The sequence below is a fragment of the Terrabacter sp. Soil811 genome (assembly GCF_001429655.1).
In the GTDB taxonomy this organism is placed as follows: Bacteria; Actinomycetota; Actinomycetes; order Actinomycetales; family Dermatophilaceae; genus Terrabacter.
In genome coordinates this window covers 518,144-575,602 of sequence record NZ_LMSX01000008.1, presented here as the reverse complement: position 1 = coordinate 575,602, position 57,459 = coordinate 518,144, and the positions used below count along the sequence as shown (strand labels likewise).

Below are 57,459 nucleotides of genomic sequence, written 5' to 3'. Positions count from 1 at the left end.
CACACCCTATATATTCAGGTGCGGGTGACTGGACTTGCCTCCAGCCGGGTTTCCCCATTCGGAAATCCTCGGATCACAGTCTGGTTATCGACTACCCGAGGCTTATCGCAGATTCCTACGTCCTTCTTCGGTTCCTGGTGCCAAGGCATCCACCGTGTGCCCTTAAAAACTTGACACTACAAAGATGCTCGCGTCCACTGTGAAGTTCTCAAAATACAACCGGCACCCCACACCCACCACAAGCACAGCTCGCGATCTCGRTGAGGCCCACAACCAGAAAAACCAGCCCACACACACCACCCGAGCCAACCAGACCCCCAAAAAGGGGCCAGGCCAGCTCGAGCCGGCACGTGTCGTCCGATCCTTCAGGACCCAACAACGTGTCAGACACCGCACCCGCCATCCCCCACGTTCCACTGCCGCACCCCCCGGAAGGGGACGCAACCCCCACGAGGGGAGCTGCCGGCTTGTACTTGTGAGAGACACCAGGACGGTGTCAAGTAATCGATGTTCCACCCTTGAGCACCCCCCACCGAGCATGCGTCGGTGGCGAGGCCACTGCRCCACAGACCATGACGGCCTGGGCGAGTTGCTCCTTAGAAAGGAGGTGATCCAGCCGCACCTTCCGGTACGGCTACCTTGTTACGACTTAGTCCCAATCGCCAGTCCCACCTTCGACGGCTCCCTCTGTRAACAGTTGGGCCACCGGCTTCGGGTGTTACCGACTTTCGTGACTTGACGGGCGGTGTGTACAAGGCCCGGGAACGTATTCACCGCAGCGTTGCTGATCTGCGATTACTAGCGACTCCGACTTCATGGGGTCGAGTTGCAGACCCCAATCCGAACTGAGACCGGTTTTTTGGGATTCGCTCCACCTCGCGGTTTCGCAGCCCTTTGTACCGGCCATTGTAGCATGCGTGAAGCCCAAGACATAAGGGGCATGATGATTTGACGTCATCCCCACCTTCCTCCGAGTTGACCCCGGCAGTCTCCTATGAGTCCCCACCATGACGTGCTGGCAACATAGAACGAGGGTTGCGCTCGTTGCGGGACTTAACCCAACATCTCACGACACGAGCTGACGACAACCATGCACCACCTGTACACCAGTCCGAAGACGCACCCATCTCTGAGTGATTCCGGTGTATGTCAAGCCTTGGTAAGGTTCTTCGCGTTGCATCGAATTAATCCGCATGCTCCGCCGCTTGTGCGGGCCCCCGTCAATTCCTTTGAGTTTTAGCCTTGCGGCCGTACTCCCCAGGCGGGGAACTTAATGCGTTAGCTGCGGCACGGATCTCGTGGAATGAGACCCACACCTAGTTCCCAACGTTTACGGCATGGACTACCAGGGTATCTAATCCTGTTCGCTCCCCATGCTTTCGCTTCTCAGTGTCAGTAATGGCCCAGAGACCTGCCTTCGCCATCGGTGTTCCTCCTGATATCTGCGCATTCCACCGCTACACCAGGAATTCCAGTCTCCCCTACCACACTCTAGTCTGCCCGTACCCACTGCAAGTCCGAGGTTGAGCCTCGGATTTTCACAGCAGACGCGACAAACCACCTACAAGCTCTTTACGCCCAATAATTCCGGACAACGCTCGCACCCTACGTATTACCGCGGCTGCTGGCACGTAGTTAGCCGGTGCTTCTTCTGCAGGTACCGTCACTTTCGCTTCTTCCCTGCTGAAAGAGGTTTACAACCCGAAGGCCGTCATCCCTCACGCGGCGTCGCTGCATCAGGCTTGCGCCCATTGTGCAATATTCCCCACTGCTGCCTCCCGTAGGAGTCTGGGCCGTGTCTCAGTCCCAGTGTGGCCGGTCGCCCTCTCAGGCCGGCTACCCGTCGTCGCCTTGGTGAGCCACTACCTCACCAACAAGCTGATAGGCCGCGAGTCCATCCCAGACCGAAAAACTTTCCACACCATACCCATGCAGGTTGGTGTCATATCCGGTATTAGCTCCGGTTTCCCGGGGTTATCCCAGAGTCTGGGGCAGGTTACTCACGTGTTACTCACCCGTTCGCCACTGATCAAACAAGAGCAAGCTCCCGTCATCACCGTTCGACTTGCATGTGTTAAGCACGCCGCCAGCGTTCGTCCTGAGCCAGGATCAAACTCTCCGTTGATGTTCAAACACCCACCCCCGAAAAGAGGACGAGCAAACTTTGAACCCATGAAGGGCTCGAAAACCTGACTGAAGTCGAACMACCAGCTCAAAAAGCTAGAAGTTCAATTCAACCAAAGGATAATTCGCCCAAAACCACGACCGTCACCACGCCACTAGAGGACGAAGATCAACCGGCCAGGCCTCGGGACGAGGTAATTGGCATCGATTTTTGACACGCTGTTGAGTTCTCAAGAATCGGACACACACCATCAACCACCTCAACGAGGAGRCCTCCGGGGCAACCCTTCAAACTTACCCGCCGGGGGCTTGGGAGTCAAACCCGCGAAGCGTCCTTCAGGACGACCGGATCCGACCCGCTTGGTGTCAGCGGTCCTGCTCCCCGAGGCTACCCGATCAGATCGAGCACCTCGGTCCTTCTGCCACCCCCGGGACCGGCCTGCTTCGCGTCGCGATCGCTCGCTCGGCGGTGGTGTCCGGTGCTCCCTGTCGGGCTGACGAAGAGAACATTAACCCGGCCCTCCGGAGAAACACAAATCCGCTCTCCTCGGACCGCCCGGTCGACACTGAAGGGGCGGACACCGTTGTCGCCCAACGGAATCCGCCCCCTCGAGCAGTCCCAGATGCGTGGGAGGTGCCGAGTTCGGGCACAGCTCGATCCTCACCCACGCGAGGTCTCAGGCGCGTCGCGCCGCCGCCAGGTTGCGTCGACCCCGCTTGATGACCGCCACGCTCCCGTGCAGGAAGTCGCCCTCCCCCAGCACCTGCTCCGGGTCGGTCACCTTGACGTTGTTGAGCGAGGCCCCGCCGTCACCGATCGCCCGCCTCGCCGCGTTGCGCGAGTCGACGAGCCCGACCGCCACGAGGGCGTCGACGACCGACGTCCCCACGGACACGGGAGCGCCGGGCAGCTCGGCCGTGGCGTCCGTCAGTGTCGACGCGTCCAGACCGGTCAGGTCGCCCTTGCCGAAGAGCGCCTCGGAGGCCGCCTGGACCGAGGCGGTGGCGTCGGCTCCGTGGACCAGAGTCGTGACGTCGGCGGCCAGCGCCTTCTGCGCCGCGCGGCGGAACGGCTCCTCCGCCACCTGCCGCTCGAGCTCGATGATCTCGTCGCGGGACCGGTCCGAGAGCGCCTTGAGCATGCTGATGACCGATGCATCCTCGACGTTGAGGAAGTACTGGTAGAAGACGTACGGGCTCGTCATGTCGGCGCTCAGCCACACCGCATTGCCCTCCGACTTGCCGAACTTGCGGCCCGTCGAGTCGACGAGCAACGGCGTCGCGAGCGCGTGCACCGACGTGCCCTCGACCCGGTGGACGAGGTCGACGCCGGCCGTGATGTTGCCCCACTGGTCGCTGCCACCGATCTGGAGGGTGCAGCCTCGGCTCCGGTGCAGCTCGAGGTAGTCGAGCGCCTGGAGCATCTGGTAGCTGAACTCCGTGTAGGAGATCCCCTGGTCGCTCTCGAGCCGCCGCGCCACGGCCTCCTTGCGGATCATCTGGTTGACGCGGAAGTGGCGGCCGACGTCGCGCAGGAAGTCGAGCGCGCTCATCGGCGCCGTCCAGTCCAGGTTGTTGACGAGCACGGCGGCGTTCTCGCCCTGGAAGTCGAGCAGCGGCCCGACGAGCTGCTGGATCCGGTTCACCGCGGACGCGATGGTGTCCTTGTCCTGCAGCACGCGCTCCGCGTCGGGCTTGGGGTCACCGATGAGTCCGGTGGACCCCCCGACGAGACAGATGACGTGGTGCCCGGCAGCCTGCATCCGTCGCATGACCGACAGCTGGACGAAGTTGCCGAAGTGCAACGACGGCGCGCTCGGGTCGAAGCCGCAATACAGCGTGAGGGGTCCCTCCGCGAGTGCTTCGCGCAGCGCCGCCTCGTCGGTGGTCTGTGCCACCAGGCCGCGCCACTGCAGCTCGTCGAAGATGTCCGTCACGGGTATCGGTGTCCTCTCGGTCGGGTGGGCTCCCTGCCCACCGGCACACAGCCTGCCGTATGCCGCCGCGCCCCGGCCACCGAGTACCGCGCGGTCCCGCATGGCGGGCGTCACGAGCGTCGTCGGGCGACCCCGGGACGGTGCGGCGAGACGGTCGGCTCCGCGTCGATCCAGAAGCGCCACGGGTAGGCCCCGCCGTCGCCCCCGGGGCCGCTCACGCCCACGCGTGGGCCGGCGCGCACGGCCTTCCCCTCCGCGGGGTCGCCGGCGCCGAGGGCGAGCGCGGATCCGACCGCGCACACGTCGACACCGGAGAGCGTCCCTGTGACCGCGAGCGCGTTGGTCAGCCGTCCCGGTCCCCGGCACCAGTCGCGCTCACGCACGCCCGGCCGGCGCCCCGCGGCGACGTCGTGACCCGCGACCACCTCACCGGCGCGCAGCAGGACCACGTCGGGGACGCCCTCGGCGCCCGTGACGACGCAGAGCATCCAGTGGTGGCCGTAGGTGAAGTAGACGAAGGCGTGCCCGGGCGGCCCGAAGACCGGGGCGTTGTGACGGGTCGGCCGACTGAGCACTCGTGACGCGGGGTCGACGAGACCGGCATACGCCTCCGTCTCGGTGACGCGCACCGTGACCCCGCCGTGCTGCACGTGTCGGCCGAGCAGGTCGGCGGCCACGTCGAGGACCGGCCTCGCGAAGAACGACCGCGGCAGACGCCTCACCCGCGTCGGCGCCGCACGACGCCGGGGCGGTAGGCCGAGACGTTCGGGTCACCGTCGACCCAGAAGCGCCACGGGAAGGCGGTGCCGTCACCACCCGGGCCGCTGACGCCGACCCGGGGGCCGACGCCGACGCGCTCGGGAGGGGTCCGCTCGCCCTCGGCCACGACAAGGTCGATCGGCTCCCCCACAAGAGGTCGGCAGAAGTCGAGCCCCGTGTGCTCCTTGGTCATCGCGAGCGCCTGGCCGACCCGCCCCGGTCCACGTGCCCAGTCGCGCTCGCGCACCGGCCCCCGCCGGGACCGGACGAGGTCATGGCCGGCGACCACCTCACCGGCCCGCACGAGCACGGCCGAGGCCGCTCCCTCCTCGCCGACGACGAGGTTGACGCACCAGTGGTGGCCGTAGGTGAAGTAGACGTAGGTGAACCCTGGCGGTCCGAACATGGGCTGCGTGCGCGGCGTCTCACCGCGATAGGCGTGTGACCCGGGGTCGAGCGTGCCGGCATACGCCTCGAGCTCGGTCAGGCGCAGCACGACGCCGCCGAACGCCAGGTGTCGCCCGAGCAGGTCGGGTGCGACCTCGACGGACGGCCTGGCGAAGAACGAGCGCGGCAGGCGGGTGTGGTCGGGGCTCACCGACGACACGCTAACGGCAGGGTCAGACGGTCGCCGAGGTCCACGTCCGGGCGTCGGCGAGACGCTCGCGCGCGAGCACCAGCTGCTCGGTGACCCGGACCGGTGCGGTGCCGCCCTGGGCGTCCCGCGAGGCCAGGGAACCCTCGACCGAGAGGACCGACCGCACGTCGGGCGTCAGGTGCTCGCTGATCCGGGCGAAGTCCTCGTCGGTGAGGTCCCACAGCTCGATGCCGCGCGGCTCGCACTCGCGGACGCACGCGCCGGCCACCTCGTGCGCGACGCGGAACGGGACGCCCTGGCGCACGAGCCACTCGGCGATGTCGGTGGCCAGGGCAAATCCCTGCGGCGCGAGGGACGCGAGGCGCTCGGTGTCGAAGACGAGGGTGTCGACCATGCCCGAGAAGGCCGGCAGCAGGACCTCCAGCGTGTCGACGGCGTCGAAGACCGGCTCCTTGTCCTCCTGGAGGTCACGGTTGTAGGCGAGCGGGAGCGCCTTGAGGGTCGTCAGCAGCCCGGCGAGGTCGCCCACGAGACGACCGGCCTTGCCGCGGGCCAGCTCGGCCACGTCGGGGTTCTTCTTCTGCGGCATGATGCTCGACCCCGTCGAGTACGAGTCGTGCAGCGTGACGAAGGAGAACTCCTTGGTCGCCCAGATGACGACCTCCTCGGCGATCCGGGAGATGTCGACCGCGGTCATCGCCGAGACGAACGAGAACTCGGCCACGAAGTCGCGCGACGCGGTGCCGTCGATGGAGTTCTCGACGGCGCGAGCGAAGCCGAGGTCGTGGGCCACGGCCTCGGGGTCGAGCCCGAGCGAGGAGCCGGCGAGGGCCCCGGACCCGTAGGGCGAGGCGTTCGCGCGGACGTCCCAGTCGCGCAGTCGGTCGACGTCGCGCAGCAGCGCCCATGCGTGGGCGAGCAGGTGGTGCGACAGGAGGACCGGCTGGGCGTGCTGCAGGTGCGTGCGGCCCGGCATGGCGACGCCGAGATGACGGTCGGCCTGCGACACGAGGGCGTCGACGACGTCGAGGACGAGGCCTCCGACGACGCGAGCGTGCTCGCGCAGGTACATCCGGAAGAGCGTCGCCACCTGGTCGTTGCGGGACCGGCCGGCGCGCAGCCGCCCGCCGACGTCGGGGCCGACGCGCTCGATGAGGCCGCGCTCGAGAGCGGTGTGGACGTCCTCGTCGTCCTCCGCGGGCGTGAAGGCGCCCGACACGACGTCGGCCTCGAGCCGGTCCAGACCGTCGAGCATCGCCTGGAGGTGCTCGTCGGAGAGCAGCCCGGCCGAGTGGAGCACACGGGCATGGGCGCGAGACCCGGCGATGTCGTGCGGCGCGAGGCGCCAGTCGAAGTGGGTGCTCTTGGACAGTGCGGCCAGTGCCTGGTCGGGACCGCCGGCGAAACGCCCGCCCCACAGGCTCACGCGCTCGGCCGGCGCGGCCGCGGCGCCCGGCGCACCCTCCGCCCCCTCAGGACCGTCGGAGGAGCTCGGGTGGGTGGGGTCGGTCATCGCGGGGTTCTCCTCGTGGGTGGGGGTGCGGCAGGCGCCGGCAGGGGCCGGCAGGTGCAGTTGGTCTCAGTCTCGCGTGCCTGCGAGGGACTGCAGCCGCTCGGCCACGGCGCTCGCCTGCTCGGCGCTGCCGGTCACGAGCAGGATCGTGTCGTCGCCGGCGATCGTGCCCACCACCTCGGGGTCGCGGGTCTGGTCGATGGCCGACGCGAGGTAGTTGGCCGCGCCCGGAGGGGTGCGCAGCACGACGAGGTTGACGGCGGCCGCGGCCGACACGAGCAGCTCCTCGCACGTGCGACGCAGACGGGCCGAGGCGGCGTCACCGATGGACCCCACGGCGGCCACCTCACCGCCCTCCCCCGGGACGGCATACGCCAGGGCGCGGCCGCGCCTGACCTTGACGGCGCCGAGCTCGACGAGGTCACGCGAGAGCGTCGCCTGGGTCACCTCGGTGCCCTCGGCGGCGAGGAGGTCGGACAGCTCGCCCTGGCTGTGCACCTCGTGGGCGCCGAGCAGCTCGACGATGCGGCGCTGGCGCTGGGTGCGGCTCACGACGTCGTCTCCCCCGCCGCGTGAGCGGCCTCGAGGATCGCCGGCAGGGCGTCGAGGAAGCCCAGGAGCTCGTCCGCCGAGATGACGAGCGGCGGCGCGAGGCGGAGCGCCGTCTGAGTCACCGCGTTGACGATGAAGCCCGCGTCGCGGGCGGCCGCCATGACGGCCGGAGCAGGTATGCCGTCCAGCTCGATCGCCCGCAGCAGGCCGCGTCCGCGCGTGCCGCTGACGCCCTCGATCTCGACGTCGTCGAGCAGCGCGGCGACGTCGCGGACGTGCTCGAGCAGGTGGTCGCGCTCGATGGTGTCGAGGACGGCGAGCCCGGCCGCGCACGCGAGCGGGTTGCCGCCGAAGGTCGTGCCGTGCTGGCCGGCGGCGAGCAGCGCGGTGGTGTCGGGACCGAACGTGACGAGCGCGCCGATCGGCACGCCACCACCGAGGCCCTTGGCCAGCGTCATGGCGTCCGGGACGATGCCCGACTGCTGGTGCGCGAACCAGTCGCCGGTGCGGCCGATGCCGGTCTGGATCTCGTCGACGACGAGGAGGACGCCGTGAGCCGAGGTCACCTCGCGAGCGAGGCGCAGGTAGTCGACCGACAGCTCGCGGACCCCTGCCTCGCCCTGGACCGGCTCGACGAACAGCGCTGCCGTCGTGTCGCCGACCGCCGCCCGCAGGGCGTCAGCGTCGTTCGGCGGGACGAAGACGACCTCGGGGATGAGCGGTTCGAACGGCTCGCGGTAGGCGGCCTTGTGGGTCAGGGCCAGGGCGCCCGTGGACCGGCCGTGGAAGGACCCTTCGAGCGCGACGATGCGGGTGCGACCCGTGCGCCGCGACAGCTTGATCGCGGCCTCGGTCGCCTCGGTGCCGGAGTTGGCGAAGAAGACGCCTGAACCCGCGGGCGCCGCCGCAACCGCGAGGATGCGCTCGGCGAGCGCGATGGCCGGCTCCGAGGTGAAGAAGTTGGACACGTGGATGGCCGACTCGGCCTGCTTCGTCACGGCCTGCACGAGGGCCGGGTGGCCGTGGCCGAGGGCGTTGACGGCGATGCCGGAGAGCAGGTCGAGGTAGCGCTTCCCGTCGACGTCGGTGACCCAGCAGCCATGGCCGGAGGCGAGGACGAGCTGGGGCGTGCCGAAGACCTGGACCATGGCTCCGGCGTAGCGGCCGAGCAGGTCGCTGCCGGCGGTCATGAGTCCTCCTCGGGCGTGGCGGGTGGTCCGGATGTGCGCGGTGGCGTCGGCTCGGAGCCGGTGATGTCGGGCAGGACCATGGTGCCGATCCCCTCGTCGGTGAAGATCTCGAGCAGGATCGAGTGCGGCTTGCGGCCGTCGACGACGTGGGTCTGCGGCACGCCGCCCTCGACGGCACGGATGCACGCCTCGAGCTTGGGCACCATCCCGTGGTCGACGCGCGAGAGCAGCTCCCGGGCTGCGCTGACGGTGATGGTCGAGAGCAGCGAGCCACGGTCGGGCCAGTCGGCGTAGATGCCCTCGACGTCGGTGAGGACGACGAGCTTCTCGGCACCGAGAGCGACGGCGATCGCCGCGGCGGCGGTGTCGGCGTTGACGTTGAGCACCTGCCCCTCGACGTCGAGGTCGGGTGCCACCGTGGAGACCACGGGGACCCGGCCGGCGTCGAGGATGTCGATGATCGCGGACGGGTTGACGCTCTCGACGTCCCCGACGAGGCCGAGGTCGACCTCCTCGCCGTCGACGACCGTGCCGCGGCGCCGCGCGCCGAGCAGGGCCGCGTCCTCACCGGACAGGCCCACCGCGATGGGACCGTGCTGGTTGAGCAGGCCGACGAGCTCGCGCCCGACCTGACCGGTCAGGACCATCCGCACGACGTCCATGACCTCGGGCGTCGTGACGCGCAGGCCGCCCTTGAACTCGCTCTCGAGCCCGACCCGCTCGAGCATCGCCTTGATCTGAGGCCCTCCACCGTGGACGACGACGGGGCGCAGCCCGGCGTACCGGAGGAACGCGATGTCCTCGGCGAAGGCGGCCTTGAGCTCGTCGTCGACCATGGCGTTGCCGCCGTACTTGACGACGACGAGCGCACCGCGGAACCGCTCGAGCCAGGGCAGCGCCTCGACGAGGGTGGCGGCCTTGCCCGCGGCGACGCGGATGGCCGCGGCGTCGATGAGGCCGCGGAGGTCGGCGGGCTGGTCGGAGCGGGTGCTCGTGGTGGTCATGTGCTGTAGGCCGAGTTCTCGTGGACGTAGTCGTGGGTCAGGTCGTTGGTCCAGATCGTCGCGGCCTCGGGGCCGGCGTGCAGGTCGACGAGGACGTGGACCTCGCGCGGGGCGAGGTCGACGAGGGTGCGGTCCTCCCCCACCCCACCGGCGCGGCACACCTGGACGCCGTTCATCGTCACGTCGAGCGTCGTCGGGTCGAAGGCGGCCTTCGTCGTGCCGACGGCCGCGAGCACGCGCCCCCAGTTGGGGTCGTTGCCGAAGATCGCGCACTTGAAGAGGTTGTTGCGGGCCACCGACCGCGCCACCTCGAGGGCGTCGTCGGTGCTCGCGGCGCCGACCACCTCGATGGCGACGTCGTGTGCGGCGCCCTCGGCGTCGGCGATGAGCTGGCGGGCGAGGTCGGAGCACACGGCGGTGAGGCTCTCGGTGAGCTCGTCCCGCTCGACGGAGACGCCCGAGGCCCCGGAGGCGAGGACGACGACGGTGTCGTTCGTCGACATGCATGCGTCGGAGTCGATGCGGTCGAAGGAGACGGATGTCGCGGCGCGGAGCGAGGCGTCGAGGTCTGCCTGGTCGACGACGGCGTCGGTCGTCACGACGACGAGCATCGTCGCCAGTGCCGGTGCGAGCATGCCGGCGCCCTTGGCCATGCCGGACACCGACCAGCCGGCGCCCCCGTACGTCGAGACCTTGTGCACCGTGTCGGTCGTCTTGATCGCGACGGCTGCCGCCTCGTGGCCCTCGGCGGACAGGGCGGTGGCAGCGGCATCGACACCGGTGAGGACCTTGTCCATGGGGAGCAGCTCGCCGATGAGGCCGGTCGAGCAGACGACGACGTCGCCCGCCGAGACACCGAGCACCTCCGCCACGTGCTCGGCGGTGCGGTGGGTGTCGAGGAAGCCCTGGGCGCCGGTGCAGGCGTTGGCGCCCCCGGAGTTGAGGACGACGGCGTCGACCCGGCCGTCGGCGACGACCTGGCGCGACCACGTGACCGGCGCGGCCTCGACGCGGTTGGTCGTGAAGACGGCCGCCGCGTGGCGGTCCGGACCGTCGTTGACGACGAGGGCGAGGTCGGGGGTGCCGCTCGCCTTGAGGCCCGCGGTGACGCCCGCCGCACGGAAGCCCGCGGGCAGCTGAACGGTCGGGTGGCCACTCACGGGGCGACTCCTGCGATGGGGAGGCCGAGGGTCTCCTCGAGACCCAGGGCGAGGTTGGCGCACTGCACGGCGGCGCCGGCAGTGCCCTTGGTGAGGTTGTCGATGGCCGACACCACGACGACCCGACCGAGCCGCTCGTCGACGGCCACCTGCAGCTGCACGTGGTTGCTGCCCACGACCGAGGCCGTGGCGGGCCAGGAGCCCTCGGGCAGGACGTGGACGAAGGGCTCGGCGGCGTATGCCGTCTCCCAGGCCGCGCGCACGGACGCCGGGTCGGTGCCCGGACGCAGGCGGGCCGTGCACGTCGCGAGGATGCCGCGCGGCATCGGCGCCAGCGTCGGTGTGAACGAGACCGTGACGGGCTCGCCCGCAGCGCGGGAGAGGTTCTGCTCGATCTCCGGGGTGTGCCGGTGGCCGCCTCCGACGCCGTAGGGCGACATGGAGCCCATCACCTCGCTGCCGAGCAGGTGCGGCTTGAGCGACTTGCCGGCACCCGACGTGCCGGAGGCGGCGACGACGACGACGTCCTGGGCCTCGAGCAGGCCGGCGGCGAACCCGGGGGCCAGCGCGAGCGAGATGCCGGTCGGGTAGCAGCCCGGCACAGCGATGCGGCGTGCGCCCGCGAGCCGTTCGCGCGCCACGGTGCCCGCCGGTCCGGGGAGCTCAGGGAGGCCGTAGGGCCACGAGCCGGCATACGCCGTGTCGTAGAAGGTCGTCCACGCGGACTCGGACTCGAGCCGGAAGTCGGCCCCGCAGTCGATGACGACGACCGAGTCGGGCAGCTGCGCGGCGAGCGCCCCCGAGTGGCCGTGCGGCAGGGCGAGGAAGACGACGTCATGGCCGGACAGCGTCTCGACGCTGGTCACCTCGAGCACACGGTCCGCAAGGGGGACCAGGTGCGGGTGGACGCCCCCGAGCCGTTCACCCGCACTGCTGGCCGCCGTGACGGCGCCGACCTCGAACTGCGGGTGGGCGAGCAGCAGCCGGAGGATCTCTCCTCCGGCGTAGCCGCTCGCCCCCGCCACTGCTGCCCTGATCACGATGCATGACTATACACGCTCATGCATATTCGTGCATTGGGGGTTCAGCGCTGGACGGCCCCCGTCGCAGACGCGGCCGCCGCGACCGCCGCGTCGCGGAAGTCGTTGACCTCGTCGGTCGTCAGCGTCCGGTCGGGCGCCCGGAACGTGAGGCGGTAGGCCAGCGACCGGTGTCCGGCCTCGATGCGCTCCCCCTCGTAGACGTCGAAGAGCACGACCGACTCGAGCGACTCGCCCGCGCCGGAGCGCAGCGCCGTCTCGACGTCGGCGGCGGCCACATCAGCGGCCACGAGCAGGGCGATGTCGGTCATCGCCGGCGGGAACGTCGAGAAGGGCCTGGCCTGGACGGGCTCGGCGCTGGCGGCGACGAGCACGTCGACGTCGAACTCGGCGGCCACCGTGCGCTCCGGCAGGTCGAGGGCCGCGACCACCTTGGGGTGCAGCTCCCCTGCATGGCCCACGAGCGTGCCGTCCACGAGCGTGATCCGGGCGCATCGGCCGGGGTGCCACGGGGCGTGACCGGGGTCGTTGGCGACGACCACCGGCACGGCGAGCGCGGCGGCGACCGTCTGCACGGCGGCGACCATGTCGCTCCAGTCGGCGGCGCGGCCGGGACCCCACCAGCCGGCCTGCTCCGCCTGTCCGGTCGCGAGGATGCCCGCGCGACGTGGCTGGGCGGGGACGGCGGCATACAGCTGCTCGAGCGTCTCGGCGTCGGGGCGCGCGGCGACTCCCGGGATCGGTGCGGTGCCGATGGCGCCGCCCGGGCGGAACACGAGGCCGAGCTCGTAGATCGCGACGTCCTTGCGCCCGCGAGCGACGTTGCGTCGCAGCGTGTCGACGAGGCTCGCGAGGACCGAGGTGCGCAGCAGCGGCCGCTCCTCCGACAGCGGGTTGGCCAGCCGGACGGCGTGACGACGGTCGTCGTCGGCCGGCAGCATCAGCTGGTCGGCGAGCTCCTCGGCGACGAAGGGATAGCTGAGGACCTCGGTGAGCCCTGCACCCGCGAGCGCGTCGGCGACGACCCGGCGCGCCTTCTGCGCGTGGGTCAGGCCGCGGCCGTCGCTCGGCGTCGGCGTGATCGACGGGATGTTGTTGTAGCCGTCGATCCGCGCGACCTCCTCCGCGTAGTCGGGCGCGTCGACGAGGTCGGGGCGCCACGACGGCGGGGTCACGAGGACGTGCGTGTCGTCGGTGCCCTCGCCGGACTCGTCGACGACGCAACCGAGGTCGCGCAGGATGCCGACGACCCGCTCGCGCGGGTAGTCGACGCCCACGATGCGCGCCGGCTCCGTGACGTCGAGGAGGTATGCCGTCCGCTCGCTCGTGCGGTCGACGTCGGTGACGGCGTCGTCGACGGTGCCGCCACCGTGCTCGACGAGCAGGTCGACGGCGAGCTGGGCGGCCGCCGCGGTCACCTTCGGATCGACGCCGCGCTCGAAGCGCTTGGACGCCTCGGTGATGAGGCGGTGCCGGCGCGACGAGCGCGCGACGGTCGTCGGGTCGAAGTGCGCCGCTTCGATGAGCACGTCGGTCGTCGTGTCGGAGACCTCGGAGGAGGCCCCACCCATGACGCCGGCGATGGCGAGCGGCTGCTCGCCACCGTCGGTGATGAGCAGGTCGTCGGTGTGCAGGGTGCGCTCGACGTCGTCGAGGGTCGTCAGCACCTCACCCGAACGGGCCCGGCGCACGACGACCGACCCGGAGAGCCGGTCGACGTCGAAGGCGTGGAGCGGCTGGCCGACGGCGAGCATGACGTAGTTGGTGACGTCGACGGCGAGCGAGATGGGACGCATGCCCATCTGCGTCAGGCGCTTGCTCATCCACGACGGCGACGGCCGGGTCGGGTCGATGCCGCGCACGATCCGCGCGACGTAGCGGTCGCACCCGTCGTTGCCGTCGATGGGTGAGTCGTCCTTGAGCTCCACCGGGTAGCCACCTGAGGTGGCGGCCGGCGTCGCGACCTCGGCCGGGTCGCGGTAGCCGCCCTCGGGGCTGCCCTGCGCGTGCCAGTACTCACGGGCGAGGCCACGCACCGAGAAGCAGTAGCCACGGTCTGGCGTCACGTTCGTCTCGACGGTCTCGTCGGCGAGCCCGAGGAGGGCGATCGCGTCGTCGCCGGGGCTCAGGGTCGCCGCGCGCTCCTCGCCCAGCAACCGGCTGAGCACGATGATGCCGTCGTGGTCGTGCCCCAGACCGATCTCGTCCTCGGCGCAGATCATCCCGTTGGAGACGTGGCCGTACGTCTTGCGCGCGGAGATCGCGAAGCCGCCGGGCAGCACGGCACCGGGCAGCACGCACACCACGAGGTCGCCGACCTCGAAGTTGTGGGCACCGCAGACGATCTCCTGGTGCTTGCCCTCGGTCAGCATCTGGCCGTTCTGGCCGACGTCGACGGTGCACCAGCGGATCGTCTTGCCGTTCTTCTGCGGCTCGAGCTCGAACGACAGGACCCGGCCGACGACGAGCGGACCGGTGATGTCGCCACCGTGGAGGTCCTCCTCCTCGAGACCCACGCGGACGAGGCTGGCGGCCACGTCGGCACCCCGGGCCCCGGGCGCGAGGTCGGTGTACTCCGCGAGCCAGCTCAGTGGCATACGCATGTCAGACCCCCATCCCGAACTGCTGCGAGAAGCGGACGTCGCCCTCGACGATCTCGTGCATCCCCTGGACCCCGTGGCGCAGCTGGAGCGCCCGCTCGATGCCGAGCCCGAAGGCGAAGCCGGAGTAGACGTCCGGGTCGATGCCGCAGGTGCGCAGCACCTTGCGGTTGACCATGCCGGAGCCGCCCAGCTCGATCCAGCCGGAGCCGCCGCAGGTGCGGCACGGCTCGGCACTGCCCCACGTCTCCTCGCCGTGGCAGGCGAAGCAGAGGAAGTCGGTCTCCATGCTCGGCTCGGTGAACGGGAAGTAGTTGGCGCGGACGCGGGTGCGCGTCTCCTCGCCGAACATGATGCGCACGAACGCGTCGAGGGCGCCGCGCAGGTGGGCCATCGTCAGGCCCTTGTCGATCGCGAGGCACTCGATCTGGTGGAAGACCGGCGTGTGCGTGGCGTCGAGGTCGTCGGTGCGGAAGACCTTGCCGGGAGCCACGACGTAGATCGGCGGCTCCTGCTCGAGCATGGTGCGGATCTGGACCGGTGACGTCTGCGTGCGCAGCACGAGGCCCGAGTCGACCGGATCGAGGAAGAAGGTGTCCTGCATCTGCCGGGCAGGGTGGTCGGGCCCGAGGTTGAGGGCGTCGAAGTTGAGCCACTCGCTCTCGAGCTCCGGCCCCTCGGCGACCTCCCAGCCCATGCCGACGAAGGCGTCGACGAGGCGCTGGGCGACGAGCTCGATCGGGTGCCGCGAGCCGGGCTCGCGACGCAGGGCCGGCACGGTGACGTCGACGCGCTCGTCGACGAGGATGCGCTCGTCGCGCTCGGCCTCGAGCTCGGCCTGCCGGACGGTCAGGGCCTGGCCGACGCGGCCGCGGGCCTGGCCGACGCGCTTGCCGGCCTCGGCCTTGGCGCTCGGCGGCAGGGCGCCGATCTCGCGGTTGGCGAGGGCCAGCGGGCTCTTCTCCCCCTGGTGCGCGATGCGCGCGGCCTTGAGGTCGTCGAGGGACGACGCCGCGGTGATCGCGGCGATGGCGTCCTGTACCGCTGCGTCGACGTTCGCCGGGTCGAGCGCGGAGACCTCGACCGGGTCGTAGTTCGTGTTGGGTCCGGACATCGGCGTGCGTTCGCTGCTCTCGCTCGGGTTCACGGGGGGCTGTCGTGCGGGTGCCCAGTCTAGGGGCGGCGTCGAACCGGTTCACGGGGCCATCCGCTCAGCGGCGGGTCAGCTGCCGACGACCTCGGGCAGGCCGGCCGGCAGCGTCACGACGAAGCGCGCGCCGCCGGCGTCGTTGTCGCTGACGAGCACCGAGCCGCCATGGGCCTCGACGAGACCCCGGACGACGTAGAGCCCGAGGCCCGTGCTCGCGTTGGAGGGACCGTGCCAGAAGCGACCGAAGATCTTCTCGCGGTCGGACGGGGGTATGCCGTCCCCCTCGTCGTCGACCTCGACGACCACCGACTCCGGCGCGTCACCGAGGGCCCCGCCGCGGTCCAGGGTCACCGTGACCTTGCCGGCGCCGTGCAGCAGGCCGTTCTCGATGAGGTTGAAGAAGATCTGCTCGAGACGGTCGGTGTCGGCCCACATCTCCGGCAGCCCGTCTGCGATGGCGGACTCCCCCAGCCCGAGCTGGACGACTCCGGACGACCGACCGAGCTCGTAGCGCACGACGTGGGTCGTGAGCAGCGCGTGGAGGTCGACGGGCCCCCGACGCAGGTTGAGGCTGTCGGAGTCGAGCCGCGAGATGTCGAGCAGCTCGGTGATGAGGCGGGTCAGGCGGGTGGCGTCGGCCTCGATCGTCTCGATCATGAGGCGCTTCTGCTCATCGGTGAACCGGTCCCACCGTCGCAGCAGGCTGCTCGTGAAGCCGGTCACCGACGTCAGCGGCGCCCGCAGCTCGTGCGCCACGGTCGACAGGACGGTCGCCTGGTCGCGCTCCGCCCGCTGGCGGGCCTCGGCGTCACGCAGACCGAGCATGACCCGCTCGACCGTGCCGCCCGGTCGGGACCGCACGTAGCGAGCGGTGACGAGGACGTCCTGGCCCCGGGGCGCGACGAGCAGCTTCTCGCGGTGGCCGGCGCGGCTGGCGAGGCCGTTCCACGGGTCGGTGTGGGCCCACCAGTTCCGGCCGTACTTGTCCGTGAAGGGCAGCCCCTCGTCGAGCGTGCGGCCGACGAGGTCGGCATGGTCGCAGTCGAGGATGCGCAGCGCCTCGGCGTTGGCGAACCGGATGCGCTGGTCGGCGCCGACGACGACGAGCCCGTCGGGGAGCAGCTCGCCCATCATCGCGACCGGAGCCATCTCGCCCGCCGACCCGGGCAGCCGAGCCGCGGTGCCGTCGACTGAGGTCATGGCCCGAGGATAGTCACGGGCACGCCCGGAGGGCCCGGTCAGCGGCTCGTGCGGCGTGCCTCGGCCGAGGCGTAGAGGCAGATCGTCGCGGCCATCGCGAGGTTGAGCGACTCCGCGTGGCCGTGGATGGGGACGCGGACGACGTCGTCGCAGGCGTCGCGCACGTCCTGCGGCAGGCCCCAGGCCTCGTTGCCCATGACCCAGGCGTGGGCACCGGAGAGGTCGGCGTCATGGAGGAGGGTCGTTCCCGCTCCGTCTGCGGCGAGCAGCCTGACCCCTCGCTCGCGCAGGGCCGCGAGGATGTCGGGGACGGACGCGCCGAGGCTGAGCGGCAGGTGCCACAGGGACCCGACGGTCGAGCGGACGACCTTGCTGTTGTAGACGTCGACGCTCGCGTCGCTGACGATGACGGCGTCGGCGCCGGCCGCGTCGGCGCCCCGGATGACGGTGCCGGCGTTGCCGGGGTCGCGGACGTTCGTCAGGACGCACACGAGCGCGTCGTTCGGCAGGTCCGCGAGGAGGGCGTCCAGCGGCACGTCGAGGACGTGGCACACCGCGGCGATCCCCTGCGGGGACTCCGTGTCACACATCGCGGCGAGCACCTCGGGACTCACCTCGTGCACCCAGAGCTCGGCGGAGCGCGCGGCCTCGACGATGGCGGGATGCCGGTCGGCCGCCTCGGGCGTCACGTAGACGTCCCGGACGAGCTCGGGACGGAAGGCGACCGCCTCGCGGACCGCCTGCGGTCCCTCGGCGAGGAACTCACCCGTGCGGGAACGCACCGAGCGCCGGGACAGCGCCCGTACCGCCTTGACCCGATCGGATCGGGGGTTGGTCAGCACGGGGGTGTCCCGGCGCTCGAGATGCTGGTGTGACGTCGGACGACGTCGCTCAGGCGGCGTCGCCGGCGACCTTCGCCTCGGCTGCGTTGACAGCGGCCGGGACGTTGGCGCGGGAGAGCTCCACGAGCGCGGCGAAGGCCGGGGCGTCGTTGACGGCGAGGTCCGCGAGGATCTTGCGGTCGACCTCGACACCGGCGGCCTTGAGGCCCTGCATGAACCGGTTGTACGTCATGCCGTTGGCGCGGGCCGCAGCGTTGATGCGCTGGATCCAGAGGCGACGGAAGTCACCCTTCTTCGCGCGACGGTCACGGTAGGCGTAACCCAGCGAGTGGGTGACCTGCTCCTTGGCCTTGCGGTAGAGGCGCGACCGCTGACCGCGGTAGCCGCTGGCGCGCTCGAGAACGACTCGACGCTTCTTCTGGGCGTTGACTGCCCGCTTCACGCGTGCCACGTGAATACTCCTTCTCTGCTTGACGCAGTGCTTGCTGCTGCTGGCTTACCGGAGACCCGGCTGCTCAGCGAATCGCTGATGGGTGGGGGTCCCGGCTCACTTGCCGAGGAGCTTCTTGGCCTTCTTGGCGTCCGGCTTGGCGAGCTCGACGTCGTTCGCGATGGAACGCATCTTCTTGCTCGACTTGTGCTCGAGCAGGTGGCGACCGCCGGCCTGCTCGCGCATGACCTTGCCGGTGCCGGTGAGGCGGAAACGCTTCTTCGCACCGCTGTGCGTCTTCATCTTCGGCATGGGGGCCGATCTCCTTCGTGTTGCGTGCGCCAGTGGGCGCACGTGGTGTGTCGTGCCGGGGGCTCTCGCCTCCGGCGGGTCACCGCCCGCCGATCACTCGGCGGCGGCGGTGGCCTCGTCGGTCTGCGGGGCCTGGGCCTCCGGCTGCTCACCGGACGTTGCCGGCTCGCCGGTGGAGCGCTGGTCGTGCTGCTCGCGGGAGCGACGCTGCTCGGCCTTGGCCTCCGCCTTCTTCTTGGTCGGGCCGATCACCATGATCATGTTTCGGCCGTCCTGCTTCGGGGCCGACTCGACGAAGCCGAGCTCGGCGATGTCCTCGGCGAGGCGCTCGAGCAGACGGCGACCGAGCTCGGGCCGCGACTGCTCGCGACCGCGGAACATGATCGTCACCTTGACCTTGTCGCCGGCCTTGAGGAACCGCTCGACGTGGCCCTTCTTCGTGCCGTAGTCGTGCGGGTCGATCTTCGGACGGAGCTTGATCTCCTTGATGACCGTGTTGACCTGGTTCTTGCGCGCTTCCCGTGCCTTCATGGCGGCTTCGTACTTGAACTTGCCGAAGTCCATGAGCTTGGCGACCGGCGGCTTGGCCATGGGGGCCACCTCGACGAGGTCGAGGTTCGCCTCCTCAGCCAGACGCAGCGCGTCCTCGACGCGGACGATGCCGACCTGCTCGCCGTTGGGGCCAACCAAGCGCACTTCCGGGACCCGGATGCGCTCGTTGATGCGAGGCTCGCTGATGTGGTGCTCCTAAGTTCGATGAATGGTGTGACCAGACGGGGGTGGTGCCAGTCCTGCTGCGACCACAACGAGAAAAGGGCTCCCCGTGTGTGCACGAGGAGCCCAAGGGTCGCGTATGCCGGACGGTCGCCGTCGCGTCACACGGCTCGACACCGGTGCCACGGAGGACACCTGGTCGAGCAGACCTTGACCCGGCGACTGTGAGGTCGGCGCGGGTGGAAGCGAGCTTCTCTTGCACGTCGTCACCCGCCTCCGCCGGAGCGGGAGCATGGGTGACGGCTGGTCAGTGCTCCATGCTAGCAGCCGAGACGCCGTGCTCCGAATCGACGACAGGGCCCCCGGCCGCGGGCCGGCCCTGCGCCCTCCGGCTGGCCCGGGACCCGAGGAGGCCGACGAGTGCGACGAGGACGCCCACGGCGGAGACGACGACGAACCCCCACTGCCAGCCGCCTCGGTCGATGGCGAAGCCGGCGAGCGGTGCACCGAAGGCCGAGCCCGCGGTCATGGCCGAGCCGTGCCACCCCATCATCTCGCCGCGGAACCGCTCCGGGACCTGACGGCTCAGCTGCTCGACGGTGGCGGTGATCGTGGGGGCGCACAGGAAGCCGGAGACGGTGATGAGGACGGCGAAGCTCGGCACGCCCGCGGCGAGGGCGACGGGGGCGGTCGTGGCCGCGAGGCCGCCGAGCAGCCAGAAGACGGAGAAGGAGCGGTGCCAGGCGCCGTAGAGGATGCCGCCGACGAGGGACCCGGCACCCCAGAGCGCGAGGACCCACCCGATCGAGCCGGTGGCCCCGAAGGACCGCAGCGCCGCGACGATGCCCACGTCGGTGCCGCTGAGGACGAGCGTCGAGCAGGCGGCGGCGAGGTAGACCGCGGCGACCGGCACGGTGATGAAGCCGCGGACGGCACGGCCCGGGGCGGTGTCGTCGGGCACGGACGGGGCGGCGATGGCGTCGGCCCGGGCGGCCTCGCCCTGCTCGTCGTGCGCCGACTCCCCCGCCGCGCCGCCGTCCGGGTGCCCGTCGCCGGAGTCGGAGGTGAGGCGGGGATTGACCACCCAGAGCACGAATCCCGCTGCGACGGATGCGAGCTCGCAGACGAGCAGGGCCCACGACGTGTCCCACGAGGTCGCGAGCCACACCCCGATGGCAGGGCCCGCCATGAACGACAGCTCGGTCGCCGACGAGTCGAGCGACAGGGCGGTGCGCCGCTGCTCGCTCGGCACCGAACGGATGATGACCTGGCGCAGGATCGAGAAGGTGGGCACGACGAAGAGCCCGGCGAGCGCCGCGAAGGCGATGAGCGGGGCGTAGCCCACCCACGGCGCGATCGACCAGCACACGACCTGCACGACGAGCGAGGGGCCGACGGTGCGCCGCAGGCCGATGCGGTCGAGCAGCCGGCCGCGCCAGGGCCCGGAGACGGCGACCGCGACGGTCGAGGCGGCCGTGACCAGGCCGGCAGCGCCGTAGCTGCGGCCGAGCGACGTCACGACGTGGAGGGTGAGGATCACCCCTCCCGCCCACATGGGGACGCGGATGAGGAAGCCGAGCAGCAGCGCGTTGCGGGTGTCTCGGTTGGCCAGCACCGGCCGGTAGGCCCCCAGATCCATGGCGTCAGCCTGTCACCTCGCACCGACGGTGCGCACCCGGGTTCCACGGAGGCGGCAGAGCGCGCGGGCGCGGCCCGGGGGGCGACCCGGGGATGAACCACCGAGGTGGCGGGCGGCATACGCGATGGGTCTTGTGACGGCTGGGCGACAGGAGTTGGGTGGGGGCATGGCTAAGACGCCCGGCAGATCAGATCTTCCTGCGGCCCCCAACCCCGCCTCGCCGCAGGACATCCGCAACGTCGTGCTGGTCGGACCCGGCGGGGCCGGCAAGACCGCACTCTTCGAGGCGCTCGTCTCGGCACGTGTCCCCGGTCAGCGGACCTCCCTGGGCGACCACGTCCGCACCACGACCCTCGTCGCCGCCTCGTTCGAGTCCGGCCCGGTCACCCTCAACCTCCTCGACACCCCCGGCTACCCCGACTTCGTCGGCGACCTCCGCGCGGGCCTCCGGGCCGCGGACGCCGCCGTCTTCGTCGTCTCCGGCGCCGACGACATCGACCGGCCCGTGTCGCTGCTGTGGCGCGAGTGCGCGGCCGTCGGGATGCCGCGAGCCGTCGTCGTGACCCACCTCGACCAGCCGCGCGCCGACTTCGCCACGACGGTCGAGATGTGTCGTCGCACCTTCGGCGACGCCCGAGCCACCCACTGGCCCGTCGTCGAGGACGGCTCGGTCACCGGGGTCATGGGACTGCTGACCGGCGAGACGTCCGCCGAGCACGAGGACGCGCGGTCGGCCCTCATCGAGTCCGTCATCGAGGAGTCCGAGGACGCGACGTTGCTCGACCGCTACCTCGAGGGCGAGACCATCGACACCGAGTCGCTGCTCGGCGACCTGCGTACGGCCATCGCCCAGGGCACCTTCTTCCCGATCGTCCCGGTCTCGCCCCTGACCGGCGCGGGCACCGAGGAGCTGCTCGGCATGATCGAGCGGGCCTTCCCCGACCCGACCGCGCACCCGCTGCCGGCCGTCACGTCACCGGTCGGTGGCCCCGTCAAGGGCGTGACGTGCGACCCGTCCCAGCCGCTCGTGGCCGAGGTCGTGCGCACGACGACCGACCCGTACGTCGGGCGCCTCTCGCTCGTGCGCGTCTTCTCCGGCACGCTCCGCGTCGACGAGACGGTCCACGTGTCGGGCCACCTCGGTGACTTCGTCGGGCACGAGGTCGCCGGCCACCCGGCCCACGACGACGACGAGCGCGTCGGCCCGCTCGCGTCGCCCTTCGTCGAGTCGCACCGCCCCCGCGGCACCGCCATCGCCGGCGACCTCGCACTCGTGACGAAGCTGACCCACGCCGAGACCTCCGACACCCTGTCCTCCGTCGACCGGCCCGCGGTCGTCGAGCCGTGGCTGCTCCCCGAGCCGCAGCTGCCCGTCGCGATCCGCGCGGCGACGAAGTCCGACGACGACAAGCTCGGCGGGGCCCTGCAACGCCTCGTGGCCGAGGACGTCACGATGCGCATGGAGCACTCGCACGAGACGGACCAGGTCGTGCTCTGGACGATGGGCCAGGCCCACGTCGACGACCTCATCGACCAGCTCTCCGAGCGCTACGGGGTGACGGTGACGGCCGAGCCCTACCGGACCGCGCTGCGCGAGACCTTCGTGCGCACGTGCTCGGTGCAGGGTCGCCACGTCAAGCAGTCGGGCGGTCACGGGCAGTACGCCGTGTGCTCGATCGTCATCGAGCCGCTGCCACGCGGATCGGGTTTCGAGTTCGTCGACAAGGTCGTCGGCGGGTCCGTGCCGCGCCAGTTCATCCCGTCGGTCGAGAAGGGGGCCCGCCTCCAGCTCGAGAAAGGCCTGCTCACCGGCCACCCGGTCGTCGACGTCCGCGTCACGCTCACCGACGGCAAGTCGCACTCCGTCGACTCGTCCGACGTCGCCTTCCAGACCGCCGCGGCGCTCGCTCTCAAGGAGGCGGCGAACGCCTCGACGATGGCGCTGCTCGAGCCGATCGACCGCGTCGACATCACCATCGCCGACGACTACCTCGGGGCGGTCATGTCGGACCTGCGCGGACGCCGCGGCCAGGTGCTCGGCACCGAGCCGGCCGACGGGATGGGCCCCGAGGGCGGCTGGACCGTCGTGCACGCCGAGGTGCCGTCGGCAGAGCTGTCGCGCTACCCAATCGACCTCCGGTCGGTGTCGCACGGCACCGGGTCGTTCGTGCGCGAGCCGCTGCGCCACGACCTGCTGCCGGCCGACAAGGCCAAGGACCTGCTCGGGGGCTGACGTCGCGCAGGAGCGCCGGGACGGCGAAGGGCGGGTGCCGAAGCACCCGCCCTCTCCCGTCCGTCGCGCGGCCGCCGTCAGAGGCGGACGACCATCTTGCCGACGTTCTCCCCGCGCAGGACGCCGAGGAAGGCGTCGACCGCGTGGTCGATCCCGTCGCCGAACGTCTCGCGCGAGGTCAGCGTGCCGTCCGCGATCCAGCCGGCCGCGCGCTGGGCGTACTCGCCCGCGAGGTCCCAGTGGTCGCCGACGAGGAAGCCCGTGATGGTGCCGCGGGTCTGGATGAGGCGCGCGAGGTTGCGCGGGCCCGGGGCCGCCTCGGTGTTGTTGTAGACCGAGATCGCGCCGCAGATCGCGATGCGGCCGCCGAGCCGCAGCGAACCGATGGCGGCCTCGAGGTGGTCGCCGCCGACGTTGTCGAAGTAGACGTCGATGCCGTCGGGCGCAGCCTCGCGGAGCAGGTCGGAGACCCGTCCGTCCTTGTAGTTGAACGCGGCGTCGAAGCCGAGGTCGCCCAGCAGGTGGTCGACCTTCTCCTGCGAGCCGGCGCTACCGATGACCCGGCTGGCGCCCAGCGCCTTGGCGACCTGCCCGACGACGCTGCCGACGGCCCCGGCGGCGCCGGACACGAAGACGACGTCCCCCTCCTTGATCTGCGCGACACGGGTCAGGCCGGCGTATGCCGTGAGGCCGGTCATGCCGAGCACGCCGAGGTAGGCGGACGCCGGGGCCACCGACGTGTCGACGACACGGACGGCGGAGCCGTCGACGACGGCCTCCTCGCGCCAGCCGAGACCGTGGAGCACGTGGTCGCCGACGGTGACGCCGTCGGCGCGCGACTCGGTGACGACACCGACCGCGCCGCCGTGCATGGCCTCACCCAGCGCGTACGGCTCGGCGTAGGACTTGGCGTCGCTCATGCGACCGCGCATGTAGGGGTCGACCGACATGACCTCGTTGCGGACGCGGACCTGGCCGTCGGCGAGGTCGACGGGCGCGCTCTCGACGAGGGCGAAGTCGTCAGGGGTGGGCCAGCCGACCGGGCGGCTGACGAGCTGGACCTCACGGGGGGTGGTCATCGGGTCTCCTTCTGGGACAGCGGTTCTGGAATTGCGGGTGCGAAGCGGCCGTGGCCGGATGACGTCAGTCGACGACGATCTCGACGGGGATGTTGCCGCGCGTCGCGTTGGAGTAGGGGCACACCTGGTGCGCCGTGTCGACGAGCTCACGGCCCAGCTGGGGGTCGAGGCCCTCGGGCAGCTCGACGTGGAGCACGACCCCGAGGCCGAAGCCGGTGCCCGACGACCCCGAGAGGCTGACGTCGGCCGTGACGGCGACGTCGAAGTCCTCGACGCGGCGCTTGCGCGCGACGAGCCCGAGAGCGCTCGCGAAGCACGCGGCATACCCGGCGGCGAAGAGCTGCTCGGGGTTCGTGCCCTCCCCACTTCCGCCGAGCTCGCGGGGTGCGGCGAGCGTGACGTCGAGTCGACCGTCGGACGTGACGGCGCGACCCTCACGCCCGGAGGCGGTGGCCGAGGCGACGTACTGGGCGGTCTGGGTGGTGGTGCTCATCGAGGCTCCTTGTGTTGCCAACAATTAGATTGTGCGCAATTTGATAGTACGCTTGGGTCATGAGCCCGTCCAATCCGACCTCCGCCGCCGCGAGCACGCTGAGCCTCGAGCAGCAGATCTGCTACGCCATGCACACGACGGTGCGGGCGTTCGACGCCGTCTACCGCGAGCTGCTGTCGGAGCACGGACTCTCCTACCCGCAGTACATCGCCCTCATGGCCGTCGCCGAGCACGGGCCGCTCACGGTGAGCCGGCTGGGCGAGCACCTGCGACTCGACTCGGGCACGCTCTCCCCGCTCCTCAAGCGGATGGAGTCGGCCGGCCTCGTGGAGCGGGTCCGCGACCCCGAGGACGAGCGCCGGGTCCTCGTGTCGGCGACGGACGGAGGGCGCGACCGCCTCGCGGCGCTCGGCGACCTGCCGCACCAGATCGCGCTCCGAAGCGGCCTCTCGCGACAGGAGCTGGTCGACCTGCACCGCACGCTGCGCCAGGTGACCGAACGGCTCGACACCGGGGTCTGAGGGCGTCCGGGTCGACGTGCCGCGTGGGTGTCAGGAGGGCAGCACGATCGAGACGGCATGGATGAGCATGCCGATGAGCCCACCGACGAGGGTGCCGTTGATCCGGATGAACTGCAGGTCGCGGCCCACCTGGAGCTCGACCCGCTCGGCCGTCTCCTTGCCGTCCCACCGGTCGACGGTGTCGCTGATGATCCTCGTCAGCTCGGTGCCGTAGCGGTCGATCGCGTAGATCGTCGCGTCGCAGATGCGCGTGTCGATGCGCTCGCGCAGCGCGGCGTCGGCGAGGAGCCGCTCGGCGAGAGCCGTCACCTCCGTGACGGCGCGGGCCCGCACCGGCCCGCCCTCGTCCTCGAGGGCGGCGACGACGACGGCACGGAACGAGGCCCACAGCGACATCGCCGTGTCCGCCACCTGCGGGTGTGACAGCACGCGCTCCTTGAGGCGCTCCGCCTTGGCCTGCGTCACGGGGTCGTGCTGGAGGTCGTCGGCGAGGTCGATGAGCAGCTTGTCGAGCGCGAGGCGCACGTCGTGCCGCGGGTCGTTGCGGATGTCGGCCAGCCACTTGAGCGCCTCGACGTGGACCTTGCGGGCCACGATGTCGTTGATCGCGTCGGGCACCCACGCCGGGGCGCGCTGCGTGATGAGCGACTCGAAGACGTCCTCGTTGTCGACGAGCCAGATGCGCACCTCGTCGAGGGCGAGGTCGACGAGGCCGACGTGCGCCTCGTCGCGCACCACCTGGTCGAGCAGTCCCCCGGCCAGCGAGCTGATCGGCTCCTGCGCGAGGCGCGGGAGCAGGGCCTGCTCGATGACGGCGCGGACGTCCTCGTCGGGGATCCGGTGCAGCGCGTGGACCGTGACCGTGGCGACCTCGTCGACGAGGCGCTTCGCGTGACCGGGAGTCAGAGCCCACTCGGCCGCCCGCCGGGTGGGCTCGGCGTCGAGCACCCGCTCGCGGATGATGTCCTCGCGCATGAAGTTCTCGCTGACGAACTCCTCGAGGCTGCGACCGATCATCTCCTTCTTGCGAGGGATGAGGGCGGTGTGCGGGATCGGGAGCCCGAGCGGGTGCCGGAAGATGGCCGTGACGGCGAACCAGTCGGCGCAGGCACCGACCATCGAGGCCTCGGCGCCGGCGTTGACGAAGCCGAGCAGGCCGTCGTCGTGCCCCCGCGTGAGGACGTAGACGATCGCCGCGAAGACGAGCAGGCCGGTGGCGACGAGCCGCATCTTCCGCAGGTCGCGCCGGCGCTGCGCATCGAGGGCCGGGTCGACGATGAAGCCGAGAGGACCGCTCGAGGGGCCCGCCCCTCGGCCGGCGTCTGCGCCCGACCGTCCACCGGGGCGCCCGGGTCCGGTCGGGACGTCGGCTGTCGTCCCGGCGCCGGTCGTCGCCGGAGGCACCTCGGGGTCACGCTCCCGAGTCGTCTGGGGTGTGGTGTCCACGTCCGGCACCTCCACGGGTGATGTGCTCAGCGCGCCGGTTCGAGCGCGAAGGTCAGAGCATCGATCCTCGCACGGGTCTCGCCGTCGGTCGCGATCCGCTCCCCGATCCGTGTCGCGACGGCCCCGACGAGCTCGGCGCCGAGGCCGGGCTCCAGGGAGAGCACGACCCGCAGCACGCCGGCGCCCGCGGGCTCCCCCGCCTCGAGGCGGTGGTCCACGACCTGCGGCTCGGTCTCGACCGCCGCTCGCACGGCCGCCGCGACGTGGGCATCGCGGTGGCTGGGTCCCCACGCGCGCTCCTGGGCGAGCGCCCACAGCATGCTCGGACGCAGGACCGTCGCGTGGGGCGAGGCGACGTCGACGAGGAGCACGTGGCACTCCTCGCTGATCGCGGCCTGCGCCGCGGCGGCGGCGCGGACCGGCACCGGCCGGGCGCCGGGGTCCCACGCGGCGAGGCTCTCGAGGGAGGTGAACATCGGCAGCGCCCGCGACCCGTCGGGGGACGTCAGGGTGACCGCGGCCATGTCGCTGCGGGTGTCGACGGCGTGCGGCCCGGACTCGTCGACCTCTGTCGCCACGGCGACCACGGGGACGAGCCAGCGGGCCTGAGCCACGTGCTCCATCAGGGCCGTCTCCGCGTCGTCACCCGGCGTGCCGTGCGCCGCGGCCAACGCCGCGACGAGGGCCGCGTCGGCCGCTCCCGTGTCGCCGGCGAAGCCGTGGGAGGGGATCGACTTGCCCTCCCACGCCTGGCCGGCGGAGTCGGCGGGACGGCCCAGCTCGTCGTGGTGGCCCGAGGCCGGCGTCGGTGAGCTCATGCGCCCGGGCGGCCGGCGACGTCGAGCGCCTCGGGCAGCGTGAAGGCGCCGCGGTAGAGGGCCGAGCCGACGATGGCCGCCTCGACCCCGTCGCCGACGAGCTCGCGGACCGCCGCGATGTCCTCGAGGGTCGAGACGCCGCCGCTGGCGACGACCGGACGGTCGGTGCGGGCACACACGTCGCGGAGCAGCTCGACGTTGGGGCCCTGGAGCATGCCGTCCTTGTTGACGTCGGTGACGACGTAGCGCGCACAACCCTCGGCGTCTAGGCGTGAGAGCGTCTCCCAGAGGTCACCGCCCTCGCGGGTCCATCCCCGTGCCGCGAGCGTCGTGCCCCGGACGTCGAGGCCGATGGCGACGCGGTCGCCGTGCGCGGCGATGATCGACGCCGTCCACTCGGGGTCCTCGAGCGCGGCGGTGCCGATGTTGACGCGGCGGCAGCCCGTGGCGAGCGCCGCGTCGAGCGACTCCGTGTCGCGGATGCCGCCGGAGAGCTCGACCTGCAGGTCGAGCCGACCGACGATCGAGGCGATGAGGTCGCGGTTGCTGCCACGACCGAAGGCCGCGTCGAGGTCGACGAGGTGGATCCACTCCGCCCCCTGCTCCTGCCAGCGCAGCGCGGCCTCCCACGGGTCGCCGAACTCGCCGCCGGTGCCGGCGACGCCCTGGACCAGCTGGACGGCACGGCCGCCGGCGACGTCGACGGCGGGCAGCAGCTCGAGGTGGGGCTGGGCGGCGTGGTGCTGGCCGGTCATCGGGGTCGGCTCCTCGGGTCTGGTCACGACCGTCGCGGTCGTGGTCGGTGTGTCGTGGTCGGTGTCAGGTGCGCCCGGGTCTCGGGACGCCGGACGTGCGACCACCGAGTATGCCGTGTGCCCGCGGCGCCGCTCCCGACGTGTCGGTCCGTGGATCACGCGCCCACCACGGCGCGGTCGCCTTCCCCACGTTCCGCGCCTGCCGGCTGGTGGCGTCTGGTAGACCGGGGGGACCCGAACCTCGCGACGCACGGGAGCCGCCATGGATCACCTGCCACAGCTGGCCGGTCGGCCGATGGTGACGGACGGTGGCCTCGAGACCGACCTGATCTTCAACCACGGGGTCGAGCTCGACGAGTTCGCCGCCTACCCGTTGCTCGGCGACGCGGCCGGCCGCGAGCTGCTCACGGGCTACTACGACGCCTACGCCTCCATCGCTGCCCGGGCCGGGGCAGGCCTGCTCCTCGAGTCACCGACGTGGCGTGCCAACCCGGACTGGGGCGCGCGGCTCGGCCACACGAGGGCCGACCTGGACCGTGCCAACGCGGACGCCGTCGACCTGCTCCGTTCACTGCGTCGCCGGTATGCCGTCGAGCTCGGGCTGCAGGACGTCGTCGTCGTGGGGGTGGTCGGCCCTCGGGGCGACGGCTACCGCAGTGCCGGCGCGCCGAACCCGGCCGAGGCCGCGGACTACCACCAAGCCCAGGTGGCGGCGTTCGCCGAGGCGGGCGTGGACGTCGTCACGGCGTACACCCTCACCACAGCCGGCGAGGCGATCGGGATCGCGCAGTCCTGCCGGGAGCACGGGCTGCCCGTGGCGATCTCGTTCACGGTGGAGGTGGACGGGCGGCTCCCCGACGGGACGACGCTGGCCGAGACGATCTCCGAGGTCGACGACCGAGAGGCCCCGGACTACTACCTCGTCAACTGCGCCCACCCGGAGCACGTGCTCGCGGGGCTGGACGCCGACGACGACGGGAGCGCTTGGCGCAGCAGGCTGCTCGGGCTGCGCTACAACGCGTCGACGCGCAGCCACGCGGAGCTCGACGACGCCGACGACCTGGACGCGGGCGACCTCGACACGATCTCGGCGGGACACGACCGGGTGGTCGGACGGCTCCCGGGTGTCACGGTCGTCGGAGGGTGCTGTGGCACCGACGCCTCTCACGTCGCACGGCTCTGGGGCGTCGACCAGCATCGCGGCGGCGACGTCCCGGTCTGAACGGGCCTACGACGCCGGCGTGGCAGGCGGGGCGGTGGGAGCCGGCGGCTCGCCCGCGCCCGGCGCGGGAGCCACGTCCGGAGCGGACGGGCCGTCTGGCGTGGCGTCGACACCTCCCCCGGCGGCGAGCTCGGCCCGGTGACGCCACAGGACGTATCCCAGCCCGGCGACGACGACCACGACGACGAGGACGATGCGCACCGGCCAGGACAGGTCGAGCAGGGTCGTCACGACGAGCGTCCCGAGTGCCGCGCCCAGCGTCGTCGGCAGTCCGGGGTGGCTGCTCCGGCGCCGCGGGTAGAGCGCACCGGACGAGGACCGCCGCGTCGACGACGCGGTCCGCCTGGTCGTGCTCTTCGTCGCGCTCTTGGTCGCCCTTGACGTGCGCTTCCTGCTCGCACTGCCGGAGCTGCTCGCCGTCTTCCTCGTCGCCACGATCCACTCCTCGTCGACGCCACCGCCCGCCGGTCAGTCGGCGGACGTCGGCACGGTCACAGGTTGCGGACCCAGTTCTCGAGCAGGTGCAGCCCGGCGTCGCCGGACTTCTCGGGGTGGAACTGGGTCGCGCTCAGGGGCCCATTCTCGACCGCGGCGACGAACTTCGCACCGTGGCTCGCCCACGTGACCGCGGGTGCGACGCGGGCGAAGGCGCCGGTGGCCTCCAGCGTCCACTGCTGCACGGCGTACGAATGGACGAAGTAGAAGCGCTCGTGCTCGACGCCGGCGAAGAGCCGCGAGCCCTCGGCGGCCTCGACCTCGGACCAGCCCATGTGCGGCACGACGTCGGCCGGGAGGCGTTCGACCGTGCCGGGCCACTCCGCGAGCCCCTCGAGCGGGTGGTCGGACGGCTCGGTCGAGCCGTCGAAGAGCGCCTGCATGCCGACGCAGACGCCGAGGACCGCCCGGCCCCCGCTGATCCGTCGACCGATGATGCGGGGTCCGTGCGCGGCCGCGAGTCCCGCGATGCAGGCGTGGAAGTTGCCGACACCGGGCACGAAAAGTCCGTCCGCCTCGAGGGCGCGGACGGGGTCGGACGTCAGGGTGACCGTGGCACCGACGCGCTCCAGGGCACGCACGGCCGACCGGACGTTGCCGCTGCCGTAGTCGAGGACGACGACGCCGGCGCTCATCGACGAGCCACCATCGTCAGAGCGCTCCCTTGGCGCTCGGGATCCCGACGACGCGGGGGTCGGGTGCGATGGCCGCCCGGAGCGCGCGCGCCACGGCCTTGAACTGCGCCTCGACGATGTGGTGGGGGTCGCGGCCCGCGAGGACGCGCACGTGCAGGCACAGTCCGGCGTTGTAGGCGAAGGACTCGAGGACGTGCCGTGTCATCGAGCCGGTGAAGTGGCCACCGATGAGGGCGTACTGCTGGCCCTCCGGCTCGCCCTCGTGCACGACGTACGGACGACCGGCGACGTCGACGACGGCGTGGCACAGGGCCTCGTCGAGCGGGACCGTGGCGTCACCGAAGCGGGAGATGCCGGCCTTGTCGCCGAGCGCCTCGCGCAGGGCCTGGCCGAGGACGATCGCCGTGTCCTCGACCGTGTGGTGCACGTCGACGTCGACGTCTCCCGTGGCCTTGACCGTGAGGTCGATGAGCGAGTGCTTGCTCAGCGAGTGGAGCATGTGGTCGTAGAACGGGACGCCGGTCGAGATGTCGGACGTGCCGGTGCCGTCGAGGTCGAGCCAGAGCTCGACGGACGACTCGGACGTCGCACGGCTGATCTTCGCGGTGCGGCTGGTGGGGCTCATGCGGGTGGCTCCTGCCGGTCGGCGCTGCTGGGGAGGACGTGGGCGGGGGCGAGGCGCGTCATGGCCTCGAGGAACGCGGTCGTCTCGTGGGGGTCGCCGGCCGTGACGCGCAGGTGGTGGGCGATCCCCATGTCGCGGACGAGGACGCCCTCGTCGAGCAGGGCCTCCCACGTGGCCTTCTCGTCTCGGAGGCCGCCGAAGAGGACGAAGTTGCTGTCGCTGGCGACGGGGCGCGCACCGAGCGCGGCGAGACGGTCGACGATCCGGTCGCGCTGGTGCTTGATGACCTCGACCGTGCCGAGCATGACGTCGGCGTGCTCGAGGGCGATGCGGGCGATCGTCTGCGTCGGGCTGCTCAGGTGGTAGGGCAGCCGCACGAGGCGCAGCGCGTCGACGAGCTCTGGGGCCGCCACGAGGTAGCCGAGGCGACCGCCGGCGAAGGCGAACGCCTTGCTCATGGTGCGCGTCACGACGAGCCTGGGGTGCTCGGCGAGCAGCGTCAGTGCCGACCGCGTGCCCGGCCGGGCGAACTCGGCGTAGGCCTCGTCGACGACGACGACAGCGTTCGGGGCCGCCTCGAGCACGGCACCGATGACCTCGAACGGCAGCGCCGTGCCGGTCGGGTTGTTGGGCGAGCAGAGGAACACGATCGACGGGTCGTGCGCCCGGGCCTGCTGCGCAGCCGACTCTGCGGTCAGGTCGAAGGCATCGGGATCGGTTGCGGCAGAGCGGAGCCCGTCGACCCATGTGGTGCCGTGCGTCTCGCTGATGATGGGGTGCATCGAGTAGCTCGGCGTGAAGCCGAGCGCGACCCGGCCGTGACCGCCGAAGGCCTGCACGATGTGCGACAGCACCTCGTTGGAGCCGTTGCCGGCCCACACCTGCTCGGGCGTCACCGACACCCCCGACTGCTTCTCGAGGTATGCCGTCAGCGCCTTGCGCAGGTCGGTGAACTCGCGGTCGGGGTAACGGTTGAGCGAGGCGACGTCGTCGGCGAGCGCCGCGACGACCGCGTCGACGACGACCTGGGGAACTGGGTAGGAGTTCTCGTTGGTGTTGAGCCGGACCGGCACGTCGAGCTGCGGAGCGCCGTACGGCGTGCGACCGCGCAGGTCGGGCCGGAGCAGACGCTGGACCTCGTCGGCGGCGCTCGGCCGGTCGGTCACCGGGGCACCTCGTCGCCGAACCGCGCCGTCACGGCTTCGCCGTGGGCCGGGAGGTCCTCGGCCTGGGCGAGCGTGACGACGTGGCGGGCGACATCGCGCAGGGCGGGCTCGTCGTAGTCGACGACGTGGATGCCGCGCAGGAAGGACTGCACCGACAAGCCGCTCGAGTGGCACGCGCAGCCGGCGGTGGGCAGGACGTGGTTGGAGCCGGCGGCGTAGTCGCCGAGGCTCACCGGGCTGTGCGGACCGACGAAGACGGCACCGGCGTTGCGCACGCGGGCGGCGACGCCCGCGGCGTCGCGGGTCTGGATCTCGAGGTGCTCGGCGGCATACGCGTTGACGACGGCGAGACCGGCGACGACGTCGTCGACGAGGACGATCCGCGACTGCGTGCCCTCGAGCGCCTCGGTGACGCGCTCCGCGTGCTTCGTGGCGGGCACCCGACGGGCCAGGGCGCGCCGGGTCTCCTCGGCGAGCTCCTCGCTGTCGGTGACGAGCACCGAGGCCGCGAGCGGGTCGTGCTCGGCCTGGCTCACGAGGTCGGCGGCCACGTGGTCCGCGTCGGCCGAGTCGTCGGCGAGGATCGCGATCTCGGTGGGACCGGCCTCCGCGTCGATGCCGATCAGGCCCTTGAGCAGGCGCTTGGCGGCGACGACCCAGATGTTGCCGGGGCCGGTGACGAGCGAGACGGGGTCGCACACGACCGGCTCGCCGTCGACCTCGCCCCACTGGGGGTCGTCGTCGACGAAGCCGTGCGCGAACATCGCGACCGCCTGGGCGCCGCCGACGGCATACACCTCGTCGACGCCGAGGAGCGCGCACGCCGCGAGGATCGTCGGGTTCGGGTAGCCGGCGAACTCGCCGACGTTCTCGCGCTGCGGCGGTGACGCGACGGCCAGCGAACCGACCTCGGCGAGCTGGGCCGGGACGACGTTCATGATGACGCTGCTCGGGTAGACGGCGAGTCCACCGGGCACGTAGAGACCGACGCGGTCGACGGGCACCCACCGCTCGGTGACGGTGCCGCCGGGGACGACCTCGGTCGTCGTGTCGGTGCGGCGCTGGTCGGCGTGGACGATGCGGGCGCGACGGATGGACTCCTCGAGCGCGGCGCGCAGGTCGGGGTCGAGCCGGTCGAGGGCGGACTGCAGCACGGCCCGCGGCACGCGCAGGTGGGTCGGCCGCACGCCGTCGAACCGCTCGCCGAGGTCGCGCAGCGCCACGGCCCCGCGATGCTCGACGTCCTCACAGATCGGCCGCACCTGCTCGAGGGCTGCCGTGACGTCGAACTCGGCTCGTGGCAGGGCCTTGCGCAGGAAGCGCACGTCGAGCGTGCGCCCGCGCAGGTCGAGGGAGGACATCATGGGTCACCAGTCTAGAAGGCGCGGCCCGGGGCCCGGACCACGGTCTCACCGTGCGGAGCGAGGGGCGCGGCGTCGGTCCTCGCGCCTGCCGAATCTTGGACCGGCCCTGACGAAGGTCAGACCAACGACTGACCCGGCGTTCACGGCCGTTCCGACACGCTCGTGGGGCCACCGCCCGACCCGGGCCGTGGGTTGCGTCATCCACCCGGCTCCCCCGCCCGACAGGAGAACCCGTGCCCGTCGTCATCCCCCGGCGTCGCATCGCTGCCGTCGTCACCGGCCTCGCCATCGCCCTCGTCCCGCCGAGTCTCGCGCTCACCAGCGCTGCGGGCTCGCCGGCGACGACCCTGCCACTCCCCCGCGTGGCCGCAGCGCCCGCTCTGGCCGCGGCCACCCCGCTCACGGTGTCGCAGGCCATCGGGTCGCAGACCGGTCAGAGCGCGACCGTCCGCGGCTACGTCGTGGGACAGCCGACCGCGACGAGCACCGTCGTGCGCTCGAACTTCCCCAACGACTACGCGCTCGCCATCGCCGACTCCGCGTCGGAGACGTCCACGAGCCGGATGCTCTACGTCCAGATCCCGTCCGCGTTCCGGTCCTCGTGGGGTCTGCAGAGCAACCCCTCCCTCATGGGGCGCCAGCTCGACGTGACCGGTGCGCTGGCGGCGTACTTCTCGCACCCGGGCATGACCTCGACGAGCGCCTTCGCGTTCAGCGGCACGTCGACGACGACCACGACGACCAGCCCCACGAGCACGACCTCGAGCCCGAGCCCCACCGGCACGACGAGCCCCTACGACTCGACGTACTACGCGTCGGCCATCGGCAAGACCGGCTCGGCGCTGCACACCGAGCTGCACCGCATCATCTCCAGCGGCGTCACGACCCTGACCTACGACCAGGTCTGGACCGCCCTGAAGGACACCGACCAGGACCCGAGCAACACCAACAACGTCGTCGAGATCTACTCGGGGCGCTCGATCGCCAAGTCCGACAACGGTGGCGGCGTCGACCAGTGGAACCGCGAGCACGTCTGGGCCAAGAGCCACGGCGACTTCGGCACGGTCAACGGCCCGGGCACCGACGTGCACCACCTGCGGCCGGAGGACATCACCGTCAACTCCACCCGCGGCAACCTCGACTTCGACCTCGGCGGGTCGGCGGTGTCCCAGTGCACCGGCTGCCTCAGCGATGCCGACTCCTTCGAGCCGCGCAACGCCGTCAAGGGCGACGTCGCCCGGATGATCTTCTACATGGCGGTCCGCTGGGACGGCGGCGACGGCTTCGCCGACCTCGAGCCGAACAACCTCGTCGGCAACGGCACCGCGCCCTACATCGGCAAGCTCTCGGTGCTCAAGCAGTGGAACCTGCAGGACCCGCCCGACGCGTTCGAGAAGCGCCGCAACCAGGTCATCTTCGACACCTGGCAGCACAACCGGAACCCGTTCATCGACCACCCGGAGTGGGTGACCGCGATCTACGGCTCCTGACCCGGCAGCGCGGTGGGGCCCGGGGACGGCCGGCTCACGACGTCTGGTCGATGAGCACGGCCGTCTCCCAGGCCCACTCCCGCCACAGGTCGTAGCGCCCGGACCGGCCACCGTGGCCCGCGGCCATCTCGGTGCGGAAGAGGATCTGCGAGGGGTCGTCCACGTCGAGGTCGGCGTGCCGCAGCGCCGCGACCCACTTGGCCGGCTCGGTGACGTAGACGCGGGTGTCGTCGAGGCCCGCCGTGACGAGCAGGCTCGGGTGGCGCGTCGGCCGGACGTTGTCGTAGGGGCTGTAGGACTTCATGAGCGCGTATGCCGTCGGGTCCTCGAGCGGGTTGCCCCACTCCTCCCACTCGACGACCGTGAGCGGCAGGCTCGGGTCGAGCACCGTCGTCAGTGCGTCGACGAACGGCACCTGCGCGTGGACGAAGCGGAAGCGCTCAGGAGCGAGGTTGACGACGGCCCCCATGAGCAGGCCCCCCGCCGAGCCGCCCTCTGCCGCAAGACGATCCGGCGCGACGATGCCGCTCTCGACGAGGTGGTCCGCACACGCGACCAAGTCGGTGAACGTGTTGGGCTTCGCCTCGAGCTTGCCGTCGTCGTACCACGACCGCCCCATCTCGGACCCACCGCGCACGTGTGCGATGGCGAAGACCCATCCGCGGTCGAGGAGCGAGAGTCGCAGGACGGAGAACCACGGGTCGCTCGAGATGCCGTAGGCGCCGTACGCGTTGAGCAGCCCGGGAGCCGTGCCGTCGGCCGTGACGTCGTGGCGGTGCACGACGGAGATCGGCACGCGGGTCCCGTCGGGCGCCGTGGCCCACTCGCGTCGCTGGCGGTACTGCGCCAGGTCGACGTCGCCTCGTACGTGCTGCTGCTTGAGCAGCGTGAAGGTGCGGGCACGGACGTCGTAGTCCTCCACGGTCCGGGGCGTGACGAGGGACTCGTGGACGACCTGGAGCGTGGGTGTGTCCGCCTCGGGGTTCACGCCGACGTGGAGCGTGCCGATGGGCTCCCCGACCGCGATGTCGTGCGACTCCCCCAGACCGTTGGGGGCGGTCGGGTCGCGCAGCACGACGCGCACTCCGGTGCCGCCCTCCCGACGCAGCGAGACCGCGATGAAGTCGTCGAATCCCTCTGCGCCCGTGACGTACTCGTCCTCCGTCGTGACGCCCAGCGGCACCCAGTCGTCCACCGTGGTGCTCGTCACGGGGGCCGTGGCCAGCTCGAAGTTCACGCGGTTGGCGTTGTGCGTGACGAGCAGCTGGTCGCCGAAGGGCTCGATGTCGTACTCGACGCCCTGGCGGCGCTCGGCCACGACCCGAGGCGTGCCCATCGGTGCGTCGGCCTCGAGGAGGCGGAACTCGCTCGTCGTCTTGGACCCGATGGCGATGATGACCAGCCGGTCGTCGCGCGAGGTGCCGACCCCGACGAAGAATCGCTCGTCGGCCTCCTCGTGCACGAGCACGTCGGCCTCGGCGGATGTGCCCACCTCGTGGCGCCACACCTGGTGCGGCCGCCAGGCGTCGTCGACGCGCGTGTAGAAGAAGTGCCCCGCGTCGAGTGACCAGGCGAACGACCCGCCGGTGCGGCGCACGACGTCGTCGAGGACGACTCCGTCCTCGATCCGGCGCACGCGCACGTCGTAGCGTTCGTCGCCGACGACGTCGACGGCATACGCGAGCAGGTCGCCGGACGGCGACACCTCGCTCACGCCGACCGCGAAGAACTCGTGGTCCCGGCCCTCCTCGTTCTGGTCGAGGAGCACCTGCTCGCCGACGGGCGGGCGACCGGCGTCGAGCGTCGGCCGCTGCGGGTGGTCGGCGACGAGCACGCGCGCCTCGACGGCGTACTGCTCGCCCTCGACCGTGCGGGAGTAGTACCACCAGCGGTCGTGACGCACGGGCACCGACAGGTCGGTCTCCTCGATGCGCGAGCGGAACTCCTCGAAGACCTGTTCGGCGAGCGGACGCAGGTGCTCGGTGCGCTCGGTGGCATGAGCGTTCTCGGCCACGAGCAGCTCGCGCAGCTCGTCCGAGTCACGGTCGGCCATCCACGCGTAGGGGTCGTCGACACGGTCGCCGTGGTGCTCGCGGGCGACGGGGTCGCGCCGAGCGGTCGGGGGGTGCTGCATCCGGGCAGTCTAGGTTGCGACCCCGGTCAGCCGGAGGTGGGTGTCAGCCTGACGACGGCGATCCGTCGGCTCACCTTCGCCTGATAGGAGTCGAAGTCGAAGACCCTCTCGGTGAGCTCGCCCCAGAGCTGCTCACGCTCGGGCCCGGTGACCTCCTCGCCGCGCACCGGCACCGCTCGGCCGTCGACCTCCACCGTGCCCGGGGCCCCGGCGCGGAGGTTGAGCCACCAGCCCGGCTCCCAGTCGGCGCCGCCGTTGGAGGCCACGACCAGCCATCCCCCGTCCCGGGCGAGGTGCAGGAGCGGCGTCGTGCGGCGCTGCCCGCTCCGTCGCCCGGTCGTCGTCAGCAGGAGCAGGTCACCACCTCGGAAGCGGCGCAGCCCGAGACGCCTGACGACGACGTTGACGACCCGGTTGACCCGCACGAACAGTGCTCGCCTCATGGCGTCACGGTAGCGGCCGGCCGGCCGGGAACGGCCCCTCCGGACGCGACGCACGGCCCGGGATCGGTCGATCCCGGGCCGTGCGTCCATGCGTCGGTCAGTGGATGACGATCTGACCATTCACGGTCTGCGTGCCGGAGTCGTAGGCCACGGAGCCCGACGTCGTCGTCACGACGAGGCGGAACGTGTCGCTCTTGCCCTGGTCGGTGACGGTGACGACCGCGCGGTAGCCGGCGGTCCCGTTGACCGTGACCGGCCCCGAGAAGGTCGCCGTCGTGCCGCTGACGACGAGCCAGTCGAACGTCGTCGTGGCGACGGAGAACGACGTGCCCGCGAGGCCGTAGCCGAACGAGCCGGACGGAACGGTGGCCCCGCTGCCGTAGGCGACGGACAGCTCTAGGCTGCCCTTGCCGCTGTGCGACGGGTTCGAGGTCAGGGCGCCGGCCGGGGACGCGATCGTGCCGCCCCCAGTGACGAAGCCGGCCGCGCGGTCGTAGGCGACGACGCTCGTCGTGCCCGAGCCCGCGTTGCCCCACTGGTCTGTGACGGTGACGGTCACGGTGTAGATGCCCGCCGCCGCGTAGACGTGGCTGCCGCTCACCGTGCCACCGGTGACGGTGGCCGCCGCGGTCGTCCCATCACCCCACGCGATGCTCGCCGTGTGGGTGTCGAGTGGGTCGGCGTCGGAGAACGTCGCGCTGACGCCCGCCGGGGAGCCGACCGAGACGGCCGACGTCGGGCCGGTGACCGTGCCGACGACCGGGGCGGCGTTGGTGAGGTCGAGCCCGACGACGACGGGGTCGTGGTCGGAGATCCGGAACTCGTCGGCCGCGTAGAGGCTCGTGACCTGCCGGGCCGTCTTGAACTCGGTGTTGTAGTCGAGGATCGCGGGCTCGTCGGCGTTGACGTGCCAGTCGCCGACTCCCGTCACCTGGCTGCTGATCGACGCCGAGCCGAGCGCGTGGTCGAGGTAGCCCCACTGCCCGTCGAAGGCGTAGGAGTACGCCTCACGCCCGTTGCGCTGCTCGATGAGGTTGGTGAAGCCGGCCTTCTCGAGCGTCGTGATCGGGTCCTCCTTGGCGTAGGAGTTCATGTCGCCGAGGATGAGGACGTCGGGGTCACCCGTGCCCGTGGGGTCACCGGCCAGCCAGGCGGCGAGCAGCTGCGCCGAACGGACGCGGACCGCGGTGCAGTTGCCCTGGCCGTCGCCGGCGTCGGGCGCGTCGCACGCGCTGCCCTTGCTCTTGAGGTGGTTCGCGACGGCGACGAACGTGCCACCCGTCGAGTTGTCGCGGAACGCCTGGGCGAGCGAGGGACGGTTGCGCGGGCCGGAGTCGCCCCCGTTGACGAAGTCGACGGAGTTGAGCGCCGCGGTCGTGCCCACCGGCGTCACCGCGGCCGGCTTGTAGAGCATGCCGACCTTGATCGCGTCGTTGCCGAGGGCGTCCGTCTGGCCGGTGCCGGCGTCGGCGTCGATGAACGCCCACGTGCCGTAGCCGTCCTTCTCGTTGAGCTTCCCGACGAGGAACTGCTCGGCGCTGTCCGCGCCGTAGCCGTCGTTCTCCATCTCCATGAAGGCGACGACGTCGGCCTGGGTGCCCGAGACTGCAGCGAGGGTCTTGCGCCACTGGCGGTCGAACTCCGTTGCGGTGTTGGCTCCGCGGCAGTCCATGACCGCACCGGAGAGCCCGCCGCGGCAGTTGTTGCCGGTCGTGTCGAGCGTGTTGAAGAAGTTGAGCAAGTTCATCCCGACGACGCGGGTGTCGCCACCCACGGCGGGCGGGCTCGAAGGACGCGGGTTCGTCGGCTGGAAGTCGACGGTCGCGGACGGGGAGACCGGGCGGATGCGGTAGGCGTTGGCGCTGGCCGCGTTGCCACCCCAGGTGTAGTTGAGGACACCGGTCAGGTCAGTGACGGTGTCGCCACCGCGCAGGGTGTTGGCCGCGGTCAGCGGCTGGCCGCCTCGACCGAAGACGATCGGGTCGACGTTCTGGGCCTGCGTCGTGTCGTCGAGGATGATCTTGCGCAGGTTGTTGGACGCCTGGAGGGCCGCGGCGTCGGCCCCCGGGGCAACGACGTTGGTCGGCTGCTCGAGGCGGCCTCCCTGCGAGAGCGTGACCTGGCCGAAGCGGCCGAGCTGGAAGTGCTCGGTGACGGACATGTCCTGCGGGAGCGTGACGAGCATGCCCTCGTAGCGCTCGAGCGCCGTCGGGCTGGCCACGGGGAAGCGCACCTCGGTCGGGGCGACCGAACCGGTGCCGCAGACCGCGACGGTGGCGGCGCTGACCTGGGTCTGGCCCTGGTTCTCGCCGGCGTTGCCCGTCACGGTGACGACGTCACCGAGCTGGACGGCATTGGCGTTGCTGCCCTCGAAGACGAAGATGCCGTCGGACGTCGCGGGGTCGCCGTCGCCCTTCGGGTCCTGGAGGAAGAAGCCGCGCAGGGCGGGTGACCCGCCCTCGTAGTCACCGACGACGACGCCGCGCGTCGTGACCGAGCCGGTGATCGCCGCGGTGTCGCCGCTGCCCTGGATGGCCGGGATCGGGGTCGGGGTGACCTCGCACGGGTTGGCGGCCGGCACCGAGAAGTGCACGACGACGTCGGTCGCCAGGGAGTCCGGCGGGTCGATGGCGTCCTGGTCGGTGACGGCGGGGGCCGAGACCGTCAGGGTGCAGGCGTCGCCGAGGGCGAAGTCGGCCGACGGGTCGAGCGTGAAGGTCGTCGGGCCGCCGGTGACAGCCAAGGTCTTGGCGCCGGACAGGGAGCACGAGAGGGTGAAGGCTCCCGCGGTGGCGTTGACCGGCTCGGAGAAGGTCACCGTGGGGCTCGCGTCGACCGCGACGTTGGGCGAGCCGTCGGTCGGGGTCGTCGAGGTCACGCTCGGAGCGACGTCGGTCGCCGGACCGCCGTCGACGGAGTGGCTACCCAGGCCGTCGATGGTGTCGACGGCGTAGCCGTCCCACTGGACGGCGGGGTCGAACGCGTCGGAACCGTTGGTGTCGCCCTTGGTGACGGACGACTTGCGGCGGATCGTGTTGTCCGTCGTGTTGGTCGGGTCCGTGCCCCATCCTGCGGCCCCGGGGTCGCTACCGACCTGGCCGACGACGTCAAGGACGGTCGAGCCCTTGCGCAGCACGACTGCGTCGTTCCCGTTCCAGTTCGCGTTGCCACTCTGCTGGTCGGTGGCAGCCTTGATCGCGGCGTTTGCCGAGCTGTTCGCGAAGACGAACACGTCTCCGGAGACGACGGAGCCGGTGAGGTTCGTGGTGATGGCAGTGCTACCGCCGTTGGCGAAGACCTGGACGGTGTACCCGGCCGCGGCGAGGTCGACCGTCGCCCCGGTGCCGTTGTAGATCTCGAGCGCCTTGTTGTTGCTCGAGCCCTCGACGTACTCGCTGATGAACAGCTCCGTCGGGGCCGCCGCTGAGGCCGGTGCGGCCGCGACGAAGGGGGTGATGCCCACGGCGAGCGCAGCGGTGGTGACCGCGGCGACCCGGCGCAGGGCAGGACGAGATTGACGCATGGATTTCCTCCCTGGGACCGGCTCTTCCGCGCGGTCTGCGGGTCACCCTAGACCGGGGCGGTCCGTCTCGCGCGTCGAGATGACCACCGGTTGCTGAACGCCCGGTGACATCGCGGCCGGCCCGTCGCGGGGCTCAGCAGGCGGGCCACGAGCCGGGCCAGCGGGCCAGCCGGCGCCGCGTGACGAACCGGCGGGGTGTGCCGTCGACGGGGTCGTCGAAGGCCAGCACGGCGGCGAGCAGCTGCAGCGGGGAGCTGAAGTCGCCCACCGGCACGTCTCCCTCGACGGGGTAGAGCGGATCGTCGACGATGGGGACGCCGAGGCCCTGGAGCTGGCAGCGCAGCTGGTGCGTGCGCCCGGTGCGGGGCGTCAGGCGGTAGAGCCCGAGGTCCTCCCCCGCCCGCCCGGCACCGGACGCCGTGTCGACCAGCTCGACGAGCGTCTCGGCGTTGGGCTCGGCGCCCTCGACCTCGTGGGCCTGATGCGTGCCGTGCTCCTTGACCAGGCGCGTGCGCCGGACGAGGGGCAGGACGAGCCCCTCACGGACGGGTGCGACCGCGAGGTACTCCTTGTGCGCGAGCGACTCGGCGAAGACGCGTTGGTACGCGCCGCGCCACCGCTGTTCCGTCGTGAACATCAGGACACCTGCCGTCGGCCGGTCGAGGCGGTGGGCCGGGGCGAGCCGGTGCTCGCCGGTCAGGACGCGGGCCCGGGCCAGGGCGCTCTGCACGACGTGCCGGCCGCGGGGCATCGTCGCCATGTCGTGCGGCTTGTCGACGACGACGATGCGCTCGTCGCGGTGCAGCACGACGAGCTCCTCCGGATGCACCACCTCGACCGGTAGGTCGCGGTGCGCCCAGACGGCCGACTGCGGCACGAACGGGGCGTCCGCGGGCACCGGCGCTCCCGAGGCGTCGACGAACTCCCCCGCCCCGAGCATCCGGTCGACCTCGTCGGCCGTGAGTCCCGGTGCAAGCCGCTCGACGAGGTGGTCGCGCAGCGACCCCCAAGGCCCCGACTGCGGCATCCGGAAGCGCTGGGCGTCGACGCCGTGACGCGGCGGCAGCGGGGAGGGTGGAACCGGCCCCCGCGCCACGTCAGGCGGTCCTGTCGGCCGGCCCGACGCGTACGACCTCGGCCTCGGTGCCGAGGAACGTGCCGTAGGCGGCGGCCGCTGCGTCGACCTCGCGCCACCGGCGGGCCGACAGGTCGGCGAACGGGGAGACCTCGACGAGCACGTGCTCGCGCTTCTGGACGCGCCGCCAGGTGCCGGCGACCTCGCCGTCGACGACGAGCGTCGGCTTGAAGACCATGTTGCGGCCGGGCACGACCTTGACGAAGTGCTCGGGCGGCAGGGTCACGTCGCGCGACTTGTAGCCCAGGAGGAACTCGTCCCACTGGGGCAGCAGGTGCACGCCGCCAGGACCCTCGGGGACCGGGCGCGCGTCCACGTGGGTGAGCCACCTCTGCCCGTCGAGCACCTCGCTCACGATGCGGTCACCGACCAACGCGAGCGCCTCGCGCGTGAGACCGAGCGGCTTGAGCAGCCAGCCGGCGAGGTCCTTCTCGGTGACGGGACCGTGGCTGCGGACGTAGCGCTCGGCCACCGTCGCGAGCCCTTCCTCGCGGGACGGCTTGCGGGAGTAAGGAACCCACGAGTCGATGAGGACAAAGCTCGGCTGCTTGCCGATGACCGGCCCCTGGCAGATGAGTCCGCTCATGCAGTGGTGCCCGATGAGGTGGTAGTTGCGCTGGTCGGTGGGGTCGATGCCGTGATCGACGAGGAGGGCGGCGACGTCGGGACGGCTCATGGGCTCACGGAGGTGCTGCTCGAAGAGTCGTCCGGACAGCTCGACATCGGCCTCGGTGATGCCGAGCTGGGCGAAGCGCGTGGCGAGCGTCGTGCTGCGGGGCGCCGCGAGCAGCTCGCACATCCACCGGGCGTCCTCGGCCGGGACCCAGTGGATCGTGCCGCGCATCGGCCACGTGCGCACGACCTCACGGTCGACGACAGCCTGCTCGACCTGCTCGAGCGTCAGTCCCGAGCGCACCCCGAGGGACCACACACCGCTGCCGTAGTCCTGGGCCTGCAGGGCGCCGAGCTCCCGGGCGACGGCGAGCGCCGACACCGGACCGTCGCTACCGAGCGGGGGCGACAGGAGGAGCGCGGCCATCCGCGCCCGACGCAGCCGCCGGCGGTCCGCCTCGCGCATCAGCTGAGGCAGGCCGGACCGAGCAGGGCCTTGAGGTCGCCGAAGAGCGCCGAGGTGGCGTTGACCCGGAGCGAGTCGTCGAGCGACATGAGCACCGAGCGCCCGGGCTGGGTCAGCTTGACCTGGACCTCGGTCGCGCCGGGGTGCTCCCCCAGGACGCGTTTGAGGCTCTCGGCCACGGCGGGGGTGGCCCGACCGAGTGGGAGGGTCAGGACGACCGGCCCGCGCGGTCCCTCCTTGATGTCGGGGATCGTCAGCTCCTGGGCGAAAATCGAGATCGAGTCGTCGCGGGCACTGATGCGGCCCTTGACCGCGCAGACGGTGTCCTGGGCGAGCATCGTCGAGTACGTCATGTAGGCCGAGGGGAAGAAGAGGCACTCGATGGCGCCGTCGAGGTCCTCGACGGTCGCGATGGCCCAGAGGTCGCCCTTCTTCGTGCGCTTGAGCTGGAGGCTCGTGATGAGCCCGGCGACGGTGACGGGCGTGCCGTCGGCCTTGGGGTCGTCGCCCATGAGCGAGGCGATCGAGGTGTCGGCATGCGTGGCGAGGATGTGCTCGATGCCGAAGAGCGGGTGGTCGCTGACGTAGAGGCCGAGCATCTCGCGCTCGAAGGAGAGCAGGCTGGCCTTGTCCCACTCGAGCGTCGGCACGGGCGGCAGGCCGTCGAAGGCCCCCGGGCCGTCGGAGGCGCCGGCGTCGTCGTCGTCGCCGAAGCTGCCGAAGAGGCTGTCCTGGCCGATGGCCTCCTGCTTCTTGACCTCGACGAGCGCGTCGATGTAGCGCTCGTGGACCTCGACCATGCCGCGCCGGCTCTCGCCGAGCGAGTCGAACGCGCCACCCTTGATGAGGGACTCGATGGTGCGCTTGTTGCAGACGACGGCCGGCACCTTCGAGAGGAAGTCCTTGAACGAGGCGAAGGACCCCTTCTCCTCGCGGGCCTTGATGATCGCCTGGACGACAGGCAGGCCGACGTTGCGGATCGCGGCGAGACCGAAGCGGATGTCGGTGCCGACGGCCGCGAAGTTGGCGATCGACTCGTTGACGTCGGGCGGCAGCACCTTGATGCCCATGTGCCGGCACTCGTTGAGGTAGAGCGCCGACTTGTCCTTGTCGTCGCGCACGCTCGTCAGCAGGGCCGCCATGTACTCGGCGGGGTAGTTGGCCTTGAGGTAGCCCGTCCAGTACGACACGAGGCCGTATGCCGCCGTGTGCGCCTTGTTGAACGCGTAGTCCGAGAAGGGGACGAGGACGCCCCACAGCGCCGCGATGGAGGCCTCGTTGAAGCCCTGCGACTTCATGCCCTCCGAGAAGGGGACGTACTCGGCGTCGAGGACCTCCTTCTTCTTCTTGCCCATCGCGCGACGGAGCAGGTCGGCGTTGCCGAGCGTGTAGCCGGCGAGCTTCTGGGCGATCTCCATGACCTGCTCCTGGTAGATGACCAGGCCGTAGGTCATCCCGAGGATCGGGTCGAGGGCGTCGATCATCTCCTGCTGGAGCTTGCCCTTGAGCTGGGGGTCGAGCGGGACGACCTCCTGCTTGCCGTTCTTGCGCAGCGCGAAGTTCGTGTGGGCGTTGACACCCATCGGCCCCGGTCGGTAGAGCGCGAGGGCCGCCGAGATGTCCTCGAAGTTGTCGGGCTGCATGAGGCGCAGCAGCGAGCGCATGCCGCCGCCGTCGAGCTGGAAGACGCCGAGGGTGTCGCCGCGACCGAGCAGGTCGTAGGTGGCGCGGTCGTCGAGGGTCTTGGACAGCTCGTCGAGGTCGATGTCCTCGTCGCGGTTGAGCTTGATGTTCTCGATGGCGTCGTCGAGGATCGTCAGGTTGCGCAGGCCGAGGAAGTCCATCTTGACCAGGCCCAGCGACTCGCAGCTGGGGTAGTCGAACTGCGTGATGATCTGGCCGTCCTGCAGGCGGCGCATGATCGGGATGACGTCGACGAGCGGCTCGCTCGACATGATGACGCCGGCCGCGTGGACGCCCCACTGGCGCTTCAGGCCCTCGAGGCCGAGCGCCGTGGCGACGACCTCCTGCGCCTGGGGGTCCTCGTCGTGGACGACGCGGAAGTCGCCGGCCTCGTTGTAGCGCTTGGAGTCGGGCTTGAAGACGTCGGCGAGCGGCATGCCCTTGCCCATGACGTCGGGTGGCATCGCCTTGGTGAGCTTCTCGCCCATCGCGAACGGGTGACCGAGGACGCGGCTCGCGTCCTTGAGGGCCTGCTTGGCCTTGATCGTGCCGTAGGTGACGATCTGCGCGACACGCTCCTCGCCGTACTTCTCGGTGACGTAGCGGATGACCTCACCACGCCGGCGCTCGTCGAAGTCGACGTCGAAGTCGGGCATCGACATGCGCTCGGGGTTGAGGAACCGCTCGAAGATGAGGCCGTGCGGGATCGGGTCGAGGTCGGTGATGCCCATGGCGTAGGCGCACATCGAGCCGGCACCCGAGCCTCGGCCGGGACCGACGCGGATGCCGTTGCGCTTGGCCCAGTTGATGAAGTCGGCGACGACGAGGAAGTAGCCCGGGTAGCCCTTGGAGACGATGACGTCCTCCTCGAAGGCCGCCTGCTTGCGGGCGTAGTCGGGCACTCCCTCGGGGAAGCGGCGCGACAGGCCGGTCTCGACCTCCTTGATGAACCACGACGTCTCGTCCTCGCCCTCGGGCACCGGGAAGCGCGGCATGAAGCGCCCCTCCCCCTCGGTGAAGGAGACCTCGCAACGCTCGGCGATGAGCAGCGTGTTGTCGCACGCCTCGGGCAGCTCGCGCCACAGGTGGCGCATCTCCTGCGCGGACTTGAGGTAGAAGTCGTCGGCGTCGAACTTGAACCGGTTGGGGTCCATCAAGGTCGAGCCCGACTGGACGCAGAGCAGGGCGGCGTGGGCCTTGGCGTCCTCGGCGCGGGTGTAGTGCAGGTCGTTGGTGGCCAGGAGCGGCAGCTTGAGGTCGCGCGCGAGCCGGATGAGGTCCTTCTGGGTGCGGCGCTCGATGTCGAGGCCGTGGTCCATCAGCTCGACGTAGACGTTCTCGTTGCCGAAGATGTCACGCAGCTCGCCGGCGACCTCGCGCGCCTCGTCGTACATCCCGAACCGCAGCTTCGTCTGGATCTCGCTCGACGGGCAGCCTGTCGTGACGATGAGGCCCTTGCCGTAGGTCGAGAGGAGGTCGCGGTCGATGCGCGGCCACTTGGTGTAGACCTGGTCGAGGCTCGCGATGGAGCTCATCCGGAAGAGGTTGTGCATGCCCTGGTTGTTCTCGGCGAGCATCGTCATGTGGGTGTAGGCGCCGCTGCCCGAGATGTCGTCGCGACCGCCGTCGCCCCAGCTGACCTTGGTGCGGTCGGTGCGGTGCGTGCCCGGCGTGATGTAGGCCTCGACGCCGATGATCGGCTTGACGCCGGTGCCCTGCGCCTTCTTCCAGAACTCGTAGGCGCCGAAGACGTAGCCGTGGTCGGTCGTCGCGAGGGCCGGCATGCCCATCCGCGCCGCCTCGCTGAAGAGGTCGCCGATACGCGCCGCCCCGTCGAGCATGGAGTACTCCGTGTGCACGTGGAGGTGCACGAAGTTCTGGTCGTTGCGCGGGGCGGCTTCGGTCGACATCGTGGACGAGTCTAAGCCTCCGCGAGGACACTCCTCGGCGTGTCGGTTGGGGTGTCGCGCGGTCCGCGCGAACCGATCCGGCGCGAGCGGTGTTGAGGGGGCGTCGGGACGGCACCATGGTGCCGAGGCACGGTCGTCGGTGGGGACGGAGGCAGCGATCGACACGTCGGATGAGGCAGCGGTACTGGCTCGCGTACGCGCCGGGGACGCATCGGCGTACGCGGTGCTCGTCACGCTGCACGCCCCGATCGCCAAACGGCTCGCGGTGCTCTCCGGCGCCGGGAGCGAGGCCGACGACGTCGTGCAGGAGGCGTTCGTGAAGGCATACCAGGCCCTGCCGCGGTTCCACGAGGGCGCGGGTTTCCGTCCGTGGCTGCTGCGGATCGTCGTCAACGAGACGCGCAACCTCCAGCGCGGCCGGTCACGGCGCGCCCTGCGCGAGCTCCGTGTGGCCGCGGAGAGGACGGCGACGGACCCCGTCCCGGACCCGGCCGACGCAGCGGTCTCACGCGACCAGGGAGCCGGGCTCGTCGAGGCGGTGGAGGGTCTGCCCGACGACCTGCGCGAGGTGGTGACGTGCCGCTACCTGCTCGAGCTCTCGGAGGCGGAGACCGCCGGGACGCTCGACATCCCGCCGGGAACGGTCAAGTCCCGGCTCCACCGCGCCCTGCGCTCGCTCCGGGAGGTGATGGCCGATGCCTGACCACCTCGACCTCGAGGCCGAGCTCGTCGCCCTCGGCCGCACGCTCGTGACCGAGCCGCCCAGGCCGGACCTCGCGACGCTCGTGCTCTCCCGCCTGGCCGCCGTGCAGCGGGCCGCGCCGGCGCCCGAGCCGCCATCCGTGCGGCCGCCCGAGGCGGTGGCGACGATCCCCAGCGCCGCACGTGCCACGCGCGTCATGAGGCGCCGGCTCGGCTGGGCGACGGCCGCCGTCGTCGTGCTCGTGCTCGCTCTCGTCCCGCCGGTCCGTGCGGCGGTCCTCGAGCTGCTCCGCATCGGCGGCATCGTGGTGCGGGAGGTGCCCGCACCGCCCGCGACTCCCACGACGACATCGCCGGCGTCCAGAGCGGTGGGTAGCAGCGCCGGAGGGGCCACGGCGACGCCCGTGACGCTGAGGCAGGCGGAGCAGGTCATCGGCGCGGACATCGGGACGCCCACGGCGCTCGGCCCACCGACGTCCGTCACGGTCACGCACGACGGTCGCGTCGCCGAGCTGGTGTGGGGGTCGGGCGCCGACACGACCCGTCTCGACGTCTTCGTCGGGTCGTTGTCGTGGGGCTACCTCAAGACGGTGTGGGACGCGGTCACCCCGACCCGGGTGGCCGACCACGACGCGGTGTGGATCGGGTCGCCGCACCGCGTCGAGTGGGTGGACCGGACCGGGGACACCCACTCCGAGCCGCCGCGCCTCGCCGGGCCGACTCTCGTCTGGGTCGTCCCGTCCTCGGCGGGTGAGGTGACCTACCGCCTCGAGGGTGCGAACAGCCTCGAGGAAGCGCTGCGCGTGGCCCGGTCGGCCGGCTGAGGGCGAACCTCCGCGCCCGCAGCGGTGTTGAGGTGGCGTCGGCCCCTCGCGGGGGCCCACTCGCCCCAGGAGAACACCATGCGCAGACTCCCCCTGCTCGTCGCCGCCGTCGCGGCGGCGCTGCTCGTCGTGGCCGCGCCGCCGGCCTCCGCCGGCGGCCCGACGTCCGTGCTCGCCGTCGACTACGACGGGTCCCGGGCCGCGGGCGCCCTCACCGGGAGCCAGGCCTACGCGAACCTCGAGAAGGCCCTCGACGTCTACAACACCCCCACCGGTGACGCGATGCCCGCGGTGTCGTTCATGGACTCGCGGGTCCGGCTGACGTGGCTGATCCACGACGTCACGCCGTGGCGCGTCGACGCCGTCATCATCGACGGCGACGACGTCTGGGTCGAGACGTCGATGAACCTCGCCGACGGCAAGGACCTCTTCCAGGCGCCCGCCGTGCTGCACCGGCCCAAGGACACCGCCCTGCTCCTCGCGACGCTGACCTCCCTCGGCGTCTACGGCGACGCGAGGCCGTCCCCGACCTCGACGTCCTCGCCCACGGCACGGCCGGTGGCTGCCGCCCGGGTGGCAGCCGTGTTGCCCACCACGGTCGCGGGGGCGGCTCCCGGTGCGGTGCCCTGGTGGGCGACGACCGCCGCCGCGGTGTTGGCGCTCGGGCTCGGGGTCGCTCTCGGACGGTGGCGGTCCCGGGCAGACTCCGGCACCGTGGCCGCCACGAACCCGCGCCAGCCCGACCCGGAGCGCGCCGCCCCGGTCGGGTTCAGCACGGACACGACGCCGCCACACGGCATACGGAACGGCCCGCACGGACCTTCACCCTCACCTCGAGGGTGAAGGTCACAAGGTCGCGATGATGTCGAGCGCGCGCTGGAGGTCCTCCGGGTAGTCACTCTCGAAGTGGACGTACTCCCCCGTGCCCGGGTGCTCGAAGCCGAGACCCTTTGCATGCAGCCACTGTCGCTCGAGCTTGAGGCGAGCTGCGAGCTTCGGGTCGGCGCCGTAGGTCGGGTCACCGCAGCACGGGTGGTGCAGCGCTGCGAAGTGCACGCGGATCTGGTGGGTGCGGCCCGTCTCGAGGTGGATGTCGAGCAGGCTGGCGTAGCGGAACGCCTCGATGACCTCGTAGTGCGTCACCGACGGCTTGCCGCTCTTCATCACGGCGAACTTGTAGTCGTGCCCGGGGTGGCGTCCGATCGGCGCGTCGATGGTCCCTACGACCGGGTCCGGCAGGCCCTGGACGAGGGCGTGGTACGTCTTGTCGACCGTCCGGCTGCGGAAGGCCTGCTTGAGCCGGGAGTAGGCGTACTCGCTCTTGGCGACGACCATGAGACCGGACGTGCCGACGTCGAGTCGGCTGACGACGCCCTGGCGCTCGGGGGCCCCCGAGGTCGAGATCCGGTAGCCCGCCGCGGCGAGCCCCGACACGACGTCCGGTCCGCTCCAGCCGACGCTGGGGTGCGCGGCGACACCCACCGGCTTGTCGACGACGACGATGTCGTCGTCGTCGTGGACGATCGACATGCCTGGCACCGGCTGGGCGATGACCTGCAGGCTCGGGCTGTCCTCGGCGCGCGGCAACGAGACCTCGAGCATCGAGCCGGCGGAGAGCCGCTCGGACTTCGCGACCGCCTTGCCGTCGATGACGACGTGGCCGTCGGCGGCGAGGTCGGCGGCCTTGGTGCGCGAGACCCCGAAGAGGCGGGCCACGCCGGCGTCGACGCGTTCGCCCTCGAGGCCGTCCGGCACGAGCACGGTGCGCACGTCAGGCATGGTCGCCCCCCTGACGCCGCGCCTCGTGCGTCTCGGGAGCGTCCGGCGTCCCGTGGGTCTGCTGCGTCATGTCGGTCTCGCCGTTCGTGGTCGTCTCGCCGGTGGTCCGGACAGTGGTCTGGTCGGTCGTGGCGTCGGGAGCGGTCGCGGCCCGGCCGTGGTCGCGCCGGCCGTCGACGCCGATCCCGAGCAGAGCCAGGATGACGACGAGACACGCTGCGGAGACGATCCAGATGTCGGCGACGTTGCCGATGAACCAGCGGTTGTAGTCGATGAAGTCCACGACGTGCCCCTGGCCGCCGCCGGGTGGACGGACGAACCGGTCGGTGAGGTTGCCGATCGCGGCTCCGAGCAGCAGGCCGAGCGCGATGGCCCAGGCCCGCGACCCGAGCTGGCGGGCGACGACGACGATCGCGACGAGCACCGCGAGGGCGATGCCGGTCATGACCCACGTGTTGCCCGCCCCGAGCGACAGGGCCGCGCCCGGGTTGCCGATGAGCTTGAGCCGGATGAAGTCTCCGACGAACGGGCGTGACTCGCCGTCGCCGAGCACGTCGAGGGCGACCATCTTCGTCAGCTGGTCGCTGACGAAGGCGAGAACGGCGACGACGCCGAGGACGACGAACAGTCGCCTGCGCCGGTCTGGCGTCGGGCGGCTCTCGTCGGCGGGCGTCGAACTCACGGTCTCGGTCGAGGTAGTGGTGGACACGCCGTCGACCCCCGCGCGGGGGGTCGACGTGGCGTGCGTGGGCGTCAGTGGCGGTCTTGCTTCTCCTGGCATGTCATGCACAGGGTCGCACGAGGACGGGCCTGAAGTCGAAGCTTGCCGATCGGGTTGCCGCAGTTCTCGCAGATGCCGTAGGTGCCGGCCTCGAGCTGCTCGAGCGCGTGCTCGGCCTGGCGCAGGCTCGCGCGAGCGTTGGCCGCGACGGAGATCTCGTGCTCGCGCTCGGCCGTCTTGGCGCCGGCGTCCGCCTGGTCGTCGCCCGAGCCGTCGCCCGAGGCGCGCAGCAGGTCGTCGAGCTCGTCCTCCGCGAGCTTGAGCTCGACGCGGTGCTGCTCGATCTCCTCGAGCAGGACCCCACGCACCTCGCTGATCTCGTCCTCGCTCCAGGGGCTCTCGTCGTCCTTGACCCGCAGCTGTTCAGCGAGCTTGCGGGCGCTGGTGCGGTTCGTCGTGGTGCCCGCGGCCTTCTTCGTGGTCGAGCGGGGTCCTGCCGTGGAGCTCGTGGTCACTGATGCCTTCTTGGTTCGTGTCGCAGGGGCCTTGGCAGCGGACTTCGCGCTCGCGGCTCCTGCTCGGGTGGACGTCGTGGCGGGCGGCTTCGTCGCCGCCGTGGACCGGGTGGTCCTTCCAGCCGCCGGAGCGGACTTCTTGACGGGCGCGGCCTTCGTCGCGGTCTTCTTCGCCGGCGCGGCCTTCGTCGTGACCCGCTTCTCGGCGGCGGCCTTGGTCGCCGTCTTCTTCACGGGCACAGCCTGGGTCGCCGTCTTCTTCACGGGCACAGCCTTGGTCGCCGTCTTCTGCGCCGGCGCAGCCTTGGTCGCGGCCTTCTTCGCCGGCGCAGCCTTCGTCGCGGCCTTCTTCGCCGGCGCAGCCTTCGTCGCGGCCTTCTTGACCGGCGCGGCCTTCGTCGCGGCCTTCTTGACCGGCGCGGCCTTGGTCGCCGTCGTCCTCACGGGGACGGCCTTGGTCGCCGTCTTCTTGGCCGGCGTGGCTCTCGTCGCGGCCTTCTTGGCCGTTGAAGCCGTGGTCGCGGTCTTCGTCGCCGTCTTCGTGGCGGTCCTGCTCGCGGTCGCAGGCTTCGTCGCAGTCTTCGCCGCAGGCGCTGCCTTCCTGGCTGCGCCCGTCGTCCTGCTCGCGGTGGCCCGCTTGGCCGCGGTCGTCGCCGCTGCCGTCTTCTTCGCCGCCATCAGACCCTCCGTCGCTCAAGCCGTCGACGCTGACAAGTGGGGCTGACAATAAGCCCCGCACGGGTCGTGCACAAACGCGAAACGCTTATGCGGGCGAAGTGTTCGCCCTTCGGATACACCTCAGGCCGCCCGGGACGATGCCCGGACGGCCTGCGTGCGTCTGTTCGAGGTGGGACTCAGCCCTGGTTGCCGTCTCCGGCTCCGGCGTGGGCCGGCTCCTGGGCGCTCGAGTCGAGGTCGTGCAGCTGACCCTCGATGTAGGACTTGAGGTTGCTGCGGTAGTTCTTCTCGAAGCCACGCAGCTCGGCGATCTTGCGGTCGAGCAGGCCCTTCTGCTTGTCGAGCTCCTCGAGGAGGGCCGCCTTCTTCTGCTGCGCCTCGGCGACCATGCCCGTGGCCCGCTCGCGAGCCTCGGTGAGCATCTCGTCACGCTTGGACGTCGCCTCGGCGATCATCTGGTCGCGCTGCGAGGTCGCCTCGGAGATCATCTGCTCACGCTGGGCCGCGGCTGCGGCCGAGATCTGCTCGGCCTGCTGGGTGGCCTCGTCGTGACGGCTCTGACCGGTGTTGATGAGATCGTCGTGCCGGGCCTGGGCCGCGGCGAGCAGCTCGCGGTGGCGGTTCTCGGCCTCGGAGATGAGCTCGTCGCGACGGGTCTCACCGGCGGCCACGTGCTCGTCGTGCAGGCGCTGGGCGAGGGCGATGACACCCGCGGCGTCGACGTTGCCCGTCGCGGCGGCTGCGGCCGGCGCGGCAGCAGCGGCTGCGGCGGGAGCGGGAGCCGGCGCCGGAGCTTTGGCGGCCTCCTCGCGCAGTCGTGCAGCGGTGGCCGCGGCAGCCTCCGCGTCGGCCTGGGCCTTGGCGGCCCGCTCCTCGGCGGCGCGGGCGTTCTCCTGCGCCTTGGTGAGCTTGCCCTCGGCGTCGGCGACCTGGGAGTTGATGCCGTTGAGCTTGGCCTGGGCGTCGTTGAGCGCCTGCGAGTCGACGGCGGACTTGGCGGCCGCCTCGGCGCGCTCGGCCTCGGCCTTGGCGCGGTCGATGCGCTCCTTGGCGACCCGCTCGGCGTTCTCGGCGTCGGCCTTGGCCTTGGCCGCGCGGTCGGTGGCGGCCTTGAAGGCGCGCTCCGCGTCCTGGATCTTCGCGGTGAGGCCGCCGAGCTTGGCGTCGTCACCGGGCCGGCCCACGGCCGGCATGGCCGCGGTCGCACCGTCGGCACGGACGGCCGACTGGTTCTTGCTCGCGCGGCAGTCGTTGAGCTGCTTCAGGTAGTCGTCACGCTGCTCGATGAGCGAACGCATCTCCGCCACGATCTCGTCCAGGAAGTCGTCAACGTCCCGCTCCTCGTAGCCACGACGGAACTGCGTGGTCTGGAAGTGCTTGTTGAGCACCTGTTCAGGCGTAAGCGCCATGTGTCACCTCGATACAGACGTAATGGTTCGGGTCAACGGTATCTAACGTTCCGGTCACGAACCAAAGCCATGCTCACCGATCGGCGTGTGGACACCCGCGGCCCGAGGTGCGGGACGGGTGACCGCCGGTCGGTCAGAAGAAGCTCGGCACGTTGAGAGCGAGAGAGGTCAGCAACATCAGGACGAGGAAGCTGAGGTCGAGTCGGACGCCACCGAGGCTCGGTGACGGGATGACCTTGCGCAGGGCGCGCAGGGGCGGGTCGGTCACGGTGTAGACGGCCTCGGCGAGGACCAGGACGACCCCGGTGGGTCGCCAGGACCGGGCCAGCACCTGCACCCAGTCGATGACGAAGCGGCCGATGAGGGCGATGAAGAAGGTGAAGACCACCACCCCGTAGATCGTCCAGAACGCGTCCATGTCGGTCAGTGTCCCTGATGTCGGGGCAAGAGTGTGAACCGGGGCCCAGGTCGATGGTCCTGTGACCCCGGTTCGCGCTCACGGCGGTGGACTGGTGGGCTCAGCTCTGGTTGAAGAAGCCGCGGGTGTTGGCCGCCGGCGCCTCGGGCTCGTCGGCCGAGATCTCGACGTGCGCCGGCGAGAGGAGGAACACCTTGGAGGTGACCCGCTCGATCGTGCCGTGCAGCCCGAAGACGAGCCCAGCCGCGAAGTCGACGAGACGCTTGGCGTCGGCGTCGTCCATGTCGCTGAGGTTCATGATGACCGGCACCTGGTCGCGGAACCACTCACCGATGTTCTTGGCCTCGTTGTAGGTGCGAGGGTGGATCGTCGTGATGCGGTTGAGCGAACCGACCTCGACATCGCGCACGACGGCGGCGACGGGCCGCTTCGTGGGCAGCTGCGTCACGGCAGCGGTGTGCTCGGTCTCGTCGTCGTAGCGGTCGGACTCGTCGTAGGCGTCGTAGTCGTCGTAACGATCATGACGCTGGTCCTCCTCGCTCAGTCCGAGGTACACCATCGTCTTGCGCAGTGCCCCTGCCATGGCCAACTCCCAAAACGTCGGATTGTGATCGTTGACGACGTTACAGAAGTGACGGGCGTGAACCGAGGATTGCCGTGCCGACACGCAGGAGTGTCGCTCCGTGCCGCAGCCCGGCCTCGAGGTCGCCGCTCATGCCGGCGGAGATCCAGTCGGCACCGGGGTGCCGAGCACGTATGCCGTCCGCCACCTCTCGCAGCCGGGTGAACGCCGCGTCGGGGTCGGCGCCCAGAGGGGCGACGGCCATGACGCCGCGCAGGTCCAGGAGCTGTTGTGCCGCAACGGTGTCCGCGAGGGCGTCGACATCGGCGGGGAGGACACCACCGCGCGACGTGTCGCCGTCGAGGCTCACCTGGAGCAGCACCTCGACGGTCCGGTCCGCGGCGTGGGCGCCCTTGGCGAGGGCGGCGACGAGCTTCGTGCGGTCGACGGACTGGACGACGTCGGCGTAGCCCGCGACGTGCGCCGCCTTGTTGCTCTGGAGCCGGCCGATGAAATGGAGGGTCGGCGCCTCGGCGCCGGCCTCCGAGAGCCGGTGCCGGACCTCTCGGAACTTCTGGGCGGCCTCCTGGTCGCGGTTCTCGCCGAAGTGCCTGACGCCGAGGTCGTGCAGGAGCAGGACGTCGGAGGTCGGGAAGTACTTCGTGACGACGACGAGGGTGACGTCGTCGGGGTCGCGTCCGGCCTCGGCGCAGCCGCGCTCGATGCGCGTGCGCACGGCACCGAGGCTGTCGCGCAGCTCGTCGCGTCGCGCCGCGTCACCGCTCGACGGGGCGCCCGTCACGCGTGCACCGGCCGGAGCGCGACGATGCCGGCGAAACGACCGGTACGGCCGTCGCGCCGGTAGGAGTAGAGGTCGCCGCTCTCGCGGGTGCAGCCCGGGACCCACTGCACCGCGACGTCAGCCGCAGCGAGCTGTTCGACGACGCCGGCGGCCACGTCGATGGCCGGGGTCCCGGTCCAGGACCGTGCGGCGGAGGCCGCTGAGGTCTCGGCGGCGGTGCGCGCCATCTCGGCCGGGACCTCGTAGCACCGTCCACAGACGGACGGCCCCACGGTCGCCGAGACGGACGTCGCACCGAGGTCGTGCATCGCGGTCACGGCCATGCCGACGATGCCCGCGAGCATGCCCGGCCGACCGGCGTGCACCGCCCCGGCGACTCCGGCGCGAGCATCGTGCAGCAGCACCGGGACACAGTCGGCGACCAGCACACCGAGCGCGAGATCGGTTGCCCGCGTGACGATTCCGTCGACCGCTGGTGGCTCCCCGACCCACGGCCCGTCGACCTGCACGACATCGGCCCCGTGGACCTGGTTCATGAGGACGAGACGATCGCGTGGGACGTCGATCTCGTGCGCGACGGCGGTGCGGTTGCCCTCGACGTCGGCGGGGTCGTCGCCGACGTGACCGCCGAGGTTGAGACCGGCATACGGCCCGCTCCCCCGGCCTGCCGACCGACCCGTGAAGGCGAGGTCGACGGAGCAGGTGTCGCCGTCGCTCGCGGTGGTGGTGCGCCAGTAGAACACGATGACAAACCTATCCCGCGGACCAGAGCGGCCCGCGGCCGACCGCACCGTTGCGGGGCCCTGGGACGCCGACGGGCGGGAGACGCTGAACGCGTCTCCCGCCCGTCCGGGTCGATCTCGGCCTCGGGCCGCCCGTGGCCCTACTTGAGGAAGTCGGGGACGTCGAGGTCGTCGCCCTCGTCGAACGTCACCTGGCGCGGCGGCTGCTGCACCGGCTGGGCCGCGGGGGCCGGAGCGTGGTGCTGGGGCTGCTGCGCCGGGGCAGCGGGCTGCTGGGTCGGCAGCTGCTGGGCGGGCTGCTGGTGGTGCACCGGGGCCGCCTGTGCCTGCTGCGGCGCCGCCTGCTGCGGAGCCGTCTGGGGCACGCCGTTGGAGTGCTGCGGCGCCGACTGCGGGGCCGGCGAGGCCGGACGCTGCTGGGCCGGCTGCGAGCGACCCATGACCTGCCCGAGGGCGCGGTCGTCGTGTCGCTGGCTGGGGCCGCCGCTGTCGAAGCCCGCGGCGATGACCGTGACCCGGACCTCGTCGCCCAGGGCGTCGTCGATGACGGCACCGAAGATGATGTTGGCCTCCGGGTGGGCGGCCTCCTGGACCAGGCGGGCGGCCTCGTTGATCTCGAAGAGACCGAGGTCGGACCCACCCTGCACGGAGAGGAGGACGCCGTGCGCGCCGTCGATGGACGCCTCGAGCAGCGGGCTGCTGATCGCGAGCTCGGCCGCCTGGACGGCCCGGTCCTCGCCGCGCGCGGACCCGATGCCCATGAGGGCTGAGCCCGCCCCCTGCATGACCGACTTGACGTCGGCGAAGTCGAGGTTGATGAGACCGGGCGTCGTGATGAGGTCGGTGATGCCCTGGACACCGGAGAGCAGGACCTGGTCGGCCGAGCGGAAGGCGTCCATCATCGACACGTTGCGGTCGCTGATCGAGAGCAGCCGGTCGTTGGGGATGACGATCAGGGTGTCGACCTCCTCGCGGAGGCTGCCGATGCCGGACTCGGCCTGGTTGGCGCGACGACGGCCCTCGAAGGTGAACGGGCGAGTGACGACACCGATCGTCAGGGCACCGAGCTCGCGCGCGATGCGAGCCACGACGGGGGCGCCGCCGGTGCCCGTGCCGCCGCCCTCACCGGCGGTGACGAAGACCATGTCGGCCCCCTTGAGGACCTCCTCGATCTCCTCGGAGTGGTCCTCGGCGGCCTTCTTGCCGACCTCGGGGTCGGCGCCGGCGCCGAGGCCGCGCGTCAGCTCGCGGCCGACGTCGAGCTTGACGTCGGCGTCGCTCATGAGCAGCGCCT

50 protein-coding genes and 2 rRNA genes (2 of these 52 only partly in view) are annotated in these 57,459 nt (G+C 71.3%); 8 read left to right on the top strand and 44 right to left on the bottom strand.

Translation table 11 applies throughout. The features are described from left to right. The 19 genes from ASH01_RS13065 to ASH01_RS12975 all read right to left on the bottom strand — a co-directional run. Window positions 1-176 (bottom strand): 23S ribosomal RNA (locus ASH01_RS13065); it reaches 2,954 nt to the left of the window's first position. Window positions 177-600: 424 nt separating this feature from the next. Further along, window positions 601-2,125: ribosomal RNA gene (locus tag ASH01_RS13060) — 16S ribosomal RNA — on the bottom strand. Together the 16S and 23S rRNA genes form the textbook arrangement of a ribosomal RNA operon. 676 nt (window positions 2,126-2,801) lie before the next feature. Further along, the gene (gene tyrS, locus ASH01_RS13055) at window positions 2,802-4,061 is read right to left on the bottom strand and encodes a tyrosine--tRNA ligase (RefSeq protein WP_056776354.1); all 1,260 of its coding nucleotides are present in this window, start codon (window positions 4,059-4,061) and stop codon (window positions 2,802-2,804) included. A gap of 110 nt (window positions 4,062-4,171) precedes the next feature. Next, a complete protein-coding gene (locus ASH01_RS13050) occupies window positions 4,172-4,783 on the bottom strand; it encodes a DNA-3-methyladenine glycosylase (protein ID WP_056776352.1) in 612 nt (203 codons plus the stop codon). Then, the gene (locus ASH01_RS13045; RefSeq protein WP_200961796.1) at window positions 4,780-5,418 is read right to left on the bottom strand and encodes a DNA-3-methyladenine glycosylase; all 639 of its coding nucleotides are present in this window, start codon (window positions 5,416-5,418) and stop codon (window positions 4,780-4,782) included. The genes ASH01_RS13050 and ASH01_RS13045 overlap by 4 nt, the downstream gene beginning before the upstream one ends. Before the next feature lie 22 nt (window positions 5,419-5,440). Continuing rightward, window positions 5,441-6,931: an argininosuccinate lyase gene (argH, locus tag ASH01_RS13040; RefSeq protein ID WP_082619816.1), complete on the bottom strand. Its 1,491-nt coding sequence runs from the start codon at window positions 6,929-6,931 to the stop codon at window positions 5,441-5,443. Window positions 6,932-6,997: 66 nt separating this feature from the next. After that, a complete protein-coding gene (gene argR, locus ASH01_RS13035; RefSeq protein WP_056776346.1) occupies window positions 6,998-7,483 on the bottom strand; it encodes an arginine repressor in 486 nt (161 codons plus the stop codon). Continuing rightward, window positions 7,480-8,673: an acetylornithine transaminase gene (locus ASH01_RS13030; RefSeq protein WP_082619815.1), complete on the bottom strand. Its 1,194-nt coding sequence runs from the start codon at window positions 8,671-8,673 to the stop codon at window positions 7,480-7,482. Before ASH01_RS13030 ends, argR begins: the two co-directional genes overlap by 4 nt. Continuing rightward, a complete protein-coding gene (argB, locus tag ASH01_RS13025; RefSeq protein WP_056776344.1) occupies window positions 8,670-9,677 on the bottom strand; it encodes an acetylglutamate kinase in 1,008 nt (335 codons plus the stop codon). The genes ASH01_RS13030 and argB overlap by 4 nt, the downstream gene beginning before the upstream one ends. Next, a complete protein-coding gene (gene argJ / locus ASH01_RS13020; protein ID WP_056776341.1) occupies window positions 9,674-10,837 on the bottom strand; it encodes a bifunctional glutamate N-acetyltransferase/amino-acid acetyltransferase ArgJ in 1,164 nt (387 codons plus the stop codon). The genes argB and argJ overlap by 4 nt, the downstream gene beginning before the upstream one ends. After that, window positions 10,834-11,877 carry an N-acetyl-gamma-glutamyl-phosphate reductase gene (argC, locus tag ASH01_RS13015; protein ID WP_200961795.1) on the bottom strand — a complete coding sequence of 348 codons (1,044 nt, stop codon included), beginning with the start codon at window positions 11,875-11,877 and terminating at the stop codon, window positions 10,834-10,836. Before argC ends, argJ begins: the two co-directional genes overlap by 4 nt. A gap of 44 nt (window positions 11,878-11,921) precedes the next feature. Further along, entirely contained in the window at window positions 11,922-14,480 is a 2,559-nt protein-coding gene (gene pheT / locus ASH01_RS13010) for a phenylalanine--tRNA ligase subunit beta (protein WP_056776335.1), read from the bottom strand. 1 nt (window position 14,481) lies between these two features. Further along, window positions 14,482-15,591, bottom strand: coding sequence for a phenylalanine--tRNA ligase subunit alpha (pheS, locus tag ASH01_RS13005; RefSeq protein ID WP_056777675.1), 1,110 nt, complete (start codon window positions 15,589-15,591; stop codon window positions 14,482-14,484). Between the two features lie 108 nt (window positions 15,592-15,699). After that, window positions 15,700-16,827 carry a sensor histidine kinase gene (locus ASH01_RS13000; protein WP_056776333.1) on the bottom strand — a complete coding sequence of 376 codons (1,128 nt, stop codon included), beginning with the start codon at window positions 16,825-16,827 and terminating at the stop codon, window positions 15,700-15,702. Window positions 16,828-16,865: 38 nt separating this feature from the next. Next, window positions 16,866-17,669, bottom strand: a complete 804-nt coding sequence (locus tag ASH01_RS12995; RefSeq protein WP_056776330.1) for a TrmH family RNA methyltransferase — start codon at window positions 17,667-17,669, stop codon at window positions 16,866-16,868. 49 nt (window positions 17,670-17,718) lie between these two features. Beyond that, window positions 17,719-18,120: a 50S ribosomal protein L20 gene (gene rplT, locus ASH01_RS12990; protein WP_020144696.1), complete on the bottom strand. Its 402-nt coding sequence runs from the start codon at window positions 18,118-18,120 to the stop codon at window positions 17,719-17,721. Between the two features lie 96 nt (window positions 18,121-18,216). Next, window positions 18,217-18,411, bottom strand: a complete 195-nt coding sequence (rpmI, locus tag ASH01_RS12985; RefSeq protein WP_020144695.1) for a 50S ribosomal protein L35 — start codon at window positions 18,409-18,411, stop codon at window positions 18,217-18,219. A gap of 93 nt (window positions 18,412-18,504) precedes the next feature. Next, window positions 18,505-19,101, bottom strand: coding sequence for a translation initiation factor IF-3 (infC, locus tag ASH01_RS12980; RefSeq protein ID WP_369793525.1), 597 nt, complete (start codon window positions 19,099-19,101; stop codon window positions 18,505-18,507). 331 nt (window positions 19,102-19,432) lie between these two features. Further along, entirely contained in the window at window positions 19,433-20,764 is a 1,332-nt protein-coding gene (locus ASH01_RS12975; protein WP_056776326.1) for an MFS transporter, read from the bottom strand. Window positions 20,765-20,930: 166 nt separating this feature from the next. On the opposite strand from ASH01_RS12975, the gene ASH01_RS12970 reads away from it, so the two are divergent. Further along, entirely contained in the window at window positions 20,931-22,997 is a 2,067-nt protein-coding gene (locus ASH01_RS12970) for an elongation factor G-like protein EF-G2 (RefSeq protein ID WP_056776323.1), read from the top strand. A gap of 77 nt (window positions 22,998-23,074) precedes the next feature. Here ASH01_RS12970 and ASH01_RS12965 read toward each other — a convergent pair whose 3' ends face one another. Both ASH01_RS12965 and ASH01_RS12960 read right to left on the bottom strand, forming a co-directional pair. Beyond that, window positions 23,075-24,076: an NADP-dependent oxidoreductase gene (locus tag ASH01_RS12965; protein WP_056776321.1), complete on the bottom strand. Its 1,002-nt coding sequence runs from the start codon at window positions 24,074-24,076 to the stop codon at window positions 23,075-23,077. Between the two features lie 64 nt (window positions 24,077-24,140). Continuing rightward, window positions 24,141-24,569 (bottom strand): organic hydroperoxide resistance protein, encoded by a 429-nt coding sequence (locus ASH01_RS12960; RefSeq protein WP_056776317.1) that lies wholly within the window; start codon window positions 24,567-24,569, stop codon window positions 24,141-24,143. 59 nt (window positions 24,570-24,628) lie between these two features. Between ASH01_RS12960 and ASH01_RS12955 the strand changes: the two genes are divergently transcribed. After that, the gene (locus tag ASH01_RS12955; protein WP_056776314.1) at window positions 24,629-25,090 is read left to right on the top strand and encodes a MarR family winged helix-turn-helix transcriptional regulator; all 462 of its coding nucleotides are present in this window, start codon (window positions 24,629-24,631) and stop codon (window positions 25,088-25,090) included. 30 nt (window positions 25,091-25,120) lie between these two features. Here ASH01_RS12955 and ASH01_RS12950 read toward each other — a convergent pair whose 3' ends face one another. The 3 genes from ASH01_RS12950 to priA are packed head-to-tail and all read right to left on the bottom strand — an operon-like array spanning window position 25,121 to window position 28,109. Continuing rightward, on the bottom strand, window positions 25,121-26,536 hold the full coding sequence (locus ASH01_RS12950; protein WP_082619892.1) for a DUF445 domain-containing protein: 1,416 nt from the start codon (window positions 26,534-26,536) through the stop codon (window positions 25,121-25,123). Window positions 26,537-26,562: 26 nt separating this feature from the next. After that, on the bottom strand, window positions 26,563-27,354 hold the full coding sequence (locus tag ASH01_RS12945) for an SseB family protein (RefSeq protein WP_056776310.1): 792 nt from the start codon (window positions 27,352-27,354) through the stop codon (window positions 26,563-26,565). After that, on the bottom strand, window positions 27,351-28,109 hold the full coding sequence (gene priA, locus ASH01_RS12940; RefSeq protein ID WP_056777669.1) for a bifunctional 1-(5-phosphoribosyl)-5-((5-phosphoribosylamino)methylideneamino)imidazole-4-carboxamide isomerase/phosphoribosylanthranilate isomerase PriA: 759 nt from the start codon (window positions 28,107-28,109) through the stop codon (window positions 27,351-27,353). Before priA ends, ASH01_RS12945 begins: the two co-directional genes overlap by 4 nt. Window positions 28,110-28,371: 262 nt before the next feature. Between priA and ASH01_RS12935 the strand changes: the two genes are divergently transcribed. Beyond that, the gene (locus ASH01_RS12935) at window positions 28,372-29,331 is read left to right on the top strand and encodes a homocysteine S-methyltransferase family protein (RefSeq protein ID WP_235508788.1); all 960 of its coding nucleotides are present in this window, start codon (window positions 28,372-28,374) and stop codon (window positions 29,329-29,331) included. 6 nt (window positions 29,332-29,337) lie between these two features. Here the strand turns inward: ASH01_RS12935 and ASH01_RS12930 are convergent, their stop codons facing one another. From ASH01_RS12930 to hisD, 5 genes are read right to left on the bottom strand one after another with little or no spacing between them, the layout of a single operon-like run. Further along, complete coding sequence (locus ASH01_RS12930; RefSeq protein ID WP_056776300.1) at window positions 29,338-29,766, bottom strand: hypothetical protein; 429 nt, start codon at window positions 29,764-29,766, stop codon at window positions 29,338-29,340. Window positions 29,767-29,822: 56 nt separating this feature from the next. Continuing rightward, window positions 29,823-30,461: an imidazole glycerol phosphate synthase subunit HisH gene (hisH, locus tag ASH01_RS12925; protein WP_056776297.1), complete on the bottom strand. Its 639-nt coding sequence runs from the start codon at window positions 30,459-30,461 to the stop codon at window positions 29,823-29,825. A gap of 16 nt (window positions 30,462-30,477) precedes the next feature. Beyond that, on the bottom strand, window positions 30,478-31,086 hold the full coding sequence (gene hisB / locus ASH01_RS12920; protein WP_056776294.1) for an imidazoleglycerol-phosphate dehydratase HisB: 609 nt from the start codon (window positions 31,084-31,086) through the stop codon (window positions 30,478-30,480). Beyond that, on the bottom strand, window positions 31,083-32,252 hold the full coding sequence (locus ASH01_RS12915; RefSeq protein WP_056776291.1) for a histidinol-phosphate transaminase: 1,170 nt from the start codon (window positions 32,250-32,252) through the stop codon (window positions 31,083-31,085). Before ASH01_RS12915 ends, hisB begins: the two co-directional genes overlap by 4 nt. Next, window positions 32,249-33,616: a histidinol dehydrogenase gene (gene hisD / locus ASH01_RS12910; RefSeq protein ID WP_056776288.1), complete on the bottom strand. Its 1,368-nt coding sequence runs from the start codon at window positions 33,614-33,616 to the stop codon at window positions 32,249-32,251. The genes ASH01_RS12915 and hisD overlap by 4 nt, the downstream gene beginning before the upstream one ends. 233 nt (window positions 33,617-33,849) lie before the next feature. On the opposite strand from hisD, the gene ASH01_RS12905 reads away from it, so the two are divergent. Then, the gene (locus ASH01_RS12905) at window positions 33,850-35,106 is read left to right on the top strand and encodes an endonuclease (RefSeq protein WP_056776287.1); all 1,257 of its coding nucleotides are present in this window, start codon (window positions 33,850-33,852) and stop codon (window positions 35,104-35,106) included. Window positions 35,107-35,140: 34 nt separating this feature from the next. On the opposite strand, the gene ASH01_RS12900 is transcribed toward ASH01_RS12905, so the two are convergent. The 6 genes from ASH01_RS12900 to dnaE all read right to left on the bottom strand — a co-directional run bounded on the left by ASH01_RS12900 (window position 35,141) and on the right by dnaE (window position 47,012). Further along, window positions 35,141-37,240 (bottom strand): S9 family peptidase, encoded by a 2,100-nt coding sequence (locus tag ASH01_RS12900; protein ID WP_056776284.1) that lies wholly within the window; start codon window positions 37,238-37,240, stop codon window positions 35,141-35,143. Window positions 37,241-37,266: 26 nt separating this feature from the next. Further along, a complete protein-coding gene (locus tag ASH01_RS12895; RefSeq protein ID WP_056777665.1) occupies window positions 37,267-37,683 on the bottom strand; it encodes a nitroreductase/quinone reductase family protein in 417 nt (138 codons plus the stop codon). Between the two features lie 97 nt (window positions 37,684-37,780). Then, window positions 37,781-41,206, bottom strand: a complete 3,426-nt coding sequence (locus tag ASH01_RS12890) for an ExeM/NucH family extracellular endonuclease (protein WP_056776281.1) — start codon at window positions 41,204-41,206, stop codon at window positions 37,781-37,783. 133 nt (window positions 41,207-41,339) lie between these two features. Continuing rightward, entirely contained in the window at window positions 41,340-42,302 is a 963-nt protein-coding gene (locus ASH01_RS12885) for a pseudouridine synthase (RefSeq protein WP_235509610.1), read from the bottom strand. Window position 42,303: 1 nt separating this feature from the next. Beyond that, complete coding sequence (locus ASH01_RS12880) at window positions 42,304-43,419, bottom strand: winged helix DNA-binding domain-containing protein (RefSeq protein ID WP_235508786.1); 1,116 nt, start codon at window positions 43,417-43,419, stop codon at window positions 42,304-42,306. Then, complete coding sequence (dnaE, locus tag ASH01_RS12875) at window positions 43,419-47,012, bottom strand: DNA polymerase III subunit alpha (RefSeq protein WP_056776276.1); 3,594 nt, start codon at window positions 47,010-47,012, stop codon at window positions 43,419-43,421. Before dnaE ends, ASH01_RS12880 begins: the two co-directional genes overlap by 1 nt. 139 nt (window positions 47,013-47,151) lie before the next feature. Here dnaE and ASH01_RS12870 point away from each other — a divergent pair, with 139 nt between their 5' ends. From ASH01_RS12870 to ASH01_RS12860, 3 genes are all read left to right on the top strand, one after another. Then, complete coding sequence (locus ASH01_RS12870; protein WP_056776273.1) at window positions 47,152-47,715, top strand: RNA polymerase sigma factor; 564 nt, start codon at window positions 47,152-47,154, stop codon at window positions 47,713-47,715. After that, window positions 47,708-48,538 (top strand): hypothetical protein, encoded by an 831-nt coding sequence (locus ASH01_RS12865; protein ID WP_056776270.1) that lies wholly within the window; start codon window positions 47,708-47,710, stop codon window positions 48,536-48,538. The genes ASH01_RS12870 and ASH01_RS12865 overlap by 8 nt, the downstream gene beginning before the upstream one ends. Window positions 48,539-48,616: 78 nt before the next feature. Continuing rightward, window positions 48,617-49,381: a hypothetical protein gene (locus ASH01_RS12860; RefSeq protein WP_056776268.1), complete on the top strand. Its 765-nt coding sequence runs from the start codon at window positions 48,617-48,619 to the stop codon at window positions 49,379-49,381. Window positions 49,382-49,384: 3 nt separating this feature from the next. Here ASH01_RS12860 and ASH01_RS12855 read toward each other — a convergent pair whose 3' ends face one another. The 3 genes from ASH01_RS12855 to ASH01_RS12845 form a co-directional block, all read right to left on the bottom strand. Next, window positions 49,385-50,317, bottom strand: a complete 933-nt coding sequence (locus tag ASH01_RS12855; protein WP_056776265.1) for an RluA family pseudouridine synthase — start codon at window positions 50,315-50,317, stop codon at window positions 49,385-49,387. Next, entirely contained in the window at window positions 50,310-50,999 is a 690-nt protein-coding gene (gene lspA, locus ASH01_RS12850; protein ID WP_235509609.1) for a signal peptidase II, read from the bottom strand. The genes ASH01_RS12855 and lspA overlap by 8 nt, the downstream gene beginning before the upstream one ends. A gap of 71 nt (window positions 51,000-51,070) precedes the next feature. Continuing rightward, window positions 51,071-51,553 carry a TraR/DksA family transcriptional regulator gene (locus ASH01_RS12845; RefSeq protein WP_056776261.1) on the bottom strand — a complete coding sequence of 161 codons (483 nt, stop codon included), beginning with the start codon at window positions 51,551-51,553 and terminating at the stop codon, window positions 51,071-51,073. A 31-nt stretch (window positions 51,554-51,584) separates the two neighbouring features. Between ASH01_RS12845 and ASH01_RS23250 the strand changes: the two genes are divergently transcribed. Continuing rightward, complete coding sequence (locus ASH01_RS23250; protein WP_162263875.1) at window positions 51,585-52,277, top strand: hypothetical protein; 693 nt, start codon at window positions 51,585-51,587, stop codon at window positions 52,275-52,277. Window positions 52,278-52,407: 130 nt separating this feature from the next. On the opposite strand, the gene ASH01_RS12835 is transcribed toward ASH01_RS23250, so the two are convergent. The 6 genes from ASH01_RS12835 to ftsZ all read right to left on the bottom strand — a co-directional run. Continuing rightward, entirely contained in the window at window positions 52,408-53,640 is a 1,233-nt protein-coding gene (locus tag ASH01_RS12835; protein ID WP_056776258.1) for a DivIVA domain-containing protein, read from the bottom strand. A gap of 133 nt (window positions 53,641-53,773) precedes the next feature. Beyond that, on the bottom strand, window positions 53,774-54,058 hold the full coding sequence (locus ASH01_RS12830) for a YggT family protein (protein ID WP_020144665.1): 285 nt from the start codon (window positions 54,056-54,058) through the stop codon (window positions 53,774-53,776). A gap of 100 nt (window positions 54,059-54,158) precedes the next feature. Further along, on the bottom strand, window positions 54,159-54,641 hold the full coding sequence (locus ASH01_RS12825; RefSeq protein WP_056776256.1) for a cell division protein SepF: 483 nt from the start codon (window positions 54,639-54,641) through the stop codon (window positions 54,159-54,161). Between the two features lie 40 nt (window positions 54,642-54,681). Continuing rightward, the gene (locus ASH01_RS12820) at window positions 54,682-55,422 is read right to left on the bottom strand and encodes a YggS family pyridoxal phosphate-dependent enzyme (protein ID WP_056776255.1); all 741 of its coding nucleotides are present in this window, start codon (window positions 55,420-55,422) and stop codon (window positions 54,682-54,684) included. After that, complete coding sequence (locus tag ASH01_RS12815; protein ID WP_056776253.1) at window positions 55,419-56,165, bottom strand: polyphenol oxidase family protein; 747 nt, start codon at window positions 56,163-56,165, stop codon at window positions 55,419-55,421. Before ASH01_RS12815 ends, ASH01_RS12820 begins: the two co-directional genes overlap by 4 nt. Before the next feature lie 140 nt (window positions 56,166-56,305). Then, window positions 56,306-57,459, bottom strand: the 3' portion of a protein-coding gene (gene ftsZ / locus ASH01_RS12810; protein WP_056776251.1) for a cell division protein FtsZ. 136 nt of this gene lie beyond the right edge of the window; only the last 1,154 of its 1,290 coding nucleotides appear in the window; the start codon falls outside the window, past its right edge — the gene reads right to left on this strand; it ends in the stop codon at window positions 56,306-56,308.

What these genes read in the sequence shown, in the direction of transcription:
- hisB (WP_056776294.1), bottom strand. Translation starts at nt 31,086, where the DNA reads ATGAGCCCCACCAGCCGCACCGCGAAGATCAGCCGTGCGACGTCCGAG.
- ASH01_RS12900 (WP_056776284.1), bottom strand. Translation starts at nt 37,240, where the DNA reads ATGCAGCACCCCCCGACCGCTCGGCGCGACCCCGTCGCCCGCGAGCAC.
- argB (WP_056776344.1), bottom strand. Translation starts at nt 9,677, where the DNA reads ATGACCACCACGAGCACCCGCTCCGACCAGCCCGCCGACCTCCGCGGC.
- ASH01_RS12855 (WP_056776265.1), bottom strand. Translation starts at nt 50,317, where the DNA reads ATGCCTGACGTGCGCACCGTGCTCGTGCCGGACGGCCTCGAGGGCGAA.
- ASH01_RS12960 (WP_056776317.1), bottom strand. Translation starts at nt 24,569, where the DNA reads ATGAGCACCACCACCCAGACCGCCCAGTACGTCGCCTCGGCCACCGCC.
- argH (WP_082619816.1), bottom strand. Translation starts at nt 6,931, where the DNA reads ATGACCGACCCCACCCACCCGAGCTCCTCCGACGGTCCTGAGGGGGCG.
- ASH01_RS12830 (WP_020144665.1), bottom strand. Translation starts at nt 54,058, where the DNA reads ATGGACGCGTTCTGGACGATCTACGGGGTGGTGGTCTTCACCTTCTTC.
- ASH01_RS12835 (WP_056776258.1), bottom strand. Translation starts at nt 53,640, where the DNA reads ATGGCGCTTACGCCTGAACAGGTGCTCAACAAGCACTTCCAGACCACG.
- pheS (WP_056777675.1), bottom strand. Translation starts at nt 15,591, where the DNA reads ATGTCCGGACCCAACACGAACTACGACCCGGTCGAGGTCTCCGCGCTC.
- ASH01_RS12965 (WP_056776321.1), bottom strand. Translation starts at nt 24,076, where the DNA reads ATGACCACCCCCCGTGAGGTCCAGCTCGTCAGCCGCCCGGTCGGCTGG.
- hisH (WP_056776297.1), bottom strand. Translation starts at nt 30,461, where the DNA reads ATGAGCGCCGGCGTCGTCGTCCTCGACTACGGCAGCGGCAACGTCCGG.
- priA (WP_056777669.1), bottom strand. Translation starts at nt 28,109, where the DNA reads ATGACCGGCCAGCACCACGCCGCCCAGCCCCACCTCGAGCTGCTGCCC.
- ASH01_RS12890 (WP_056776281.1), bottom strand. Translation starts at nt 41,206, where the DNA reads ATGCGTCAATCTCGTCCTGCCCTGCGCCGGGTCGCCGCGGTCACCACC.
- ASH01_RS12880 (WP_235508786.1), bottom strand. Translation starts at nt 43,419, where the DNA reads ATGCGCGAGGCGGACCGCCGGCGGCTGCGTCGGGCGCGGATGGCCGCG.
- ASH01_RS12825 (WP_056776256.1), bottom strand. Translation starts at nt 54,641, where the DNA reads ATGGCAGGGGCACTGCGCAAGACGATGGTGTACCTCGGACTGAGCGAG.
- ASH01_RS12935 (WP_235508788.1), top strand. Translation starts at nt 28,372, where the DNA reads ATGGATCACCTGCCACAGCTGGCCGGTCGGCCGATGGTGACGGACGGT.
- ASH01_RS13030 (WP_082619815.1), bottom strand. Translation starts at nt 8,673, where the DNA reads ATGACCGCCGGCAGCGACCTGCTCGGCCGCTACGCCGGAGCCATGGTC.
- ASH01_RS12945 (WP_056776310.1), bottom strand. Translation starts at nt 27,354, where the DNA reads ATGAGCTCACCGACGCCGGCCTCGGGCCACCACGACGAGCTGGGCCGT.
- ASH01_RS12895 (WP_056777665.1), bottom strand. Translation starts at nt 37,683, where the DNA reads ATGAGGCGAGCACTGTTCGTGCGGGTCAACCGGGTCGTCAACGTCGTC.
- rpmI (WP_020144695.1), bottom strand. Translation starts at nt 18,411, where the DNA reads ATGCCGAAGATGAAGACGCACAGCGGTGCGAAGAAGCGTTTCCGCCTC.
- dnaE (WP_056776276.1), bottom strand. Translation starts at nt 47,012, where the DNA reads ATGTCGACCGAAGCCGCCCCGCGCAACGACCAGAACTTCGTGCACCTC.
- ASH01_RS12860 (WP_056776268.1), top strand. Translation starts at nt 48,617, where the DNA reads ATGCGCAGACTCCCCCTGCTCGTCGCCGCCGTCGCGGCGGCGCTGCTC.
- ASH01_RS12865 (WP_056776270.1), top strand. Translation starts at nt 47,708, where the DNA reads ATGCCTGACCACCTCGACCTCGAGGCCGAGCTCGTCGCCCTCGGCCGC.
- pheT (WP_056776335.1), bottom strand. Translation starts at nt 14,480, where the DNA reads ATGCGTATGCCACTGAGCTGGCTCGCGGAGTACACCGACCTCGCGCCC.
- ASH01_RS12970 (WP_056776323.1), top strand. Translation starts at nt 20,931, where the DNA reads ATGGCTAAGACGCCCGGCAGATCAGATCTTCCTGCGGCCCCCAACCCC.
- ASH01_RS12955 (WP_056776314.1), top strand. Translation starts at nt 24,629, where the DNA reads ATGAGCCCGTCCAATCCGACCTCCGCCGCCGCGAGCACGCTGAGCCTC.
- ASH01_RS12975 (WP_056776326.1), bottom strand. Translation starts at nt 20,764, where the DNA reads ATGGATCTGGGGGCCTACCGGCCGGTGCTGGCCAACCGAGACACCCGC.
- hisD (WP_056776288.1), bottom strand. Translation starts at nt 33,616, where the DNA reads ATGATGTCCTCCCTCGACCTGCGCGGGCGCACGCTCGACGTGCGCTTC.
- ASH01_RS13000 (WP_056776333.1), bottom strand. Translation starts at nt 16,827, where the DNA reads ATGACCTCAGTCGACGGCACCGCGGCTCGGCTGCCCGGGTCGGCGGGC.